Origin of the sequence: Pseudomonas sp. FP2300 (assembly GCF_030687595.1) — a bacterium.
Classification (GTDB): domain Bacteria; phylum Pseudomonadota; class Gammaproteobacteria; order Pseudomonadales; family Pseudomonadaceae; genus Aquipseudomonas; species Aquipseudomonas bijieensis.
This window is the reverse complement of record NZ_CP117440.1, coordinates 57672-114691: the sequence shown is the minus strand read 5'-3', so window position 1 is coordinate 114691 and position 57020 is coordinate 57672. Positions and strand designations below refer to the sequence as shown.

Genomic DNA, 57020 nt, shown 5'->3' with positions numbered 1-57020 from the left:
AGGCTCATTCAACCAGGTGTTGCGCCCGCAACAACCCAGCCAACCCTTCAGCCTCTACCGGCCGGCTGATCAGATACCCTTGAACCTCATCGCAACGTTCGTTCCTGAGGAACTCGAGCTGCTCCTGCCGCTCAACGCCTTCGGCCACTACCTTGAGCGACAACCCATGGGCCATTGCAATGATTGCCCGGGTAATGGCCGTGTCCACGCTGCCCTCGCCCAACCCACGAATGAATGCCTGGTCGATCTTCACGTAATCCACCGGGATACGCTTGAGGTAACTCAGCGATGAGTAACCGGTGCCAAAATCGTCGATCGCCAGCTTGACCCCAAGGTCACGCAATTGCTGGAACGTGGCGATGATGTGCTCGACGCTGTCGAGCAACTGGCTTTCGGTCAGCTCCAACTCCAGGTATTGGGGTTCCAGGCCGGTTTCTTCCAGCACTTGCCGCACCAGGCTGACCAGCTTGCCCTGGCGCAATTGATGCACCGACAGATTGACTGACACCCTGATCGGCGCGAGCCCCTGGCGCTGCCATTCGCATGCCTGCCAACAAGCCTGGCGCAACACGAATTCGCCAATCGGCCCGATCAACCCGGTTTCTTCGGCCAGGCCGATGAAATCCCCCGGAGGCACCCGGCCCATGACCGGGTGATCCCAACGCACCAGCGCCTCGGCGGCGTTCAGGCGACCGGTCGCCAGGCACAGTTTTGGTTGATAAAAGACCTTCAGCTGCCGCTCTTCCAAGGCCTTGCGCAGTTGATTTTCCAGTTGCAGGCGCTCCAGCGTGCTGGCCTGGAGGCTGTCGGTGTAGAACTGGAAGTTGTTGCCCCCCAGATGCTTGGCATGCTGCATGGCCATGTTCGCCTGGCTGACCAGCGTTGCAACTTCCCGCGTATTGTCAGGCAACAGGCTGATGCCGATGGAGGCACTGAGCACCAGTTCATGGCCTTCGATGGTCAGCGGCACTCGCAACTTGGCGGCCAGTCGGGTCGCCACCCGCGCCAGGCTTGAAAGGTTGCCATAGGCATCGAACAACACCGCAAACTCATCGCCGGACAGCCGGGCGATGGTATCCGCCTCGGGCAGTGCATTGATCAGGCGTCGGGCCATTTTCTGCAACAACTGGTCGGCGATGTCATGACCAAGGCTGTCGTTGAGCAATTTGAAACGGTCCAGGTTGATATGCAGCAACGCCAGGCTGCGCCGTCCACCCTGGCGCACACGCTGATGGGCCTCGTGCAGGCGCTCACGAAACAGCGAGCGATTGGCCAACCCGGTCAATTCGTCGTAATGGGTCAGGTAGCGCATTCGCTCTTCGGATTCGCGTCGCGCCGAAAGATCGGCGAAGAAGCCTACGATATGACTGACATTTCCCCGAGCATTGCGCACGACATTCAGTTGCAGCCATTGCGGGTACAGTTCGCCGTTGGCTCGCGCCTCTACCAGCTCACCCTGCCAGGTGCCGTGCTGCTTGAGCGATTGGCGAATGACGGGGTAGTGCCGGCGCGCGTCGCGGCTGCACGGCAGCTCAACTACATTGCGCCCGAGCATGTCATCGATATCGAACCCGGTGACCCGGGTGAACGCCTGGTTGGCAGCGAGTAGTACGTAGTTGGGGTCGAAAATCACGATACCTTCGCTGGCGGCCTCGAACACCGTGGCCGCCAGTTGCCGTTGCTGCTCGAGCTCCTTGCTGGCGCTGATGTCGCGCCGGGTGCCGACCATACGCAGCACCCGTCCGCTCTCGCTACGCTCCACCGCCCGGCCACGGTCTTCGATCCAGACCCAGTGGCCATCGCCGTGACGCACGCGGTATTCGATCTGGTAATCCTCGCTGCGGCCCTTGAGGTGTTCGACCAAGGCTCGCTTGAGCGCCGGCAGGTCTTGGGGGTGCAGCCGCGGGGTGAGATGGCTGAGCATCGCCGTGACGTATTCGGGCTCCAGGCCGAACAGTTCCTTGAGCTGAGTGTGGTGGACTTCATCAGTCTGCAGATTCCAATCCCACAACCCCAACTCACTGGCCTTCAGAGCCAGGGCCAGACGCGCCTCGCTCTTGCGCAGGGCCTGGCTGGCGACCTCCAGTTCAAGACTGCGCTGCGCTACCCGCGCCTCCAGGCCAACCTGGGCCGCCCGCAGTTGCTCCTCGGCACAACGACGTTGCTCGACCTCCCGGGCCAGCGCGGTGTTGAGCTCTACGCTCCGGGCCTGCGTCTGCTGCAAGTGCTCGATCAGCGCCTGGTTCTGGAAACGGCGCAGCATGCCGCTTTTGATCAACCGGTTGACTTGCCAGGCCACCACGCTCAGCGAGACCAGCACAATCAGCCCAAGCCAGCCCCACCCGCGTTGCTGCTCATCGCCCCCCCAGAAGAGATAGCCGATGGCCGGCAACAGGCAGGGCAAGGTAAAGGACAGGAACGCAGGCAGACTCACCGCGTAGGCCACGCTGGCCGACAGGGCGGCCGCGCCAATCAGGCCGAACACCCAGGCCTGCTGCTGGAAGCTGTCGGCCGGGACCAGCGCGATGCCAGCCCCGGCCAACGTCAGGCCGGTCATCGCCGAACCCAGCAAAAACATACGCAGCCAGATCGGGTGCGCCTGGCGGCTTGGCATGGCCGAATCGAAAGCCGCCACCTGGATCACCCGCAACGCCACCAGTGACAACAACCAGACGAGCCAGACGCTGACCAGGAAATAGCGCCGCGGCTCCCATAACAGCGCAGCGCAGACCAGACCGTTGAGCAACATGAACAGCGTAGGCAGCAGTGAGCCTTGATACAGCAGACGTGTGCGCTCGACCGCCATCTCCATGGCGTACTGCTTATAGATGACCCGCGGTTCCACACTGGGGCCCGCCGGATCGGAATTGAGGGTCATTGGCACTGTTCTTGTTCTTATTCAGTGGAGCGTGGAGAACCCGAAGCGAGCACCGAGCATACACAAGCCATGGGCCATCCCACACTGCCCCAGCTCATAAAAACGCTGAAAAAAGTCGCTGTTTCATTGGGTGGCGACGCTCTCGAGCGAGCCCCGCCAATGGCTGTAGCCTGTGACCCACCGGTCATCCACAACCGGTCTTTTATCGGCTGATGCAAAGCTCGGTTTGCCCGGGGTGACGCCGCACCCTAGAATGCCCCGATGCGCGATGATCTCTCCCTTCTGCTGAACTCCCTCAACGATGCCCAACGCCAGGCCGTAGCAGCCTCCGTGGGTCGTCAGTTGGTCCTGGCCGGTGCTGGCTCCGGTAAAACCCGAGTGCTGGTGCACCGTATCGCCTGGTTGATCCAGGTCGAGAACGCCTCGCCCCATTCGATCCTGTCGGTGACATTCACCAACAAGGCCGCGGCCGAGATGCGCCATCGCATCGAGCAACTGATGGGCATCAACCCCGCCGGCATGTGGGTCGGCACGTTCCACGGCCTGGCGCACCGCTTGTTGCGGGCGCACTGGCAGGAAGCCGGGCTGAGCCAGACCTTCCAGATCCTGGACAGCGACGACCAGCAACGCCTGGTCAAGCGGGTGATCCGCGAGCTGGGCCTGGACGAGCAACGCTGGCCGGCCCGCCAGGCGCAATGGTTCATCAATGGCCAGAAAGACGAAGGCCTGCGCCCGCAGCACATCCAGGCCAGCGGCGACCTGTTCCTGGCGACCATGCGTAGCATCTATGAAGCCTACGAGGCGGCGTGCCAACGCGCCGGGGTCATCGACTTCTCCGAGCTGCTGCTCCGGGCCCTGGACCTGTGGCGCGACCACCCAGGCCTGCTGGCCCACTATCAAAAGCGCTTCCGGCATGTATTGGTGGACGAGTTCCAGGACACCAACGCCGTGCAATACGCCTGGTTGCGCCTGCTCGCCAAGGGCGGCGACAGCCTGATGGTGGTGGGTGACGACGACCAGTCGATCTACGGCTGGCGCGGTGCCAAGATCGAGAACATTCACCAGTATTCGGCGGACTTCCCCGACGCCGAAGTCATCCGCCTGGAACAGAACTACCGCTCCACCGCCGGCATCCTCAAGGCCGCCAACGCCCTGATCGCCAACAACACCGGGCGCCTGGGCAAGGAATTGTGGACCGATGGCGGCGAAGGCGAAGCGATCAACCTCTACGCCGCCTTCAACGAACACGATGAAGCCCGCTACGTGGTGGAAACCATCGAAAGCGCGCTGAAAACCGGCCTGGCCCGCAGCGACATCGCCATCCTGTACCGCTCCAACGCCCAGTCGCGGGTACTGGAAGAGGCGTTGCTGCGCGAACGGATCCCGTACCGCATCTACGGCGGCCAGCGCTTCTTCGAGCGCGCCGAAATCAAGAACGCCATGGCCTACCTGCGCCTGATCGAAGGTCGCGGCAACGACGCGGCCCTGGAGCGGGTGATCAACGTGCCGACGCGGGGCATTGGCGAGAAAACCGTCGAAGCCATTCGTGATCACGCCCGCCACAGTCACGTCTCCATGTGGGAAGGCATGCGTCAGCTGGTCGCCAACAAAGGCGTGACCGGTCGCGCCGCCGGTGCGCTGAAGGCGTTCATGGACCTGATCGAAGACCTGGCCGCCAAGTGCGGGGAGATGCCACTGCACTTGATGACCCAGACCGTCATCGAGCAATCCGGCCTGATCGCCTACCACGAAGCGGAAAAGGGCGAGAAAGGCCAGGCCCGGGTGGAAAACCTCGAGGAACTGGTCAGCGCCGCGCGCAACTTCGAAAACACCGAAGAAGACGCAGACCTGTCACCGCTGTCGGCCTTCCTGGGCCATGCCTCCCTGGAGGCCGGCGACACCCAGGCCGACGAGCATGAAGACAGCATCCAACTGATGACGCTGCACAGTGCCAAGGGCCTGGAATTCCCCTACGTATTCCTCGTAGGCATGGAAGAAGGCCTGTTCCCCCACAAGATGAGCCTGGAAGAACCTGGGCGTCTGGAAGAAGAACGGCGCCTGGCCTATGTCGGTATCACCCGCGCCATGCAGAACCTGGTACTGACCTACGCCGAAACCCGACGCTTGTATGGCAGCGAGACCTACAACAAGGTGTCGCGCTTCGTACGTGAAGTACCGAAGGGCCTGATTCAGGAAGTGCGGCTGTCCAACAGTGTCAGCCGACCGTTCGGTGGCGGCCAGCAACAGAGCACCAGCAGCCTGTTCGGCGGTAGCGACATCCCGGAAACCGGCTTCAGCCTCGGCCAGACCGTGCGGCATTCGGTATTCGGCGACGGCGTGATCCTCAACTTCGAAGGTGCCGGGGCCCAGGCCCGGGTGCAGGTGAACTTCAGCGAAGGCAGCAAGTGGCTGATGCTGGGGTATGCCAAGTTGGAAGCGATCTAAAAATTTGCTAAACCCTGTGGAGCAAGGCTTGTGGGAGCAAGGCTTGTGGGAGCAAGGCTTGTGGGAGCAAGGCTTGCCCGCGAGGCGGTGGCGCATCCGACATAGATGCGTCAGATAGATCGCTATCGCGGGCAAGCCTTGCTCCCACAGATACCTTCCCCTACCCATACTAGTTTTCCGATAGAACTTGTCCCCCTTTCCTACAGCCCAAAGCGAACAAGCCCTCTTGCGCGGCGAAGCTGAACCTAACCTGTCACGCAAAAGCCCGAAACACTCTGTCGCTAGCCAGCAACAGTTCAGCTGTGCAACATGGCGCGCGTGCTATCCACAAATGGGAATGCCTTTATATGAAACGTTTTCTTAGCATCGCCATGGCGCTGTGCATCGGCCTGACGATGGCCATCGACGCCAATGCCGCCAAGCGTTTTGGCGGTGGTAAAAGTTCGGGCGCAGCCCCGACTCACCAGACCAGCCAGATGGCGCCGTCCTCTGCCGCCGGGTCCACTGCCGCCACCGCAGGCGCGGCCGGTGCCGCGGGCGCAGCCACCAAGGCCAGCGGTGCTTCGCGCTGGCTCGGCCCCCTGGCCGGCATCGCCGCCGGTGGCTTGCTCGCTTCCATGTTCATGGGCGACGGCTTCCAGGGCATGCAGATCTTCGACATCCTGATCATGGCGGTCATCGCCTTCCTGGTCTTCCGCTTCATTGCCGCCCGTCGTCGCAAGCAGCAGGAGCAATTGGCTCCGGCCGGCCACGCGCCGATGCAGCGTGAAGTGTTCAACCAGCAGCCTGCCAGCGGCTCGATCTTCGGTGGTTCGGCAGCGCCTGTGGCCGCCCGTCCGGTCATCAACGCGCCGGCCTGGTTCAACGAGCAACGCTTCATCGAAGCCGCGCGCAGCCACTTCATGTCCTTGCAGCAACACTGGGACGCGAACGAAATGGACAAGATCGCCGAGTTCGTGACCCCGCAACTGCTGGAGTTCCTCAAGCGCGAGCGGGCCGAGCTGGGTGATGGCTTCCAGTCCACCTACATCGACAATCTCCAGGTGCAACTGGACGGTGTCGACGATCGCGCCGACAAGACCATCGCCACCCTGACCTTCAGCGGTGTGTCGAAGGATTCTCGCTTCGACAAGGGCGAAGCGTTCAGCGAAAGCTGGAACATGGAACGTGCCCAGGGTGACGACCAGCCTTGGCTGGTAGCCGGCATCCGCCAGAACGGTTGAACCTTTGCGCGGTTTGCATGTTGAAATAAAAGAACCCCGGCCCAGGCCGGGGTTTTCCATTTCGCGGTTGCATCTATAGCGAGCTACTGTATAAACCGCTCCATGTAGAACCGCGCCATCGAGAAAAGAGGATCCCGGACGTGGAAGAAATCATCGAACAATTGCGTGAAGCCAACGAGCCCGTGCCGGTCCCGCTGGAGTTGCCCGACGAAGACCTGCTGGTAGAGATCGAAGAACAGCTGTTCATCGATATCCCATTCGTCTTCAGAGAGTTTTTGCTGACCGTCAGCGATGTTGTCTATGGCAGCCTGGAACCGGTGACCGTCACCGATCCACAATCCCACACCTACCTGCCAGACGTGGCCGCCAATGCCTGGGATGCCGGTGTCGACCGCAGCCTGATCCCGATCTGCCAGGACGGCGACGATTACTACTGCGTCGAAGAAGACGGCACTGTGGTGCTGTGGCAAGCCGAAGAAGAACTGATCGCCGAAGAAACCTGGGAATCGGTCTGGCACTGGGCCCGGGACGTCTGGCTGGAAAGCTGAGGCCCGACGCTGGTCAATGCCCGGACGATTCCTTGTGATTGTCCAGGGTTTCAAGCAAGGCCACCTGCATCCGCGTATGCAGGCGGATGAACCAGCGCCAGAGCAGTGCCGCCACGGCAGTCGCCACCACGGCGATCAATACCAGTAACTTGTTGGTCGGCAGAATGCTGGCCGACAAGGCTGCCAATAACAGGAAAATCACCAGCAGCGAGAGAATCGGGATCACTTCGGCGATCACCCGACGCACCCGCTGTGTATGGCGGCCAGCCATCTCCGGCTTCACGCCCATCTCCGCCAGCAACATCGACAGCGCCTTGAGCTTGCGGTAGGCGGCGATCAGGAACGGCAGCGACAGCAGCAACGCCCCGCCCCAGATCAACGCCTTCTGCCAGCTCGGGTCGCTGATCCAGGCTTGCAGGTAAGCCGACATCCGCTCGGCAAAATAACCGCCCGAGACAAAAATCGCGATGACCAGCGCCAGGTTGACCCCGACCTGCAGCAAGATCCGCCGGATCATCGACGCCACCATCGCTCCTTCGCCATGGGGCTGGATGCTGCGCAGCCATTCGCCATACATCCCCAATACCCGCGTCAGCCGTTGCGGCATAACCGTCGCCAGCCTGACGGACAGCGGGTCGGCGGCCCGGATCAGGTAAGGCGTGAGCAGTGTGGTCAACACCGAGACGGCGACCGCGACCGGATAAAGGAAGTCGCTGGTGACCTGCAGGGTCATCCCCAATGACGCAATGATGAAGGAGAATTCGCCGATCTGCGAAAGCCCCATCCCAACTCGCAGCGAGGTGCGTCCGTCGTTGCCGGCGATAAAGGCACCGAGGCCGCAGGACAGCATCTTGCCGAGCACCACGGCGCCCGTGATCACCGCAATCGGCCAGGCGTACTGCAGCAATATCGCCGGATCGAGCATCAGCCCGATGGCGACGAAGAAAATCGCGCTGAACAGATCACGCACCGGCTCCACCAGCCGCTCGATTTTCAGCAGTTGCCGGGACTCGGCCATGATCGCCCCGATCAGGAACGCCCCGAGCACCATGCTGTATTCCAGCTTCACCACCAACAGGCAGAAACCGAAGCACAGGCCCAGCACGGTGATCAGCAGCATTTCGTTGCTTTCGAACTTCGCCACGTAGGCCAGCACCCTCGGCACCAGCAGAATGCCGATGACCAACGCCACGATCATGAACAACGACAGCTTGCCGACCGTGGAAAACACCTCGCCGGAGCTCACGGTGCCGCTGACGGCAATGCTCGACAGCAAGGCGATGATGCCAATGCCCAGGATATCCTCGACGATCAACACCCCGAAAATCAGCTGCGCGAAACGCTCGTTCTTCATCTTCAGGTCGTTGAGGGCCTTGACGATGATGGTGGTGGAGGAAATGGCCAGGATCGCGCCGAGGAACAGCGAGTCCATGGTGCTCCACTCGAACCAGCGACCGATTTCATAGCCGATCCAGATCATCAGCACGATTTCGAGGAACGCCGCGATGAAGGCCGTGGCCCCGACCTTGAACAGTTTGCGCAGGCTGAATTCCAGGCCCAGGCAAAACATCAGGAAGATCACCCCGAGTTCGGCCAGGGTCTTGATCGTGTCTTCGTCGTGGATAAAGCCGAACGGCGGCGTATGCGGGCCAATGATGAAGCCGGCCACGATGTAGCCCAATACCACCGGCTGTTTGAAACGATGAAAGAGTACGGTCACCAACCCCGCCGCCATCATGATGATCGCCAAGTCCTGAATGAAGCTGATGGCATGCATGTCGGGGCTCCCTGTTCAAAATGACTCACTGCAGAGCTGGAGAAATCCGTTTCCTCTGTAGGAATTGCCCTCGCAATGGGCTTTTGAAGGGTAACACCGCGACTTCCGACAAAAAGACGGTGCAATATATGGAAACAGATCCATCGGCGCGTGACGGCAACCACAGCCGCAGCGTCCCGATATCGGTGGTTTTTAAAACCTGGGTGACCTGTGTACAGGCCCCTCACCAGCACCCGCAGAGGTGCCCCTCCACAATTGCTGCCTTGAACCGTGAGTACGTTATGGAACCCGGAAACGCCCAACTGTCGATGACGGTGTTGATGACCCCCGATATGGCCAACTTCTCTGGCAATGTCCATGGCGGCACCCTGCTCAAATACCTCGACGAAGTCGCCTACGCCTGCGCCAGCCGTTACGCCGGGCGCTATGTGGTGACCTTGTCGGTAGACCAGGTGATCTTTCGTGAGCCGATTCACGTCGGCGAGTTGGTGACCTTCCTGGCCTCGGTGAACTACACCGGCAACACGTCGATGGAAGTGGGCATCAAAGTCGTGACCGAAAATATTCGCGAACGCTCGGTACGCCACACCAACAGTTGCTTCTTCACCATGGTGGCGGTGGATGACCAGCGTAAACCCGCGCCCGTACCGCCATTGCAGCCGCAAAACAGCGAAGCGAAACGCCGCTACGAACAGGCCCAGCAACGTCGGCAGATTCGTCAGGAACTGGAGCGACGCTACCAGGAGATCAAGGCGGATGGGCCTTGATCGGTCACTTAAAAAATGTGGGAGCGGGCTTGCTCGCGAAAGCGCAGTGTCAGGCAGCATTTAGCTAACTGATTCACCGCTTTCGCGAGCAAGCCCGCTCCCACAGGGGTTTCATGGCGCTTGCTGATGGGTCAGGCCGCTGGCTGATCCAGCTCCAGCCCAACGCCCAGCTGGCGCGACAGGCACGGCCAGCGCTTCCAGGCAGCGCCGGTGTCCGGGCTGCCCAGCTTGTCCCGGTAAGTTTCCACCGACTCCAGCGCAAAGCTGTCTTCGTCGAGCATCTCGTCCACGGCGTGATGCACGGCTTCATCCAACTGGTTGGCGAACGGTTCGCCGATCAAATGGTGGGCGATCAGGTTGGCGACCGTCATGTCCAGCGGGATCAACGGCTGGCTGAAATGCTTGATATACAGATCGTTGACCTCCTCCACCAACCGATGCGCCAGGTAGGCCTCATCCAACAGGCCCTCCAGGCCGACGTGACCTTCCATTACCTTGGGCGGCTGGAGGAAAAACTGTTCGGCGATCTTCAGTACGGGCTTGATCTGCGATTCGATACCGGCTTCGCGGGCCACCTCATTGGCGGCGTCCAGCAAGTCCGGCACCTGCTCGATGTAAGCGGTGACAAAACGGGTCATGACGCCCTTCGCGTCGATGTCTGGCAATTGGATCGCGGCATGCAGATGCGGTAACTGGGCCTCCAGCTGGCGGGTCAATTGGCCGGTCTCGGCTTCGTGTTGTTGGGCTTTTTGGATCTGCTCGCGCAATGCGGCGGTGTTCATGACAACTCCAGGAAACAAAGGCAATGAAATAGGGAAGACATAACTTAGCTGGCGCAAAAACACTCCTAAGACCTATTTTTCATAACCGTCTCTTCCTTGCTACGTCACAGTTATATCGGTTTGCCATCACTCAGGCTCGCATCCTTCTCCATTCGTGGGCTCTAGCGCAAGCCCCGGGTGTTTCAAACGATTTACGCCATCGCGTTGCGAGGTTGCAGGTGCTGTCTATACTCGGTTTGGAATGGAGTTAGCTGATGACACCCGATTGCATGTGCAGCAAGGCGCGGCGAGTCAATTAAGCAGTCTGAATAGCCGATCCCTTGCCGCAGGCTTTACGCCTACGGGATAACAAGAACGATAAGGGGAACCCGCAATGACGCGACATCCACACGTATGGATGGGCCTCCTGTTGTGGTCGATTTTCAGCCAGGCGCAAGCGGCCTGGACTGTGAATATGGCGCCTGGAGCGACACAGATCAGCAATGCAGTGTTCGACTTGCACATGACCATCTTCTGGATCTGTGTAGTCATCGGCATCATCGTCTTCGGCGCCATGTTCTGGTCGATGATGATGCATCGCCGCTCAACCGGCCAAAATGCCGCGCATTTCCACGAAAACACCCGCGTCGAAATCCTCTGGACCATCGTGCCCTTCCTGATCCTGGTGTTGATGGCGATTCCTGCCACCGCCACCCTGATCAAGATGTACGACTCCAGCGAGTCGGACATCGATATCCAGATCACCGGCTATCAATGGAAGTGGCACTACAAGTACCTGGGCCAGGACGTCGAGTTCTTCAGCAACCTGGCCACCCCCGCCGAACAGATCCATAACCAGAGCGCCAAGGGCGAGCATTACCTGCTGGAGGTCGACAAGCCGCTGGTGCTGCCGGTCGACGCCAAGGTGCGCTTCCTGGTGACCTCCGCCGACGTGATCCACTCCTGGTGGGTGCCGGCCTTCGCGGTCAAGCGCGATGCGATCCCCGGGTTCGTCAACGAAGCCTGGACCCGCGTCGACAAGCCCGGCCTGTATCGCGGCCAATGCGCCGAGCTGTGCGGCAAGGACCATGGCTTCATGCCGATCGTGGTAGAGGTCAAGAGCAAGCCCGACTACGAGAAATGGCTGGGCGAGCGCAAGGCCGAAGCCGCGCAGCTCAAAGAATTGACCAGCAAGGAATGGACGCGCGAAGAACTTGTTGAGCGTGGCGACAAGGTTTACCACACCACCTGCGTGGCCTGTCACCAGGCCGAAGGCCAGGGCCTGCCGCCGATGTTCCCGGCGCTCAAGGGCTCGAAAATCGCCACCGGACCCAAGGCTGATCACCTGAGCATTGTCTTCCACGGCAAGCCCGGCACCGCCATGGCCGCGTTCGGCAAGCAGCTGTCGGAAGTCGATATCGCCGCCGTCGTGACCTATGAACGTAACGCCTGGGGCAACAACAAGGGCGACATGGTTACGCCCAAAGAAGTGCTGGAACTCAAACAGGCGGAAAGCAAATGAACCGGCCTGACGTTAGTTCCCGCAACCGGTCGGGGCTCAACGCCCCGCGCCGTCCAGCCCACTCGTTCGAAGGAGACAGGACATGAGTGCTGTGATCGATGACCACGGTCATGCCGGCGCCGACCACGCCCATGGCCCCGCCAAGGGCCTGATGCGCTGGGTGCTGACCACCAACCACAAGGATATCGGCACGCTGTACCTGTGGTTCGCCTTCTCCATGTTCCTGCTGGGCGGCTCGTTCGCCATGGTGATCCGCGCCGAACTGTTCCAGCCCGGCCTGCAGATCGTGCAGCCGGAATTCTTCAACCAGATGACCACCATGCATGGCCTGGTGATGGTCTTCGGCGCGGTGATGCCGGCGTTCGTCGGCCTTGCCAACTGGATGATCCCGTTGATGATCGGCGCGCCGGACATGGCCCTGCCGCGCATGAACAACTTCAGCTTCTGGCTGTTGCCGGCCGCATTCCTGCTGCTGGTCTCGACGCTGTTCACCCCAGGCGGCGGGCCGAACTTCGGCTGGACCTTCTACGCGCCACTGTCCACCACCTATGCGCCGGAAAGCGTGACGTTCTTCATCTTCGCCATCCACCTGATGGGCATCAGCTCGATCATGGGCGCGATCAACGTGATCGCCACCATCCTCAACCTGCGCGCCCCCGGCATGACCTTGATGAAAATGCCGCTGTTCGTCTGGACCTGGCTGATCACTGCGTTCCTGCTGATCGCGGTGATGCCGGTGCTGGCCGGCTGCGTGACGATGATGCTGATGGACATCCACTTCGGCACCAGCTTCTTCAGTGCCGCCGGCGGCGGTGACCCGGTGCTGTTCCAGCACGTGTTCTGGTTCTTCGGCCACCCCGAGGTGTACATCATGATCCTGCCGGCCTTCGGTGCCGTCAGCTCGATCATCCCGGCGTTCTCGCGCAAGCCGTTGTTCGGCTACACCTCGATGGTCTACGCCACGGCCGCCATTGCGTTCCTGTCGTTCATCGTCTGGGCGCACCACATGTTCGTGGTCGGCATTCCGCTGGTGGGCGAGCTGTTCTTCATGTACGCCACCCTGCTGATCGCCGTGCCCACCGGGGTGAAGGTGTTCAACTGGGCCAGCACCATGTGGCAGGGCTCGCTGACCTTCGAGACACCGATGCTGTTTGCCGTGGCGTTCGTGATCCTGTTCTCCATCGGCGGTTTCTCCGGGCTGATGCTGGCCATCGCCCCGGCGGACTTCCAGTACCAGGACACCTACTTCGTGGTCGCGCACTTCCACTATGTGCTGGTGCCCGGCGCGATCTTCGGGATCTTCGCCTCGGCCTACTACTGGCTGCCGAAATGGACCGGCCACATGTACGACGAAACCCTCGGCAAGCTGCACTTCTGGCTGTCGTTCATCGGGATGAACATGGCGTTCTTCCCGATGCACTTCGTCGGCCTGGCGGGCATGCCCCGGCGGATTCCCGACTACAACCTGCAGTTCGCCGACTTCAACATGGTCTCGTCCATCGGCGCGTTCATGTTCGGTACCACGCAGATCTTCTTCCTGTTCATCGTGATCAAGACCATCCGTGGTGGCGAACCGGCACCGGCCAAGCCATGGGATGGGGCCGAAGGGTTGGAGTGGAGCGTGCCGTCGCCGGCGCCGTACCACACCTTCACTACGCCGCCGGAAGTGAAATGAACACCGCAGCTTCTGTGGGAAACACCGCAGCTTTTGTGGGAGCGAGCCTGCTCGCGATAAGCGCGACTCGGTGTGTCAGATACACCGCTATCGCGAGCAGGCTCGCTCCCACAGGGTTCTCGGTAGGGACTGGAAACCATGGCTGAGTCGATTTCGCTGAAAAAACTGGTCACTCGCCTGCTGATAGTGGTGGTGGCCATGTTCGTCTTCGGCTTTGCCCTGGTGCCGATCTACGACGTGATGTGCAAGGCGTTCGGCATCAACGGCAAGACCGGTGGGCAATACGAAGGTGAGCAGACCGTCGATGAGTCACGCCAGGTCCGCGTGCAGTTCCTGTCGACCAACGCGGTGGACATGGTCTGGGATTTCTACCCCAAGGGCGACCAACTGGTGGTCAAGCCGGGTGCGGTGAACGAGATGGTCTTCGTCGCCCACAACCCCACCGACCGGCCGATGAGCGCCCAGGCAGTGCCGAGCATCTCGCCGAGCACCGCGGCGGCGTATTTCCACAAGACCGAATGCTTTTGTTTTACCCAGCAAGTGCTGCAACCCGGCGAACGCATCGAAATGCCCATGCGCTTCATCGTCGACCGGGACATGCCCAAGGAAGTGAAGCACCTGACGCTGTCCTACACGCTGTTCGATATCACCGCTCGTCATCCACCGGTGGCTCTAAACACTGACCGATAGCGTGCCCGATAAGGAGAACAATAAATGGCAACTCACGAACACTATTACGTCCCGGCCCAGAGCAAATGGCCGATCATCGCCACGGTCGGGATGTTCGTCACGGTGTATGGCCTGGCGACCTGGTTCAACGACCTGAAGGCGGCGCGCCCGGAATCCCATGGCCCGCTGATCTTTTTCATTGGCGGCCTGCTGGTGGCCTACATGCTGTTCGGCTGGTTCGGCGCGGTGGTCAAGGAAAGCCGCGCCGGGCTGTACAGCGCACAACTCGACCGCTCGTTCCGCTGGGGCATGAGCTGGTTCATCTTTTCCGAGGTGATGTTCTTCATCGCGTTCTTCGGCGCGCTGTTCTATGTGCGCAACATCTCGGCGCCTGGCCTGGCGGGCGAAGGCACCAAAGGCCTGTCGCACATGCTCTGGCCGAGCTTCGAGTTCGCCTGGCCGTTGCTGAACAACCCCGATCCGAAACTCTTCCCGGCGCCCAAGGAAGTCATCAGCCCGTGGGGCTTGCCGCTGCTCAACACCGTGCTGCTGGTCAGTTCCAGCGTCACCGTCACCATCGCCCACCACGCCCTGAAAAAAGGCCATCGCGGCGCACTGAAGCTCTGGCTGGCGATCACGGTGCTGCTGGGTTGCGCCTTCCTGGGCTTCCAGGCCGAGGAATACATCCACGCCTACAAGGAACTGGGCCTGACCCTGGGCTCCGGTGTCTACGGCGCAACGTTCTTCATGCTCACCGGGTTCCACGGCGCCCACGTCACCATCGGCACGATCATCCTGTTCGTCATGCTGATGCGGATCATGCGCGGGCACTTCGACAACGAGCACCAGTTCGGCTTCGAGGCGGCGAGCTGGTACTGGCACTTCGTCGATGTGGTGTGGATCGGCTTGTTCGTCTTCGTCTACGTGCTCTGAGGCACGACTACCAGGGTGCGTGAGACACCAACTGGCCGCTGAAAAAACCCCAGGCGATCAAGCCGACGGTGACAGCGGCCAGGCTGACCCGCACCGCCAGGGCGATGACCAGGCGATTGGAATCGCTGTCGTCCTTGACCAGAAAAAACAGGCCGCTGAACAGGCTGGCAATCGTGGCAATCAGCATCAGGACGATGGCTGCTTTTAGCATTAGGGACACTCCGGGGGGACGCGATGCACGTGAGTATAGCTATCCCGTTCGACGGCTTTCGGACGGCGCCATGAAACACTTCCGGCCGGGCATCGTGCCGTCGCTGGTGGTCGCCATTCTGGTGCCCGTGATGGTGTGCCTGGGGTTCTGGCAATTGAGCCGGGGCGAACAGAAGCGTGTGCTCATGGAAAATTATGCCGAGCGCCGCGTGGCCCCGCCGATGGACAGCACCGAGCTTGCGCACGCCAGCGATCCGGCCTTTCGCCCGGTCACGCTGCAGGGCCAGTTCGACGGCGAGCACAGCATCCTGCTGGATAACCGCCAGCACGACGGCAAGGTCGGCGTCGAGTTGCTGCAACCGTTCCTCGACCACCGGACCGGGCTGTGGCTGCTGGTCAATCGCGGCTGGCTGCCCTGGCCTGACCGCCGCACCCCGCCGGTCTTCAACACACCGGAACAACCAATAAGCCTACAAGCCTGGGTCTACGTCGCACCCGGCGCGACATTCCAGCTCCACGCCGACCCGGCGGGCGCGCCCTGGCCACGACTGGTCACCGCCATCGAGCCGGACAAGCTCTGGGCCGAACTGGACCGCAACGGCTTCAACTATGAATTACGCCAACAGAGCGGCCCCGGCGCCTACCGGACCGATTGGCCCGTAGTGGCCATGGGCCCGGAAAAACACCTCGGCTACGCCGTGCAGTGGTTCGCCATGGCGACGGCACTGTTCGGCCTGTTCCTTTATCTCGGATGGCACAACGCAGGGAGACACCATGGGAAGCACCATGAATCCAACCAACACGTCTGAGGCGCCCAACCGTCGCAAGGGCCGCGTGCAATTGCTGCTGATCGTGCTCGGGGTGATTGGCCCGATGATCCTCGCCACCGGCATGTACAAATTCCAGTTCTGGGTGCCGGAAAGCCGCAGCTACCACGGCGAACTGATCGGCAACGGCCAGACCCGCGCCGAGATTGGCGTGCAGGCCGATGAGCAGCGCTGGCAGATCCTGGTCACCGCACCGCAGGAATGTTCGGTGGATTGCCGGCAACTGGTGTACCTGGCCCGCCAGGTCCAGATCGGCCTGGGCCGCGAAGCCGGCCGCGCCAGCCATGCCCTGGCGGTGGCGCAACCGCTGGACGCGGACTACGACGCGCAACTGCAGCGCGAATACCCACAACTGCAACGTTACCCACTGGACCTGCCGGCCTATCAAAAGGGCGCCCAAGGCTCCGGCGGCGCCCAACTGTGGATCATCGATCCCCACAGCAACCTGGTGCTGCGCTACGACGCCCGGGTCAAGGGCAAGGACTTGCTCAACGACCTGCGCCATTTGCTGAAACTGTCGAACATCGGATGAGGACATCGACATGGCCAAACCTGGATTTCGCCTCGCGCTGTTCGCCACGCTGCTGGCACTGATCGTCGTCCTGCTGGGCGCCTACACCCGGCTGACCCACGCCGGCCTCGGTTGCCCGGACTGGCCCGGTTGCTACGGTTTTATCAGCGTGCCCAAGAGCGAAGCCCAACTGGCCCATGCCGAACTGCATTTTCCCGACGCCCCGGTGGAAGCCCACAAAGGCTGGAACGAGATGGTCCATCGCTACTTTGCCGGGACCTTGGGGCTGTTGATTACCGTGCTGGCTGCCCGGGCCTGGATGAACCGCCGTCACCCGGGCCTGCCATTGAAGTTGCCACTGTTCCTGCTCGCCGTGGTCTTTGCGCAAGCGGCGTTCGGCATGTGGACCGTGACCCTCAAGCTGTGGCCGCAAGTGGTCACCGGGCATCTGTTGGGCGGGTTCGCGACGTTGAGCCTGCTGTTTCTACTCACCTTGCGCTTGTCCGGCGTATTGCCGGCGCTGACCGTGCCCAAGCGCCTGCAACATTGGGCGACGGCCGGGCTGCTGCTGGTGATCGGCCAGATCGCCCTCGGCGGCTGGGTCAGCTCCAACTACGCAGCCGTGGCCTGCATCGATTTCCCCACCTGCCACGGCCAATGGCTGCCACCGGCCGATTTCGCCAACGGCTTCCACCTGACCCAGCACATCGGTCCCAACTACCTGGGCGGGCAACTGGACAGCGACGCCCGCACCGCCATCCACCTGACCCACCGCATCGGCGCGTTGCTGGTGACCGTGGTGCTGCTGGGGCTGGCCTGGCAATTGAAGACCGTCGGCATGACCCGCCTGGCCGGCCTGGTGCTGGCGGCACTGGCGGCGCAGATCACCCTGGGCATCAGCAACGTGCTGTTCCATCTGCCGCTGCCGGTGGCCGTCGCCCACAATGCCGGGGGCGCCGCGCTGCTGCTGACCCTGGTGCTGGTCAACTATCACGCCCGCACCAGCCTGGTCCGGGTCAAGCATCAAGTCCCGCTGCGCTGGCGGTTCAATCCGCATAAACACAGCCCCAGCCCCATAACAATAAAAGGAGAGATGCCATGGCAACCTTGACCGGTGAACGCCACAGCCAAGCGATCTGGCGCGATTACCTGGAGCTGACCAAGCCCAAAGTGGTGGTGCTGATGCTGATCACCTCGCTGGTCGGCATGTTCCTCGCCACCCGCGCTGGCGTGCCGTGGACGGTGCTGGTGTTCGGCAACCTGGGCATCGCCCTGTGTGCCGGCGGCGCGGCGGCGGTCAACCATGTGGTGGACCGGCGCATCGACGCGGTCATGGCCCGCACCCACAAACGGCCGCTGGCCGAAGGACGGATCTCACCGGCCGCCGCGCTGACCTTCGCCTTGGCACTGGCCGTGGCCGGCCAGGCCCTGCTGCTGGCGTTCACCAACCCGCTGACAGCCTGGCTGACCCTGGCCTCCTTGCTCGGTTATGCGGTGGTCTACACCGGGTTCCTGAAACGGGCGACACCGCAGAACATCGTCATCGGCGGCCTCGCCGGTGCGGCGCCGCCGCTGCTGGGCTGGGTAGCGGCCACCGGGCATGTCAGCGCCGAACCGCTGTTGCTGGTGCTGATCATCTTCGCCTGGACCCCGCCGCACTTCTGGGCCCTGGCGATTCACCGCAAGGAGGAATACGCCAAGGCGGATATCCCGATGCTGCCGGTGACCCACGGCGAGCACTACACCAAGATCCATATCCTGCTGTACACCCTGGTGCTGCTGGCGGTCAGCCTGATGCCGTTCGTGATCCATATGAGCGGGATGCTGTACCTGATTTGCGCGCTGGTACTGGGTGCCAGGTTCCTGCAATGGGCCGTGGTGTTGTACCGTGGCAGTCGGCCGCACGCGGCGATCAACACCTTCAAGTACTCTATTTACTACTTGTTCCTGCTGTTCATCGCCCTGCTTGTAGATCACTACTTACTGTTGAGCCTATGACTCGAACCCAGAAAACCGTCTTCATTCTCGTGGCCGTAATCGCGCTGATCCTCGGCCTGACCATCAACAAAGTGCTGTCCGGCAAAGGCCAGGGCGACCCGACGGCGCTGATCGATGCCGGCATCATCCTGCTGCCCCAGAGCCGCAACCTGCCGGACGTGAAAATGACCGACCAGGACGGCCAGCCCGTAAGCATGGATGGCTTGAAAGACAAATGGAGCCTGCTGTTCTTCGGCTACACCTTCTGCCCGGACATCTGCCCGACCACCCTCGCCCAACTGCGCCAGATCAAAAGCGAACTGCCGCCCGAGGCTGTGGATAAGTTGCAGATCGTGCTGGTGAGCGTCGACCCGAACCGCGACACGCCCAAGCAACTCAAGCAGTACCTGGGTTACTTCGATCCGCAGTTCAAAGGCCTGACCGCTTCATCGGTTGAAGACCTGCAGAAACTGGCGAATGCGGTAAGCATTCCGTTCATTCCGGCGGACACCAGCAAGCCCAACTACACCGTCGACCATAGCGGCAACCTCGCCGTGATTGGCCCGGATGGCACCCAACGCGGGTTTATTCGGGCGCCGTTGAATAACCAGAAGTTGGTGGCGCAGTTGCCGGAGATGCTTAAGCGTAAATAACGCCACGACGAGAACGCTTGCTCCCACCGCCATTCTCCTGTGGGAGCGGGCTTGCTCGCGAAAGCGGCGGGTCAGTTTGCATCAATGTTGAACATACCGCCCTCTTCGCGAGCAAGCCCGCTCCCACACTGGATGGTGGCCGAACACAGTATTTGCAACAGCCCCGCCCACTGAAAGGTGAACGCAAAATCGTGATCTGTCCCCAGTTTCTGCCCAGTTTCCCGCCATCCGGCAGTCGAACAGCGCATTGAGCGTTAGCCCAGTGCCTGCGGCTTAAGAGTGGGAAGAACAGCTTCACATGCGAGTTACCAGCAGGTCTGCCAACATGAAACAACTAACCCGGCTCCCAACGTTAGCCCTCATTGCACTCGTGTTCTGCGCGGGGCTATGGGCCGTTTCACAGTGGTGGGAAAAGGCCCTGGCGAAGCCCGCCGGCGCCGCCAGGATCAGCCCCAATGGCTGCTTCCGGGTTCAGGAGTTCAAGCCTTTTTGGATACTGCCCGGCCTCTTTCACCCCCAGTCGCCCCCGGATGAGCCAGAGGAGCGACAGTGGTTTGTTCGCTGGGAGATTCCGGCCTTTTTCCGCTTGTACGACAATCGCAACGGCCAGCTGATGGGCGAAAGCGCGATCTACGATCTGGTGAATTATGGGGGACCTGTATCTTGGGGCTTCGGCAGCCACCCCACAGTTTCCGTCGAAATGATCACGATCGGCACAGACCTGCCTGACTGCATAGGCAATCAGCCGGCTAGCGGGGCGGAGTGAGTCCCTTTTTACTTAGAAATCGATAGTCCCCGAGAACTTCACCAAGCGCGGGTCACCCTGCGAAAGGTAGCCGCCGTTTGCCGAGGCCCAGTAGTTCTTATCGGTAATGTTTTCCACATTGACGCGCAACGTCAGGTCTTTCTCCACGAATTTCATTTTGTAACGTGCACCCGCGTCGAAACGGTTCCAGGTCGGCAAGCTCAGGTTGTTAGCCTGATCAGCGTACTGCCCGCCAGTGCGCAACATCCTTGCGCTGAGAGCGGCACCTTCGATACCCGGAACGTCCCAATCTACGCTGGCATTGAGCTGAAACATTGGCACGCCAATGGCGTGATTGCCATCGTTGAGTCCGCCAGCGGTTTTTTTCAGCTCAGACGTCATGCGGGTACCGCCAGCCATCAACCGGAGGCCTTCGATGGGTTCGCCGAAGACGCTGAGCTCCAGCCCTTTGTTGACCTGCTCGCCATCACGCACATAGAGGCTCTGCACGTTGTCGACATAACCATCGGAAGGTTTCTCGATGCGAAAAAACCCCAGGTTGGCACCGAAGGTTTGCAGGTCCAGCTTGATGCCGGCTTCCAACTGTTTGGTGCGGCCAGGGGGGAAGGCTTGGCCCAGGTTCGTGATGCCGGTACCGGACGCCACAGGCCCTTTTGCAAGGCCTTCGATTCTGTTGGCATAGAGCGACACGCTCTCCACAGGCTTGTAGACGATGCCATAAACAGGCGTGGTAATGGCTTCATCGTAGAGCGCGCTACGGCTGCCATCGTTTGCTGGATTGGCTACACCGTTTGAAGTAGTGCCATCGTACTTATAGTTCTCGACACGCAACTGCTGACGACGGACACCATAAGTGACCAGCAACTTGTCATCGAACAAGCCCAGCGTGTCGGAAATCGCCAAACTACGGTTACGGGTTTTGCCGGTCACCCCGGGATCCCCCATTTCACCGCCCGTGCTGGACACCGCCGTCGGCTTAGGCAGCTTGGGGGTGTCGTAGATATTGCTGTTCCCGGTAACGGAACGATAGAACGTGTAGGCGTTTTCCTGCTCGGTCCAGATCGTCGAGCCCCCGATCGCAACCTGGTGGGAAACAGGGCCCGTGTTAAAGCGCCCGTTCAACCCGCCACTGAACGATGTGTTGTCTTCATTGTGAGGAATTTCCGAGCCACCGATCGTCGCTACGCCGTTATTGCCGACCAGTGTCGGTGTGGCGTACACCCCGGTTTCTCGGGTGTGCTTTACACCACCAGCCAGGTAGGCGGTCCAGTTTTCATTCAGATCCCAATCGCCACGAACCATGCCGAAGGTGTCTTCCGTTTCGGAGTAAGTCCAGTCCTGCCCATAATTGTGGCTGGCGTGCGGAGCCGTGGGAATGCGGGTGGCGTTGCCGATATTCACCGAATTACGCAGCCCATTGATACGCTGTTTCTGATACCCGAAATCGGTGGAAACGCGGAAGTTGTCACCTTGATAGTCCAAGCCCGCGACGAACAACTTCGTGCGCTGATCCTGGTTGTCGATCGCTGTTTCACCTTCCCGCTGGCTCAGATTCAACCTGGCGCCAAAGCGATTATCCTCGCCGAATCGCTGCCCGATATCCAAATGCTCGCCAATGCGGCCATCGGTGCTGATGTCCTGGGTATAACGACGCGTCGGCACATCCTCTGCGCGTTTGGGCTGCAAGTTGACGCCGCCCCCAAGACCCGAGCCCGTCGGACTGACACCGTTGATAAACGCGTTGGGGCCTTTGAACACCTCGACACGCTCGATAGCATCCGTCGACAGAATCTGACGCGGTAAGACGCCATACAGTCCATTGTAGGAAATGTCGTCGCTGTTAAGCGGCAAGCCTCGAATCACGAACACTTGGGATTGGTTACCAAACCCATAGGATTGACGCACCGACGGATCATTGAGAAGCACGTCACCTACGTCTTCAGCTTGTTGATCTTCAATCAACTGCGAGGTGTAACTCGTCATCACGAACGGGACATCCATGTTGTCCTGATTCCCCAGCACCCCCATCTGGCCTCCCCTCGCCACCTGACCTCCTGCATAGGGCGTTGGTAGCGTGTTGGAGTTGGGTTTGATCGCACTGGCAGTAACGTCGGTCGCTCCCAATTCAATAGGTTCTGCCGCCTGGGCAAGAAAACTGACTGAGCAACACGCAGCCAGCAACGTAAGGCGAGATGGAACTAGCATGGAGTGAGTACCTGCGGGGGAAACGGGAAGTCAATGCAGGTAATGCTAATGATTCGCAGATAGATTATCTATAAGCAATGGCACGCTGCCATAAAAGATTTGGAAAGCGGTTTAGTCAGCCCCCGTGGCGAGGGAGCTTGCCCCCGCTCGGCTGCGCAGCAGACGCAAAACCGAACGATGCGGTTTGCCTGAAGAAATGCAGGGGCCTGCTGCGCATGCCAGCGGGAGCAAGCTCCCTCGCCACAGGGGACTTGTGTCGAGCCGAACACCGAGCCCTGTGGGAGCGAGCCTGCTCGCGATGAAATCGTCCCAGCTCCAGAGCCGAACACCCCACCCACATCACCAAAAACCCTCCCTCCTACAGCCCCCACCTACCCCCCTCTATCAAGCTACGCATCCTTGCGCCTTTGCCTACAACTACGCCAGAATCCGCCCGCTTGTGCGCCTTGTTCCTGGGTTCTATTGTCTTCCTGCCACTGCCCATCAGTGGTCGGGTTTAGTAGCCCGGTTTACGTCTCGGTGCACGAGTCTCATCAGTCAGGCATTGCCTGTTCTCGATGGTGGCTGTGCGCATGGCACCCTCGGGTGCGCCGGGTTTGACGTAATCACCGGTCTACTAACTTGCGCACAGTCGCCACCCTTTCGTTTAGTAGCGAGAGGGTTGCGGCCTAATTGAGAGATTACGTCAATGTTCAAAACGACCCCGAATCCGCCAGAGGCAGATTCCACTTCTACATCCGCAAAATCGAAAGCCAAACAGCAAGACGAAACCACCAAACGCGTGCTCGATCACTACTTGCTACCGAAACCGGATAAATCCCAAGACGAGCCCAAACCAGGGCAGCTATACGCCGTCGTGAAAGGCCTCGATAACGAATGCCTGCTCGCCAACCTCAGTGAGACGTTGGCTTCGGCTGATGCCATGGTGAGTGATCTGGCGTTTGATCTGGAGGGATCGAGGCGTCATGTGGCGCAGGGGATTCAGCAGTTGATTGAGCTGAGTTCGTTGCTGGCTAACCGGGTGTTGGATAACGTGGAGCCGCGGCAATAGTATTTTTCCCAAACGAAAAAACCCGACGTACTGCGTCGGGTTTTGGTTCTTCCGTTCGCAAAAGCGGATAAATAATCTTTAAATGTCCTCAATTTTTTCATCTTAAACTAATAAAATCTCGCAGCCATCTCTTAGCGGAGGCTTATTGCGTTTTTGTTGGATGCTCAACAGAACAATTTAAAAACGGTCTAGCCACCTGTAACTTCCTACAGTAGTCGATCAATTTTTTAATACCTATATTCCCTGGCGTAATCCCATCGAAATTCGCCGATTGACCACACAGAGGATTAAAGTATGACCGCCGATCAAAAAAAGCCAGGGCGCAACCCGGATGTCCGCATGGTGGGAACATTTACCGTTGATACGCCGCCCCCCGTAACGTTTACGAACGTTAATGCGACTTTGTTCAATAGCGATGGCAACAATACCAGTGGTGGTTTCCTACAGGGGCGTTCTCAACCTTGGAAAGCCGGAAGGGAAGATGCCCCTGAGATCATCCTGGGCTTCTCGGCAGCTAGAGCTGGTGCCGGCAACCCACAAATATTCCAATATCCAAGCGATTTCCACGAGCCCTATGTGAGGTGGGTCTACATTGATCAGCAGGGTAAGCGTCATTCAGCCAGCACGGGGACGATCACTGTAGAGTTTGGCAATAACTTCGGATTCTTCAGAGGGACATACTCTTTCGTTAATATGGAAGACAAAACCATTAGTGGGTCGTTTGATATAGGCTATGTAAAGTGATGTCTTAAATATCACAAGACACAAGCCAACCACTCACCGAAGGCAATCACCTGCCCCTGTGGCGAGGGGATTTAGGGATTGTCTGAAATAGCCGGATACTCTCCGGCTATTTCGCCATCGTCAGCATTTTTCAAAAAAAACGCACGTTGAAATCTGCTCAGCCTCTTCGTTTTTGGAATAAGCGAATAAGGGGACAGATTCGAATAAGGGGACAGATTTATTTTCCAGCAAATAAATCTGTCCCCTTTTCAGTGAGGGAATTCATTGTGGCGAGGGGATTTATCCCCGCTGGGCTGCGCAGCAGCCCCCCCAAAAGCCAGATGCGATCAGCATGGCACAACGCGGTGCCTGAGTTCAGGGCGAGGGTATTCCCGCCCCACTCTCTCTGTGGGAGCGAGCTTGCTCGCGAAAGCGGCGGGTCAGCTTGCATCAATATTGAACGGGACGAAAAAAGGGGAAAGGAGGTGTCGCCTAACCTCCAACGCTATAGTTCCAAAGCCTTTCCCAGTGCCTTTCTTCGACACCGAGTAGTCCTGCTGAGCAGAGATATCCTCCCAGCGGTCAACCGTTTGAAGTTTTCGGTGTGCGATATCTGTGTCAATCTCGAATGCAATGAAACGTTCGGTTTGAGTGAGCAGTAGTCCGAACAAGCGGGGCATACCGGGAAAATCTATTTCCAGTTCCAAGACAATGGTATCTGACCAAACAACCCCTTGGCTTTCGGCGTATTCGACCAAACAAGCAGGAATACTCCTGTCTCGCCAGGCGCTAGCGGTCTTCGCTATTTTATAGGCCGCGACCGCATTCTGTTCTTGTACGTTCAGTTGGCGCTTTTTCCGTAGCCTATTGATATCCAAGGCAGGTCCCTCAGCACAGTGCCGGTGCTCCGATGATGATCCGCTTGTACTCATCTGGATCGAACACGAATGGGCCAATATCGCAGATTGGACGGGGGGATTCATATCCGTCTTTACTTAAGGGGACTACTTAAAGAGGCGGAATTATTTTCTGATATTAAATCCGCCCGCCTTTCCTGCTCAGCCAACCTCCTCAAACCGCCGCCGCTTCATGAATAACCCCATCCCTATCGCCACGGCAAAAACCGACAGCAACCCCAGATCAAACCCCAACACGCGGGTCTGACCGGCCAAAACGCAGCCAACCGCACCCGCCGCCACCAACACCACGCCTAGCCACTTGCGTAGCAGATAGGGTTTGAGGAATCGATCAAGCAGAAAGGACACCACCAAGGCAATGACCAATTGAGTAATTTCGGACATGTACGTCTCCGGTCAGGCCTTGATGATCAATGTCGAGAGGGTGCGTTGCGGGCCGATACCGCCGTTGACCTGCGCCTCGATGCTGACCAGTACGTCGCCAGCATGGTAGGTGGGTAGAATTTGATTGGTATACGTGCGCACACCCATCCCTACAGATGCCGCCACGTAAGAGGGGGCCACGGCCTTGGCGGCGGAAGCGAAGGCCGCGGCTGCAAGGGTGGCGATCGTGGTGCGCTGGGCGTTGAGGGCGTCGCCCTGTTGCCGGGTCAGCGGCTTGGAGATGCCGATCATCATCACGCACGGCAGGTTTTTGGCCAGCATCTTGTCGTACACCTCGACGACCTTGCTGTTGACCTCATAGTGGGCGCTTTTCGCTTCGCCAAAATGCAGCTCGCGCAGGCGCCCACGTTCGCTGTCGGTGAGGGTGATCTGCGAGACGTTGAAGACGATCCCGTGATTGCCCATGTATTGAAAAGTCCCTTCGAACTTCATCGCCCGTATCCTTTTGGGGTAAAGGTGGCAATTCTCTGCAACGGGCGGATTGGATTCAAATCATTTCGTATCGCTGGATTGAGCAAAACAACCCACCTGCATCGCCGAAACACCCCTCTCCTACAGCCCCCGCCTACAACGCCCATCTAGCTACGCATCCTTGCGCCTTTGCCTACAACTACGCCAGAATCCGCCCGCTTGTGCGCCTTGTCCCTGGGTTCTATTGTCGTTCCTGCCACTGCCCATCAGTGGTCGGGTTTAGTAGCCCGGTTCCCACCTCGGTTGTACAAGTCTCATCAGTCGGGCATTTGCCTGTTCTTGATGGTGGCTGTGCGCATGGCGCCCTCGGGCGCGCCGGGTTTGGTGTGGGTTACCGGTCTACTAACTTGCGCACAGCCGCCACCCTTTCGTTTAGTAGCGAGATGGTGCGGCCTAATATGAGGCCCACACCTATGTTCAAAACAACTCCGAATCCACCGGAAACAGGTTCCCCCCCACAATCCGCAAAATCCAAAGCCAAGCAGCAAGACGAAACCACCAAACGGGTGCTCGATCACTACTTGCTACCGAAACCGGATAAATCCCAAGACGAGCCCAAACCAGGGCAGCTATACGCCGTCGTGAAAGGCCTCGATAACGAATGCCTGCTCGCCAACCTCAGTGAGACGTTGGCTTCGGCTGATGCCATGGTGAGTGATCTGGCGTTTGATCTGGAGGGATCGAGGCGTCATGTGGCGCAGGGCATCCAGCAGCTGATTGAACTGAGTTCGTTGTTGGCGAATCGGGTGTTGGATAACGTGGAGCCGCGGCAGTAGGATCTAATTCCTCAACGAAAAACCCCGACGTTTTGCGTCGGGTTTTGTTTACGAAGAGTTGCGCGTATGCATCAATCTGTGGACGTTCGACCTACCAAGCTTCGTGGTTGTCTTGGTCAGCACAGTAGCTGTAACTTCGATCTTCAGTTAACGAGGAAATCTCATTGAACGACTCTGAACATCTGAAAGAACTGTGCGCACGTTTCAACTCTGGAGAACATCTGAGCTTTACGTTTTTCTGGGGGCACCAGCGCAGCAAAACTGTCGTCACGACGTCGTGCTTCAGCCAATGGTTCGAGGCTGGGTTCATTGTCGAGGGGCAACATTACCCGACGGCCGAACACTTCATGATGGCCGAGAAAGCGGCCTTGTTCGACGATCAGGAAATTCGTGCGCAGGTGCTCCAAGCCCCTACTCCTAATGCCGCCAAAGCACTTGGCCGCAACGTGCGCGGATTCAATGATAAGGTTTGGCTGCAACACCGATACGACATTGTCGTTCGAGCGAACCAGGCCAAGTTCTCCCAGAATCCGCAGTTGAACGAATATCTTCTACAAACCGGTTCGCGCGTTATTGTCGAAGCCAGCCCGGTTGATAACATCTGGGGTATAGGGCTCGCACAGGACAACGCAGATGCGAACAATCCGAATCTGTGGAAAGGCTTGAATCTGCTGGGATTTGCACTGATGCAAGTGCGGGACGGGACTAGTACGCCAGCCCCAAGGTAGTGCCCTGACCTTACTCACGAAAAACGCAAAAAACCTTGGCGAACACAGAGAGCGCACAGAGGGGACAGATTTATTTTCCAGCAAATAAATCTGCCCCCTTTTCAGTATTAATCCTGTAGTAAAAAGGAGGTTTACATCACCATGGATATTCAGGAAATCAAGCAACGCCTGGCCCGCCCCGCCGTGAAACTCATTGCCGGCGGCTTTCGTCCTGCCGGCACCGATGAAGAAAGCTGGCTGGGCAATGTATTCCTGTTCCGACCGGATGAAGAGGTGCCCACTAATCAGGCGGGGCAACAGTTGCTCCCCTATGCGCAGTTTTACCTGCCCGCCCTGCCTATCAATAGCCCTCTGCTAGCAGGAGTTCGTGTGCTGACGGTGTTCATTTCAAACCCGTTCCCCGAGCACTTTGAGCCGATGGGGGATAATTGGGTTATCCGCGAGTACGGGCCGGATGATGTGTTGGTGCGCAAGTATCTGTCGGTGACAGGTACATTCCTCAAACCCTTCCCACTGACAGCGCAAGCGGTGCCGGAGGACTTTCCATTGTGGGATGGCGGTGGTGTCCCGGAGGACCTTGAGCAAGCAATCCTCACGCTGGAACGCGCGGGCAAGATCCAGAGCTATTACGACTTGGTCACCCACACCTACGAACACAAGATCGGTGGTTACCCTTCGTTCTGCCAGTCGGGTGTTGATCCGGGTGAAGGCTTCGAGTTTGTGTTCCAGATTTCATCGGACTCGAAGATCAATCTGAACGTGGTCGACAGTGGGAGCCTGATGTTCTGGAAGCACAATGAAACTGGGGAGTGGGCGCTTTATTACGACTTTTACTAGGCGTCGGGGGGCGGATTTATTTTCAGGTTCAATCAGCCCCTTTCTTCCCTACACCAACCTCCTCAAACCGCCGCCGCTTCATGAACAACCCCATCCCATCGCCAAAGCAAAGACCGATAGCAACCCCAGATCAAACCCAAACAAGCGGATCTGGCTTGCAGCAACGCAGCCGACCGCACCCGAGCACCGAAACCAGGGCGGCAAGGTTGGCAATCTTGGTGCACTGTGTATATAAATCCATCCCCTTTTCGCGCTAATTCTCCGTGACGCTTCCAGTGCTAATGGCCGATAGTTGTGGGTCAAGTTCAGACGGGTTGGACGACTTTTTGAGACGGGATCATGTGATGACAGAGCAGGTTGCATCAACGGCACCAGACTGTGCCTCTTTGCCCACGGAACTGGTCGACCTAATTCACCGAATGGCCATGGTAGAGAAGGGCGTATCCTCCGACGATTCGGTGTCGTGGCACGCGCACCGTGAAGCAGAGAAGCTGACTGATGTATCGGTCATCGCCGGGCTGAAGGCATTCATGGAAACGTCTGATTCAAAGGACATTCGCCGGGCGATTTATTTCGTCCTCGGGGCGCTGGGTCATAATATGAAAAATGAGCATTGTAGCGAAGTGCTCTTGCGTCAGGTAACAGCGGTTCAAGACAAATACGAGCTGGCGGCGTTGTTGGACAGCATCGCGAAAGTACCTATGTTGCCCGGTGCATCGCTGGAACCTATATTTCATTTGTTGACGGACAAACGATGGCTGGTTCGCCATTCAGCTATCGGAGCATTAGTCAATTCATATGGCGACGTAGTGGAAGATCATCTTCTTGCCCACCTTGCTTTGACAGAAGACCCGTTCGACAAGATCTATTGCCATGCGACCTTAAATAAGATCGGCACTGCACGATCAATCCCCCTGCTCACTGAGGGATTGAAGTCGCGCAAGCGTGACGTCAAGGCATCGGCCAGGGCAGCGATTGACGCCATCCAGGCACGTAACAAATGATCAATTGATTACAGCGACGTTCGCTATCACGTTCTTCCTGTTTAGCTACGGTGAAATGCCTTTACGTACTCGTCCTCGTTGCGACACGCTGCCATGTATCTTGGCCAACTCTTAGCAATTAGGGCCGGCACTGATAACATCATAAAGTTGTAACTGGTAATAAATATACAAACAGAAAGCCGTAAGAAACGTCAAAAAAGTTGGCAAATGGTTGGGGTGCGACCAGTAGATAATGTTATCCAGCAATAGAACTGCCGTCACGATCGTGGCGAGGACGCTTGCGGTTTTTGTAAGAAAGGTGCGGGGCATGTTGTTTGATTTTCTTAACCGATAAGGTCGCTGTAGGACTAGCAGGAGCAGTGATATGAACAGAGTGCCAATAATTGCTGCGAATGGAATGGCGATAGTGTCATGTTCGACTGCATACAAGTTATTCTCGTAGTTAGAGTATAAATTGTAGCCACCGATTATTGGAGTAGCTGAGAGACTTGCCAAATAAAAAAACAACGAATGCCTTATCTTCATGTTTTTGTCCTTGCGCCATGACAACAGTGCTACCCGATGCCATGGCACTACTGTTTAGAAGTTAGGAGCCTGAAAGCCTTTTCCTATCAAGTGGATTTTATGCTCGCCCGAAATATTTATTTCGTACCCAGTTCCCGGTAGGGCTCTGCCAGCCGTAGTTAGTTGCTCAAGCGCGAGCGGTCTATCGCTTTTATCGAAGTCATAAAAGTCGTGGTAGGCTTTGACTGTTCCCAGGAACTGCCAAGATGTATCTCGGCTGCGAATGAAATCACCCTCAACATGGAGCGTGATTCGCCCAAGGTAAGCACCACTGATGAGACTGTCTTTACCAGTATCGTAAGCCACCTTTGGGTCCACCAGATGATACGTACCCGGTGATTTAGTGCTCTCGATAGTCTGTTTCAATAATGAGAGCTTGTGTTCTCTTATTTGTAAACCAATAGTATTGATATCGACCTCAAGCTTCTCTCCCTTCCCCCATAAATAGTGCGCCAATGCTTTAACCGGGCTGAATGTACCTCCAGATAACTTTGGTGTTTCCAGTTTGTATGTTGTACTGCGGGCGTATTTTGAGTGGGCGATGGCTATAATAGCTTCCCTCGACGTAAAACCGCTTCTCTCAAGCGCGTCAGCCAAACTAAAGCAAATAGCTTTATTTTTGAAGAAAACGTCATTTATGCGCCAATAAGGAGCTACCCAACCGCGTTCCCGCTCGACAATCTGCCATATATCTTTTATTGCGCCATAAGCGTTTTTATGATTTATAGCCTTGTCGAGAATTTTGAGATTGAAAGTGAAGTCGTCCAGCCCGGTTTGAGTCTTTACAAGATCAGTTATGTAAAAATCATCATCTTCTGTTAGTACATCTGGCTGAGGCGGTGGAAATATATAAGTACCATCAATGATGATACCGTCCGTGGACCAATATCCTCCTAAAGAGCCGCGCCACGTACCATTTACCTGAGTCGGGGGTAAGTCAATTCCGTTCTGCTTCATGAGCTCAAATCCTTTTGATCGAAAAGTTAGATGCGCTGTGGCCAGAACTGCTTGTCTGGATTTCTAATGAAGCACGGAGAGATAGGAGGCTCAATACCTCAATGACAACTTAGGAGATGGACTACAGGGTTTTCGGAATAAGGGGACGAATTTATTTCTGATATTAAATACGTTCCCTTTCCGTTCAGCTAATCTGCTCAAACCGCCGCCGCTTCAGGGACAACCCCAAGGGCAATGATCATGTGGGAAATTCGGACATGTGCGTCTTCAGGCAAGTCTTGATGACTAGTGTCGAGAGGGTGCGTCGGGGACCAATGTTGGAGCGGTGAATGTTTGTCAGTTAAGCGGCCAGACAAATCGCGTTGGCTGTTTGGGGCTGCTGCGCAGCCAGCGGGGATAAATCCCCTCGCCACAGGGGGCTGTGTTGGGCTGAAAGTTTGTCAGGGGTGGCGATCCAGTTTTTTGAGGAACACGGTCATTTCCTTTTCAGCCTGTTTGTCACCATGGGCGCGGGCGGCTTCAAGGCCTTGTTCCCAGGCTTGGCGGGCTGCTGGTAGGTCGCCTTGGCCTTGATGGGCCTTGCCCAATAGCTTCCATGCCGCCGAATACTTGGGATCGAATTCGACACAGCGTTGGAAGTGTTCGGCGGCGCGGGCGAATTCGCCGAGGTCCAGGTAACCCTTGCCCAGGCCGAAGCGCAGCAGTGAGTTATCCACACCCTTGGCGAGCATTTTTTCCAGGGAGTCGAGCATGGGGAAGGTCCTCTGGGGTTGTGTCAGTGATTGATCTGTCGAGTGTTAGATAGCTATCGCGAGCAGGCTCGCTCCCACAGAGGATCGCCATTGCTCACAAATACTGTGAACACCTCCCCCTTGTGGGAGCGGGCCTGCTCGCGATGAGGCCCTTCCTGTCACTGCATACTTTGGATCAGAAGAAACTCAACCCCACATGGAACAGCTTCTCGACGTCGCGAATGTGCTTCTTGTCCACCAGGAACAGGATCACATGGTCGCCGGTCTGGATGGTGGTGTCATCGTGGGCGATCAGTACTTCTTCGTCGCGGATGATTGCGCCGATGGTGGTGCCGGGTGGCAGGCCGATGTCGCGGATGGCCTTGCCGATGACTTTGCTGGACTTGGCGTCGCCATGGGCAATCGCCTCGATGGCTTCGGCCGCGCCGCGGCGCAGGGAGTGCACGCTGACGATGTCGCCACGGCGTACGTGGGCGAGCAAGGTGCCGATGGTTGCCAGTTGCGGGCTGATGGCGATGTCGATGTCACCGCCCTGGATCAGGTCGACGTAGGCTGGGTTGTTGATGATGGTCATGACCTTCTTCGCCCCCAGGCGCTTGGCCAGCAGCGACGACATGATGTTGGCTTCGTCGTCGTTGGTCAGGGCCAGGAAGATGTCGGCGTCGGCGATGTTTTCTTCCAGCAGCAGGTCGCGGTCCGAGGCACTGCCTTGCAATACCACGGTGCTGTCGAGGGTGTCCGAGAGGTAGCGGCAGCGGGCCGGATTCATCTCGATGATCTTGACCTGATAGCGGCTTTCGATGGCTTCGGCCAGGCGTTCGCCGATCTGCCCGCCGCCGGCGATGACGATGCGTTTGTAGTTCTCGTCCAGGCGACGCATTTCGCTCATGACCGCGCGAATGTTCGCCTTGGCGGCGATGAAGAACACTTCGTCGTCGGCTTCGATCACCGTGTCGCCCTGGGGCAGGATCGGTCGGTCACGACGGAAGATCGCCGCGACCCGGGTCTCGACATTCGGCATGTGCTCGCGCAACTGGCGCAGCTGCTGACCCACCAGCGGCCCGCCGTAGTAGGCCTTGACCGCCACCAGTTGCGCCTTGCCTTCGGCGAAGTCGATCACCTGCAAGGCGCCCGGGTGTTGGATCAGGCGCTTGATGTAGTTGGTCACCACCTGCTCGGGGCTGATCAGCACGTCTACCGGGATCGCTTCGTTGTCGAACAGGTCGGCGCGGGTCAGGTAGGCCGCTTCGCGCACCCGGGCGATTTTGGTCGGGGTGTGGAACAACGTATGGGCCACCTGGCAGGCGACCATGTTGGTTTCGTCGCTGTTGGTCACGGCCACGAGCATGTCGGCATCGTCGGCGCCGGCCTGGCGCAGCACTGTCGGCAACGAACCCCGGCCTTGTACGGTACGGATGTCGAGGCGGTCGCCGAGGTCGCGCAGGCGTTCGCCGTCGGTGTCGACCACGGTGATGTCGTTGGCCTCGCTGGCCAGGTGTTCCGCCAGCGAACCACCGACCTGCCCTGCGCCGAGGATGATGATTTTCATCCACTCACTCCCTATCGAATCGGTTTTAACCGCGTGCGGCGGCGATCTTGATCAGCTTGGCGTAGTAGAACCCGTCATGCCCACCTTCCTGGGCCAGCAACTGGCGGCCATGGGGCTGCTTGAGGCCGGCCTGGCTGGCGATGTCCAGCTCCCGGGCGCCCGGGGTGCGGGCGAGGAAGGCTTCGATCACTTCGGTGTTCTCGGTCGGCAAGGTCGAACAGGTGGCGTAGAGCAGCATGCCGCCCACTTCCAGGGTCAACCACAGGGCGTCGAGCAGTTCGCCCTGCAACACGGCCAGTGCGGCGATGTCGTCCGGCTGGCGGGTCAACTTGATGTCCGGATGACGGCGGATCACGCCGGTGGCCGAGCATGGCGCGTCGAGGAGGATGCGCTGGAACGGTTTGCCATCCCACCAGGTCGCGGTGTCGCGACCGTCGGCGGCGATCAGTTCGGCCTCCAGGCCCAGGCGTTCGAGGTTTTCCTTCACCCGCACCAGGCGCTTGGCTTCCAGGTCCACCGCCACCACGCCGGCCAGCTTTGGCTCGACCTCGAGGATGTGACAAGTCTTGCCACCCGGCGCGCAGCAGGCGTCCAGCACCCGTTGGCCGGGCGCCAGTTCCAGCAGGTCGGCGGCCAGTTGGGCGGCTTCGTCCTGGACGCTGATCCAGCCCTCGGCGAAGCCCGGCAGTGCGCGCACATCGCCGGGGGTTTCCAGCACGATGCCGTCGCGGCTGTACTGGCACGGGATGGCCGGGATACCCGCCTCGCCCAGAAACGCCAGGTAGGCATCGCGGCTATGGTGGCGACGGTTGACCCGCAGGATCATCGGCGGATGGGCGTTGTTGGCCGCGCAGATGGCTTCCCATTGCTCGGGCCAGAACGCCTTGAGGGATTTCTGCAGCCAGCGCGGGTGGGCGGTGCGCACCACCGGATCGTGTTCCAGCTCGGCCAGCAGCGTTTCGCTTTCCCGTTGGGCGCGGCGCAATACAGCATTGAGCAGGGCCTTGGCCCAGGGCTTTTTCAGCTTGTCGGCGCAGCCCACAGTTTCGCCGATGGCGGCGTGGGCGGGGACGCGGGTGTAGAGCAGTTGATAGAGCCCCACCAGCAGCAGCGCCTCGACGTCGGCATCGGCGGCCTTGAACGGCTTCTGCAACAGCTTGGCCGCCAGGGCCGACAAGCGCGGCTGCCAACGGGCGGTGCCGAATGCCAGGTCCTGGGTGAAACCGCGATCACGGTCTTCCACCTTGTCCAGCTGGGTCGGCAGGGAACTGTTGAGCGAGGCTTTGCCGTTGAGGACGGCAGCCAGTGCCTTGGCGGCGGCCAGACGTGGGTTCATGAGGCGTCCGCCGCTTGGCCCAGGACGGTGCCGACGGCAAATTTCTCACGGCGGCTGTTGAACAAATCGCTGAAGTTCAGCGCCTTGCCGCCGGGCAGTTGCAGACGTGTCAGGCACAACGCCTGCTCACCGCAGGCCACCACCAGACCGTCCTTGCTGGCACTGAGGATTTCACCCGGTGTGCCCTTGCCTTCGGTGCGGCTGGCGGCCAGCACTTTCAGGGCCTCGCCGTTCAAGGTGCTGTGGCAGATCGGCCAGGGGTTGAAGGCCCGAACGAGGCGCTCCAGCTCGATGGCCGGGTGGCTCCAGTCGATGCGGGCCTCGTCCTTGTTCAGTTTGTGCGCGTAGGTGGCGAGGCTGTCATCCTGCACTTCGCCTTCCAGCGTGCCGGCGGCCAGGCCGGCAATGGCCTGGACCACGGCCGGCGGGCCGATCAGGGCGAGGCGGTCGTGCAGGCTGCCGCCGGTGTCTTCGGCGCTGATGGGGGTGCTGACCTTGAGCAGCATCGGTCCGGTGTCCAGGCCGGCTTCCATGCGCATCACCGTGACGCCGCTCATCGCATCGCCGGCTTCCACGGCGCGCTGGATCGGCGCCGCACCGCGCCAGCGCGGCAGCAGCGAGGCGTGGCTGTTGATGCAACCCAGGCGCGGGATGTCCAGCACCACTTGGGGCAGGATCAGGCCGTAGGCGACCACCACCATCAAGTCCGGCTTCAGCGCCGCCAGTTCGGCCTGGGCTTGGGCGTCGCGCAGGGTCGGCGGCTGCAACACCTCGATGCCGTGCTCCAGGGCCAGTTGCTTGACCGGGCTGGGCATCAGTTTTTGCCCGCGACCGGCCGGGCGATCCGGCTGGGTGTAGACCGCGACGATTTCGTGGGGGCTGGCCAGCAGGGCCTTGAGGTGTTCGGCGGCAAATTCGGGAGTGCCGGCAAAGACGATGCGCAGTGGCTCAGTCATGGGAAGCTCTCAGTTACAAAGCAGTCGCAAAAAGAAAAAGGCTTGCCGCGGCAAGCCTTTTAAGGAGGGCATCAAGCATTCTGGCGATGAAGTTTTTCCAGTTTTTTCTTGATCCGGTCACGCTTGAGGGTGGACAGGTAATCGACGAACAACTTGCCGTTGAGGTGGTCACACTCGTGCTGGATGCACACCGCCAGCAGGCCTTCGGCGATCAGTTCGTAAGGTTGGCCGTCGCGGTCCAGGGCCTTGATCTTGACCTTCTGCGGGCGGTCGACGTTTTCGTAGAAGCCCGGCACCGAGAGGCAGCCTTCCTGGTATTGGTCCATCTCGTCGGTCAGGGTTTCGAACTCGGGGTTGATGAACACCCGCGGCTCGCTGCGGTCTTCGGAAAGGTCCATCACGACGATACGCTTGTGCACGTTGACCTGGGTCGCGGCAAGGCCGATGCCTGGCGCCTCATACATTGTTTCAAACATGTCGTCGACCAACTGACGCACTTCGTCGTCCACTACGGCCACCGGTTTGGCGATAGTGCGCAGGCGCGGGTCCGGGAATTCGAGAATGTTCAAAATGGCCATAAGCTTGATAAATGCACGTGTGAGGTAAAGTCGGGTGGCTGGCCTGGCGTGTCTTGGGATGCAGGCTACCGTTGTAAAACGTTGCTCTTGTGAAGAATAGCGCCTCACGGAGCGAGCCACGGGGGCTCTGGCGTTTTACGCGAACGCACATAATAAAGGGATTCACCGCATGAGGAAATCACTACTCGCCCTGCTGCTCCTGGCCTCGGCCGGTATCGCGCACGGGCAAGTGCAACTTCGGGAAGGTTTTCCCCAGCAATACACGGTGGTGACGGGGGACACACTCTGGGACATTTCCGGCAAATACCTGCGCGAGCCGTGGAAATGGCCGGAGCTCTGGCAGGCCAACCCGCAAATCGAAAACCCCAACCTGATCTATCCCGGCGATACCCTGTCGCTGGTCTACGTCAACGGCCAGCCGCGCCTGACCCTCAATCGCGGCGCCTCGCGCGGCACGATCAAGCTGTCGCCGCGCATTCGCAGCTCGCCGGTGGCCGATGCCATCCCGAGCATCCCGTTGCAAGCCATCAACAGTTTTTTGCTGAGCAATCGCATCGTCGACACGCCTGAGGAATTCAACAAGGCGCCGTACATCGTCGCCGGCAACGCCGAGCGGGTCCTCAGCGGCATGGGGGATCGGGTCTTTGCCCGTGGCTCGTTCGATGCGGGCCAGTCGGCCTACGGCATCTTCCGCCAGGGCAAGGTCTACACCGACCCCGAGACCAAGGAATTTTTGGGCATCAACGCCGACGACATCGGCGGCGGCGAGGTGGTCGCTACCGAAGGCGACGTCACCACCCTGGCCCTGCAACGCACCACTCAGGAAGTGCGCCTGGGTGATCGCCTGTTCAGCGGCGAAGAGCGCTCGATCAATTCGACGTTCATGCCCAGCGCGCCGAAATCGGACATCAACGGGTTGATCCTGGACGTGCCCCGGGGCGTGACCCAGATCGGCGCGCTGGACGTGGTCACCCTGAACAAAGGCCGCCGTGACGGTCTGACCGAAGGCAATGTGCTGGCGGTGATGAAGACCGGTGAAACCGTACGCGACCGCATCACCGGCGAGTCGGTGAAAATCCCCGATGAGCGGGCCGGCCTGCTGATGGTGTTCCGCACTTACGACAAGCTCAGCTACGGCCTGGTGCTGTACGCCTCGCGCTCGTTGGCAGTGCTCGACAAGGTCCGTAATCCATAACGGGTCTCACAAGTTACCAACAGAGTTATCCACAGCTTGTTCCCGTTTGTACGGGGCTTATAACGGTCAAGGATGATCGCATGTCACTACCTGAATCTGCTCCGGTTTCCCCTGCGGAACTGGAGGCCCGGCTACGCCTTCACCGCTTGCCGGAACTGGGACCCAAGCGGTTCATGACCCTGATGGAGGCCTTCGGCTCGGCGTCCAAGGCCATCAGTGCACCGGCCAGCGCCTGGCGCGCATTGGGCTTGCCGCTGGTCAGCGCCGAGGCCCGGCGCAGCTCGGATGTGCGTGACGGCGCCGCCCATGCATTGGCCTGGCTAGAGCGTGCGGGCCAGCATTTACTGATGTGGGACCAACCCGACTACCCGGCGCTGCTGGCGCAAATCAGCGACGCGCCGCCGCTGCTGTTCGTCGCCGGCGACACCTCGATCCTGGAAAAACCCCAGCTGGCGATGGTCGGCAGTCGTCGGGCATCGCGGCCGGGCATGGACACTGCGGCGGCGTTTTCCCGAAGCCTGGCCGGGGCCGGTTTTGTCATCACCAGCGGCCTGGCCCTGGGCATCGATGCGGCGGCTCATCAGGCGGCGCTGGATGTGGGCGGGCGCACCGTCGGGGTGCTGGGCACCGGCCTGGAAAATTTTTATCCACAGCGCAATCGTCGGCTGGCGGACGCGATGATTGCCCAAGGCAGCGCGGTAGTGTCGGAGTTCCCGTTGGACGCGCCGCCCCATGCCAGCAACTTTCCGCGTCGCAACCGGATCATCAGCGGTTTGTCCCTGGGTGTGCTGGTGGTCGAGGCCAGTGTCGCCAGCGGTTCGCTGATCACCGCCCGACTGGCGGCGGAACAGGGTCGCGAGGTCTACGCCATCCCTGGATCGATCCATCACCCCGGGGCCCGAGGCTGCCATCAGTTGATCCGCGACGGTGCCGCACTGGTGGAAACCGTCGAACACATCCTTGAGGCGCTGCGCGGTTGGCAACAGTTACCGCCGGCCTCGGAACCCGTGCCCGTGACCCATCCGCTGCTACGCCTGCTGCATGCCGCGCCGCTGAGCAGCGAAGCGCTGGCCGACGCCAGCGGCTGGGGTTTGCCCAAAGTGCTGGCGGCGCTGACCGAGCTGGAAATGGAAGGACGCGCCACCTGCGACAACGGACGCTGGTTCGCGCGCTAGGTTTTATGAGGAAGATCGGTAAACTGCCCACAGCCTTATTTGCGTTGCGGGAGAATCTTTCATGGTCAACAGTTGGCGTGTGCAACAAGCCGCGCGAGAAATTCGCGCCGGGGCGGTGATTGCCTATCCAACCGAAGCGGTATGGGGCCTGGGCTGCGACCCGTGGAACGAGGAGGCGGTGGAACGCCTGCTGGCGATCAAGTCGCGGCTGCCCGACAAAGGGCTGATCCTGGTGGCGGACAACATCCACCAGTTCGACTTTCTGTTCGAAGACTTCCCCGAAACCTGGATGGACCGCATGGCCAGCACCTGGCCCGGGCCCAATACCTGGCTGGTGCCGCACCAGAACCTGTTGCCTGAATGGATCACCGGGGTGCACGACACCGTCGCGCTGCGGGTCAGCGATCATCCTACCGTGCGTGATTTGTGCTCACTGGTGGGCCCGCTGGTGTCCACCTCGGCCAACCCGCAAGGGCGCCCGGCGGCGCGCACGCGGATTCGTGTCGAGCAGTATTTCCGTGGGCAGATCGACCTGGTGTTGGGCGGCAACCTGGGCGGGCGCAAGAACCCCAGCGTGATTCGTGACCTGGCGACCGGCAAAGTGGTGCGGCCGGACTAGGCGCGAACACACATCCCCTCTTCGACACAGATCCCATGTGGGAGCGGGCTTGCTCGCGAAGGCGCCGGCACATCCAACATTGATGCAAGCTGACCCACCGCTTTCGCGAGCAAGCCCGCTCCCACAAAGGTTTTGTGGTGAACACAGTATTTATGAACACCACAGACCGAGTGTGGGAGCGAGCCTGCTCGCGATGGCGTCAGGTCAGCCAGCATTGATGTTGGCTGATCCACCGCCTTCGCGAGCAGGCTCGCTCCCACAGGTTTTTCAATCCAGGATCACCGAATTTCAGGGCAGGAGAATGGTCGACCCGGTCGTGCGCCGTGCCGACAACTCGGTATGAGCCTTGGCCGCTTCCGCCAGTGGATAACGCTGGTTGATGTCCACCGTGATCTTGCCGCTGGCGATCATCCCGAACAGCTCATCGGCCATGCGTTGCAGGTTTTCGGCGTTGTTGGCGTAAGTCGCCAGGGTCGGGCGGGTAACGTACAGCGAGCCCTTGGCCGCGAGAATCCCCAGGTTCACGCCGTCCACCGCACCCGAGGCATTGCCGAAGCTGACCACCAGGCCACGGGGGGCGACGCTGTCCAGGGAGGTCAGCCAGGTGTCCTTGCCCACTCCGTCGTACACCACGGGCACTTTCTTGCCGTCAGTCAGCTCCAGCACCCGCTGTGCGACGTTTTCCTTGCTGTAGTCAATGGTTTCCCAGGCGCCATGGGCTTTGGCGATGGCGGCTTTTTCCGGCGAGCTGACGGTGCCGATCAGCTTCACGCCCAGGGCCTTGGCCCACTGGCAGGCCAAGGAACCCACGCCACCGGCAGCGGCGTGGAACAGGATGGTTTCGCCGCCCTGGAGTTCATAGGTCTGGCGCAACAGGTATTGCACGGTCAGGCCCTTGAGCATCACGCCAGCGGCCTGTTCGAAACTGATGGATTCGGGCAGGTGCACCAGGTTGGCCTCGGGCAACACATGCACCTCGCTGTAGGCCCCCAGTGGGCCGCTGCCGTACGCCACCCGGTCGCCGACCTTGAACCGCGTGACATCTGAACCGACCGCCTCGACCACCCCCGCGCCCTCGGCACCCAGGCCCGACGGCAACGCTGGCGGCGGATAAAGACCGCTGCGGTAGTAGGTGTCGATGAAATTCAGGCCGATCGCCTTGTTGTTGACGCGCACCTGCTGCGGGCCCGGCTCGGCAGGCTGGTAGCCGACGTACTCGAGCACTTCGGGACCGCCGTGGGAACTGAACTGGATACGTTTGGCCATCTTCACTTTCTCCTTGTCGCGGGACTTTTAACCAAGCCTTCTATCGGACTCCTAAGCTTGACCGTCGTCAACTGTGGTGTCGGCAAGTGCGGTGGTATCCTGTGCGCCCATTTGCCACCGGCCCGCTATACGCCGCGTAGCGTAGCCCTGAACAAGGTGATGTCATGTCCACTCGCACCGAGGCCGTGAAAGCCTACCTGCTCGACTTGCAAGACCGTATCTGCACCGCCCTGGAAACCGAGGACGGCGGCACTCGCTTCGTCGAAGATGCCTGGACCCGGCCAGCCGGTGGTGGCGGTCGCACGCGCGTGATCGAAAACGGCACGGTGATCGAAAAGGGCGGCGTCAACTTTTCCCACGTCTTCGGCAGTGGCCTGCCACCCTCGGCCAGCGCCCATCGGCCGGAACTGGCCGGGCGCGGCTTCGAAGCCCTGGGCGTGTCGCTGGTGATCCACCCGCACAACCCCCATGTGCCGACCTCCCACGCCAACGTGCGGTTCTTCATCGCCGAGAAGGAAGGCGAAGAGCCGGTCTGGTGGTTTGGCGGCGGCTTCGACCTGACGCCGTACTACGGCGTGGAAGAAGACTGCGTCCATTGGCACCGTGTCGCCGAGCAGGCCTGCGCGCCGTTCGGCCCCGAGGTGTATCCGCGCTACAAGGCCTGGTGCGACAGCTACTTCCACCTCAAGCATCGCAACGAGCCCCGGGGCATTGGCGGCCTGTTTTTCGATGACCTGAACGAGTGGGGTTTCGACACCTGCTTCGCCTTCATTCGCGCCATCGGCGACGCCTACATCGAGGCGTACCTGCCGATCGTGCGCCGCCGCAAGCACGACGCGTTCACCGCCAAACAGCGGGAGTTCCAGGAGTTTCGCCGTGGACGCTACGTGGAATTCAACCTGGTCTACGACCGCGGCACCCTGTTCGGGCTGCAATCGGGCGGGCGTACCGAATCGATCCTGATGTCGCTGCCGCCGCAAGTGCGCTGGGGCTATGACTGGAAAGCCGAGCCGGGCAGCGAAGAAGCGCGGCTGACCGAGTATTTCCTGCAGGATCGCGATTGGCTGGCGACGGCCTGAACGAGGATTATCCATGGACCGCTACGTTGTAATGGGTAACCCGATCGGCCACAGCAAGTCGCCGTTGATCCATCGCCTGTTTGCCGAGCAGACCGGACAAACCCTGGACTACAGCACGCTGCTGGCGCCCCTGGAGGATTTCGTCGGCTGCGCCCGGGAATTTTTCCGCGAAGGTCGTGGGGCAAATGTCACGGTGCCGTTCAAGGAGGACGCCTTCCGCCTGGCCGACAGCCTGACCGAACGCGCCCAGCGGGCCGGGGCGGTCAATACGTTGAGCAAACTGGCTGACGGCCGCCTGCTGGGGGACAACACCGACGGCGCCGGGCTGGTCCGGGACCTGACCGTCAACGCCGGCTTCAGCCTCAAGGGCAAGCGCATCCTGTTGCTGGGCGCCGGTGGTGCGGTGCGTGGCGCCCTGGAACCCCTGCTGGCCGAAGCGCCGGCCTCGGTGATCATCGCCAATCGCACGGTGGAAAAGGCCGAATTGCTGGCCAAGTCGTTCGCCGACCTGGGCCCGGTTTCCGCCAGCGGGTTCGACTGGCTGCAAGAACCGGTGGACCTGATCATCAATGCCACCTCCGCAAGCCTGTCGGGGGACGTGCCGCCGATTGCCACTAGCTTGATCGAGCCCGGCAAGACGGTTTGCTACGACATGATGTATGGCAAGGAACCGACCTCATTCTGCCGTTGGGCCAGCGAACACGGTGCGGCGGTGGCGATGGATGGCCTGGGAATGTTGGCCGAGCAGGCCGGCGAAGCCTTCTACCTGTGGCGTGGCGTACGCCCTGATACCGCGCCGGTGCTGGCCGAACTACGCCGCCAGTTGGCGCTCTAGGCTTTAGGCTATTGTGGCGAGGGGATTTATCCCCGCTGGGGCGCGAAGCGGCCCCGTTTTTTGGAACTGCTTCGCAGTCCAACGGGGATAAATCCCCTCGCCACAGGTGTGTGAGCCCACAAGGCTATGAGCCTTAAGCTCTCTGCAACCTCTTCAATCCTCAAAGTGAATCGGGCACTTCTGCGCCCCCTCCAACTTCAGCAACTCCTCCACCACCTGGGGCCGGGCCATGCGCAAGGTCAGGCTACGCCCTTGGCTAAGCAGGCGCCGAGCTTCCTGGTGGAGCATTTCCACCCCGGAATAATCGATGAAGTTGATCTGCTGGGCATCGATGATCACCCGCTGCGCCTGCAACCGTTGCAGGCGCGCTTGCAGGTAATGGCTGGCCCCGAAAAAGATCGAGCCGCCGACCCGCAGGATCTCCGCTTCCCCTTCGCGAAAATGCTGCACTCGCGGCTGCGAGGTGCGCTTGAGGTAAAAGAACAGCGAGGCCAACACACCGGCATAGATGGCGGTTTGCAGCTCCAGCAGCAACGTGGCCAGGCAGGTCAGGCTCATCACCACGAATTCGGCACGGCTGACCCGGTACAACGCGCGGAGGCCGCGATGGTCCACCAGCCCCCAGGCGATCAACAGAATGCTGCCGGCCATGGCTGGAATCGGGATGTGCGCGATCAGATTCGCCCCGGCGACCGCAAACAACGCCACCCACAAGGCCGAGAACACCCCGGCCAACGGCGAGCAGGCCCCGGCTTCATAGCTGAGGCCCGAACGGGTAAAGGAACCGGCTGACAATGACCCGGAGAAAAATCCGCCAACGATGTTGGAAAGCCCCTGCGCCCTCACCTCCTGATTCGCATCAAGCAACTGCCCGGAACGCACCGACAACGAGCGGGCGATGGACAGACTGGTGACCAACCCGAGCATGCCCACCGCGACCGCACCGGGCAGCAGGCGCAGGATCAACTCCAGGTCCAGCGGCAGCGGCGTGAACGGTGGCAGGCGCCCGGCAAAGGCACTGACCAGCGCCACATGCCCGAACATCGCCGGCCACAGCCAGACCACCAGGCTGCTGATGACCAAGGTTATCAACAGGCTCGGCCAACGTGGCAGCAAACGCTTGAGCACCACGCCCAGCACCAAAGTGCCGATTCCCAGCAGCAACGACGGCTTATCCACAGCCTCGATGTGGCTGAGCAACATCAGCAGGCCTTTCAACGCCGTGGCTTCGTTCGGCAGGTCGAGACCCAGCAGGTTCGGCAACTGCCCCAGCGCAATGACCACCGCCGCCCCCAGGGTGAACCCCAGCACCACCGAGTGGGAGACGAAATTCACCAGCGCGCCGAACCGCAACAGCCCCAGCAGCCATTGGAAAATACCGGCCAACACTGTCAGTAACAGGATCAAGGTCACGTAGTCATCAGTGGCGGGCACGGCCAGAGGGCTGACGCTGGCATACAGGACGATGGAAATCGCCGCCGTAGGACCGCAGATCAGATGCCAGGACGAGCCCCACAAACAAGCGATCAACACCGGGACAATCGCCGCGTACAAGCCGTATTCAGGTGGCAAACCGGCAATCAGGGCGTAGGCGATGGATTGCGGCAACGCGAGAATCGCGCCGCTGAGGCCAACGATCAGGTCACGGCCGACACTGGCACGGGTCTGCCGGGGCAGCCAGTTCAGGAAAGGCAAGAGTGAACGGCGCGTGGGGATTGCCATGGGGCCTCAAGGATGGGGTTTGGCGCAAGAGTATCAGGTGAACCAATGTGGCGAGGGAGCTTGCTCCCGCTCGGTCGCGCAGCGGCCGCAAAAATTGGGACCGCTGCGCAGTTCAGCGGGAGCAAGCTCCCTCGCCACAAAAGCGGCTCGCGATTATGCCTAGAGCTTGGCCTTCACCGCCGCCAACGCATCCTTGCCGTCCACCGTCTTCACGCCGTCCAGCCACTTATCCAGCACCGCCGGATTCGCCTTGATCCAGGCCTTGGCCGCATCGGCGTTGCTGACTTTGTTGTTCACCACCTCGGACATGATGTTGTTTTCCATTTCCTGGGTGAAGCTCAGGTTGGTCAACAGCTTGCCAACGTTCGGACAGGCCTGTGCATAACCCTTGCGGGTCAAGGTATAGACGCTACCGGTGTCGCCGAAGTACTTCTCGCCACCCTTGAGGTAGTGCATTTTCAGTTGCACGTTCATCGGGTGCGGGGTCCAGCCGAGGAAGGTCACGAACTTCTGTTTCTTCACGGCCCGGGAAACTTCCGCCAGCATCGCCTGTTCGCTGGATTCCACCAGTTTCCATTCGCCCATGCCGAAGTCATTGGTCTTGATGATTTCTTTCAGGGAAAGGTTGGCCGGGGCGCCGGAACCGATGCCGTAGATCTTCTTCTCGAACTTGTCGGCAAATTTATTCAAATCGGCAAAGTTATGCACACCCGCGTCCCAGACATAGTCCGGTACCGCCAGGGTGAATTCCGTACCGTCCAGGTTCTTGGCCAATTGCGTGACATCGCCATTGGCCACGAACTTGTCGTAGAAGCCCTGCTGCGCCGGCATCCAGTTACCCAGGAACACATCCACCTGGCCGTCCTTGAGGCCACCGAAGGTGATGGGCACCGCAAGGGTGTCGACCTTGGCCTTGTAGCCCATCCCGTCCAGCAGGAAACCGGTGATCGCATTGGTCGCGGCGATGTCGCTCCAGCCCGGGTCGGCCATCTTCACGGTTTCGCAGCTTTGCTCGGCCCACGCCGAAGCACTGCTCAACGCCAACAGCCCGGCGGTCAGTACTGTGGATAACTTTTGCATGTGTTTGCCCCTTACGTTATTGGTTTTGGCAGGGTTGTGGATAACGGGCCTTGCGCTCCAGATCGTCGAGGTCGATGTGGTTACGCATGTACTGCTGGCTGGCGTCCACCAGCGGCTGGTGGTCCCAGCTCTTGAGTTTGCCCAGGGTCAGCGCCTGGGCGACGAAACGGCGGCGTCGCTGGCTGGCGAGCACCTGTTGGTGAATCGTCGGAATGTCCCATTTGGCGCGCGCCTCGGCGAGAAAATCGGCGAACACGGATTGATGCTCGGGGGATTGGCTGAGATTTTCCAGTTCCTTCGGGTCTTTGCGCACGTCGAACAGCAGGCATGGGTCATCTTCGCTGTAGATGAATTTCCACGGGCCGCGGCGGATCATCATCAATGGGCTGATGGTGCCTTCGGCCATGTATTCACCGAAGACTTCGTCATGCCCGCCCTGCCCTTGCAGATGCGGCACCAGTGAGCGGCCATCCAGCGGCAAGCCCGGCTCCAGCGTGCCGCCGGCCAGCTCCACCAGGGTCGGCAGCAAGTCGGCGGTGGACACGGCTGCGCTCACCCGGCCGCTGGCGAACTGCCCCGGCGCACTGATCAGCAACGGTACGCGGGCAGCCATTTCGAACCAGTGCATTTTGTACCAGAGGCCCTTTTCGCCGAGCATGTCCCCATGATCGCCGGAGAACACGATGATGGTGTCGTCCAGCAAACCGGTGTCTTCCAGGGTTTGCAGGAGTTTGCCGACGTTGCTGTCGATGTAGCTGCAGGCGCCGAAGTAGGCACGACGGGCATCACGAATCTTATCCACAGGCAGTGGCTTGTCCCACAGGTCATAGACCTTCAGCAGTCGCTGGGAATGTGGATCGAGTTCTGTTTGCGCCGGGGTCTGCGGCAACGGGATGTCGTTGTCGTCATACAAATCCCAGAACGCCTTGGGAATCGTGTACGGGTCGTGTGGGTGGGTCATCGATACGGTGAGGCAAAACGGCTGGTCACCGTCCTCGCGGATGTGGTCGAACAGGTACTGCTGGGCCTTGAACACCACTTCTTCATCGAAATCCAGCTGGTTGGTGCGCACGCACGGCCCGGCCTGCAACACCGACGACATGTTGTGGTACCAACTCGGCCGCACATCCGGCTCGTCCCAGTTCACCGCCCAGCCGTAGTCGGCCGGGTAAATGTCACTGGTCAAGCGCTCTTCGTAGCCGTGCAACTGGTCCGGCCCGCAAAAGTGCATCTTGCCGGACAGCGCCGTGCGATAGCCAAGGCGCCGCAGGTAATGGGCGTAGGTCGGCACGTCCGCCGGGAAATCCGCCGCGTTGTCGTACGCACCGATCTTGCTCGGCAATTGGCCGCTCACCAGGGTAAAACGCGACGGGGCGCACAGCGGGCTGTTGCAATAGGCAGCATCGAACACCACGCCCTCGGCGGCCAGACGCGACAGGTTCGGCAGCTTGATCGGCGAAGGACCGTAGATCGGCAACATTGGCGCGGCCATTTGATCGGCCATGATGAAAAGAATGTTCTTGCGCTTCATGTATTCGCGGCATTCCATAGTAGGCAGTTATGCGACATTGCTGCGATTGAGCATGTAGCCCCCGGGTTTTGGGGTAAAGCCCATACAGGATAATGACTAGGATAAGCACAGCTTATGTATGACGCCCTGGGTGACCTGTCTCTGGAACTGTTCCGCGCCTTTGAAGCCGCGGCGCGCCAGCAAAGCTTCACGGCGGCGGCGATTGAGCTGGGCACCACGCAACCGGCCATCAGCCAACAGATCAAACGCCTGGAAGAGCAACTGGGTACGCGGCTGTTCGACCGCATCTACCGCGGCATCGAACTGACCGAGGCCGGGACGATCCTGTTCGAGCAGGTACAGGCCGGCTTGCAGAGCATCGATGCCGGGTTGAGCGCGATCACCGCCCAACATCAACACGAAGTGCTGCAAGTCGCCACGGACTTCGCGTTCGCCGCCTATTGGCTGATGCCGCGCCTGCATCGCTTTCACGCGGCCAACCCGCAGGTGGACGTCAGCCTGGTGACCAGCGAGCGCAACCACAACATGCTCCGGACCGATATCGACGTTGCCGTGCTATTCGGCGATGGTCGCTTCAAACAAGGCGAAAGTCGCTGGCTATTCAGCGAAGAAGTCTTTCCCGTGTGCAGCCCGCTACTACTCAAGGAACGCCCCCTGCCCTTGCCCGCCCAGGACTTGGCGGAATTTCCGTTGCTGCACCTGCGCGCGGGTAACAGCAGTAGCTGGTTCGACTGGAGTGGCGTATTTCGCGAGCTGGGCATCACTTCGCCGCCGGCGCCAGGGCAGTTGCGCTTCGACAACTACACATTGCTGATCCAGGCGGCGATTGGCGGCCAGGGCGTGGCCATCGGCTGGCGTCACCTTGTGGATAACTTATTGGCACAGGGGCTGCTGTGTCGTCCGATCGCTGAAACGGTGCTGTCGCGGCTGGGGTATTACGTGGTCTTGCCCCAGCGTAAACGGCGCGGCGTATTGATCAGGCAATTCGTGGATTGGCTGATGGAAGAACAGGCCAACAGTGCCGAGTCGCTGACGGGCTTGCCGCTGCCTTCCATTGCCGTTTAACGCGCCTACACGGCCGCGACAAAGCTGACGTGCTCGCCCACATGCAGGTTCAGATGCAGCTCATCGGCGATGCCGACCGCCACCCGGTTGAGCCGCTCCAGGGATTCGGCCATTCCAGGCTCCAGGCTCGTACTGACTTGGCTGAAATGCTCGATGCCCAAGCCTGGCGCGGCGTAAGGCGCATTGATCAAGGTCCATTGCAAGGTGCTGTTCTTCAGCGCATCGAGCACTTCTTCGGCGGCATGGCGCTGCAAATCGTCATCCGTCGGCTCTTCGTCGAGCACGGCGAAGTCACCCACCAGGAACAGCCGTGGAATATTCACCGCCTGCATGCCGGCGATCAGTGAATCCACAGCCAATACTTGCTCTACGGGGCCGGGAATCAATGTGCGCTCCACTTGTTCGCTGTTCATCGGCAACCCTGGCGCATTCAACAGACACACCACGGCACTGGCGCCGGCCACACTCTGCTTGACCCGCTCGGGGTCGAAAAGATCACCGGTCTTGGTCCGCAAGCCCGGGCGTGGAGCCAGGGCGGTGAGATCGTCGAGAATGGCGATGACTTCGTGCTGGCGCCGTAGCATTTCAGCCATCAACGCACTGCCGAGACTACTCATGGCACCATAGAGCACCACTTTGATGACCGGGGTTTCGGCGTTTTTCATGGCTGTTTTTCCTTTTTTTCCGCGTATAAGGCCTCTGACCCGCGGAAAACGGCGAGGGTTCGGCCTCTTTTTCAAGGAGTGACAGATGCAGCGGATCAAGGGCTACCACGCCCACGTGTATTTCGACGCCAATACCCTCGACCAGGCCCGGGCCCTGTGCGAGGAAGCGGCGCAACTGTTCCCGCTGAAAATGGGCCGCGTCCACCAACGCCCGGTCGGCCCGCACCCGGACTGGAGCTGTCAGCTGGCGTTCGATCCGCAGTACATCGGCGTGGTCCTGCCGTGGCTGGCTCTCAATCGCAAGGGGTTGGTGATTTTCATGCACCCGGATACAGGCGATGACTTGATGGACCACACCGAGCACGCGATCTGGATGGGCGCGGTGCGGCCATTGGATCTTTCGGCCTTTAAAGCAAAGACCTGATTGCTTCTGTGGCGAGGGAGCTTGCTCCCGCCGGGCTGCGAAGCGGCCCCCAGGATTTTGCGGCCGCTGCGCGACCGAGCGGGAGCAAGCTCCCTCGCCACAAAGACTCGCCTGGCCAACCATCAGCCATTGCAGCGGCGAAAGCTTGCTGAAAGCTAGCGCGATTAGGATCACCTCACTTCCGGCAACAGACCGGTCGGCCAAAAGCGAGTTTTCAAGGCTCGTTCGGCCCTTTTAACAACAACAATGGTGATTCTGATGTCCGCTGCTACCCGTCCCGCTGCACCCACTCCATCCGTCCGTCCCGAGCCCTGCATCCTGCGCTGACCCATCCGGTTCGCCTTTGCCCGCCGCGCCACGCCTGGAGTATTTCCTATGCTGACTTTCCTTGGCTTCGCCATGGTCATCACGTTCATGTTCCTGATCATGACCAAGCGCCTGTCCGCGCTGATCGCCTTGATCATCATCCCGATCCTGTTCGCCCTGTTCGGTGGTTTTGCACCGAAGATCGGCCCGATGATGCTCGAAGGCATCACCAAGCTCGCCCCGACCGGGGTGATGCTGATGTTCGCGATTCTGTATTTTGCCCTGATGATCGACTCCGGCCTGTTCGACCCGGCCGTGCGCAAGATCCTCAAGCTGGTCAAGGGCGACCCGTTGAAAGTTTCGGTCGGTACCGCCGTCCTGGCGCTCGTCGTTTCCCTCGATGGTGACGGCGCGACCACTTACATGATCTGCGTCGCCGCGATGCTGCCGCTCTACAGCCGCATCGGCATGAGCCCGCGCATCATGGCTGGCCTGATCATCCTCGCCGGTGGCGTGATGAACATGACCCCGTGGGGCGGTCCGACGGCCCGCGCGGCCAGTGCGCTGCACGTGGACCCGTCCGACATCTTCGTGCCGATGATTCCTGCGATGGCCGCCGGCGTGGTGGCGATCCTGGTGATTGCCTACTTCTACGGCAAGCGTGAACGGGCGCGCCTGGGTGAATTGCACCTGGTCGGCGACGAGATCGATCACAGCGAAATCAGCGTTTCGCAGTTCCCGGATGCTCGCCGTCCGAAGCTGATCTGGTTCAACGGCCTGTTGACCCTGGCGTTGATGTGCACCCTGATCGCCGGCCTCCTGCCGCTCCCCGTGCTGTTCATGGTGGCGTTCAGTATCGCGATGATCGTCAACTACCCTTGCCTGCAACAGCAGAAGGATCGCGTCGCGGCTCATGCCGGCAGCGTGTTGTCGGTGGTCAGTCTGATTTTCGCAGCAGGTATTTTCACTGGTATCCTGTCCGGCACCGGCATGGTCGATGCCATGTCGAAAAGCCTGCTGGCGGTGATCCCTGATTTCCTCGGCCCGTACCTGGCGGTGATCACGGCGCTGGTAAGCATGCCATTCACGTTCTTCATGTCGAACGACGCGTTTTACTATGGTGTGTTGCCAGTGCTCTCCGAAGCGGCCAGCCACTACGGCATCACCGCGGTGGAAATGGCCCGGGCCTCGATCGTCGGCCAACCGGTCCATCTGCTGAGCCCGCTGGTGCCATCGACCTACCTGCTGGTAGCGCTGGCCGGGATCGAGTTCGGCGATCACCAACGTTTCACCCTGAAGTGGGCAGTACTGGTCTGCCTGTGCATACTGGTTGCGGCATTGCTGCTGGGGACTTTCCCGCTGTTCAGCACTCTGTAACTGTAACGGCATCAAACGACTACGCCGCCAGCTCATCGCTGGCGTCGTGGTTTAACACTCGCTCAAAGGAACTCACATGGAATGGCTGACCAACCCGGAAATCTGGGTTGCCTTCTTTACCCTGACCGCCCTGGAAATTGTCCTGGGTATCGACAACATCATCATGATCTCGATCCTGGTCAGCCGCATGCCCAAGCACATGCAGGCGCGCACCCGGATCTTCGGCCTGGCGCTGGCCATGGTCACGCGGATCCTGTTGCTGCTGTCCATCACCTGGGTCATGCGCCTGACCGCCGACTTGTTCGAAGTGTTCGGCCAGGGTATCTCCGGTCGTGACCTGATCCTGTTCTTCGGTGGCCTGTTCCTGCTGTGGAAAAGCTCCCAGGAGATGTACCACGCGCTGGAAGGCGAAGATGAAACCAACGACGAGCCTGCGGGCAAGGGCGGCAATTTCATCTACACCATCATCCAGATCGCGATCATCGACATCGTGTTCTCCCTGGACTCGGTCATTACCGCCGTCGGCATGGTCTCCCACGTACCGGTGATGGTGGCGGCGATCATCGTTGCCGTGCTGGTGATGATGCTGGCCTCGGCCACCATCAGTGAGTTCATCGACAAGCACCCGTCGCTGAAAATGCTGGCGCTGTCGTTCCTGCTGGTGGTCGGTACCGTGCTGATCGCCGAATCGTTCGACGTGCACGTACCAAAAGGCTACGTCTACTTCGCCATGGCCTTCTCCCTGGCGGTGGAAGCGATCAACATCAAGATGCGCACGGCGATTGCCCGCAAGCGCAAGCAGCAGGATCCGGTGAAACTGCGTAAGGATGTTCCGGGCCAGTAAGGGTTGCGGGGCAATGAATGAAGGGGCTTTCGAGCCCCTTTTTCATGCCTGCCGGAAGGTAACCGGATGCAAAACCTGTGGGAGCGAGCCTGCTCGCGATGAGGCCGCAACATTCAATATCTTCATTGGCTAACAGACCGCTATCGCGAGCAGGCTCGCTCCCACAGGGTTTCGTGGTGTCTTTGGTGAATGGTTTTTTATGACAGTTTTGTTTCAAAGCCATCTTTAGCTGTGCAATGCTGGCGCTCGAACCGTTCGGCAACTACAGCTTAAGTACAAGAAAGAAGAATGTGGCATCGTCAATTTGTCCCTTTGGGACGCTAACAGGGGGCTCCTCATGCTGACCCTGCTGAATTTGCTCTCCGCCGTGGCCCTGCTGATCTGGGGCACGCATATCGTGCGTACCGGCATCTTGCGGGTCTATGGCTCGAACCTGCGCCATGTCATCGGCCAGAACATGTCCAGGCGCTGGCTGGCGTTTGTCGCCGGCATCATGGTCACGGCCATGGTCCAGAGCAGCAACGCCACGGCCATGCTCGTCACCTCGTTCGTTGGCCAGGGCCTGATGGCGCTGACCCCGGCCCTGGCGACGATGCTGGGCGCCGATGTCGGCACCGCGCTGATGGCACGGGTGCTGACCCTCGACCTGTCGTGGCTGTCGCCGCTGCTGATTTTCCTCGGGGTGATATTTTTCCTGTCGCGCAAACAGACCCGCGTCGGGCAAATGGGCCGGGTCGGCATCGGCCTGGGCCTGATCATCCTGGCCCTGCAATTGATCGTCGAAGCCGCCGCTCCCATCACCCATGCCCAGGGCGTGAAAGTGATCTTCGCCTCGCTGACCGGCGACATCCTGCTCGATGCCTTGGTCGGTGCGCTGTTCGCGATGATCTCCTATTCCAGCCTGGCCGCCGTGCTGTTGACCGCGACATTGGCCGGCGCCGCGGTGATCAGCCTGCCAGTGGCCATCGGCCTGGTGATCGGCGCCAACATCGGCAGCGGCGTCCTGGCATTCCTCAGTACCAGCATGCAGAACACCGCCGGGCGCCAGGTGGCGCTGGGCAGCCTGTTGTACAAGCTGATCGGGCTGTTGCTGATCATTCCAGTGCTCGATCCGCTGGTGGGCTGGCTGGATAGCCTGGATTTCAGCCCGCAGGAAACGGTCATCGGTTTCCATCTGCTCTATAACGCCGTGCGCTGCCTGGTGCTGCTGCCCAGCGTCGCGCCGATGGCCAGGCTCTGCACATGGTTGCTGCCGGAACGTCCGAACACCAACGGCACGGCCACGCCCCGGCATCTGGACCTCGCGGCCCTCGCCACGCCAAGCCTGGCGCTGGCGAACGCCGCCCGGGAAACCCTGCGCATCGGCGACCTGATTGAAAACATGCTCGAAGCCATGCTCGACGTGCTGCGCGGCGAGCAGACCGCGGTCACCCAGGAAGTCCGGCGCATGAGTGACGACATTGAGGCGTTGTGCAGCGCCATCAAGTTGTACATGGCGCAAATGCCCCGCGAGGACCTCAGTGAACAGGACAGCCGTCGCTGGGCGGAAATCATCGAGCTGGCGATCAACCTCAAGCTGGCCAGCGATCTCATCGAGCGCATGTTGCGCAAGGTCCAGCAGCAGAAGACCTCGCAACGGCGCTCGTTTTCCGAGGTAGGCCTGGAGGAGCTGGCCGGGCTGCACAGCCACTTGATCGCCAACCTGCGGCTGGGCCTGTCGGTGTTCCTCAGTGCCGATCGGGAAAGCGCCCGCCAGTTGCTGCGTGAGAAACGGCGCTTTCGGGCGCAGGAACGGCGAATGGCCCATGCCCATGTCAGCCGCCTGCAGCGCAAGGTCGTGCAAAGCCTGGAGACCAGTTCCCTGCACCTGGAGCTGATCGCCGACATGAGACGCCTCAATTCGCTGTTTTGCGGCAGCGCCTATGTGGTGCTGGAGACGTCCGAGATCGGCGCGCTGGCGGCGGATGAAATTAGCGACATTACCCATTCGCCGTGAACGACTGGCGCGTTGGTCAGTCAGTAACAATGGCTCGGGCCTGAAACCGTTCACCGGCCCGCCTGCTCCCGCTGTCATGAAAACCCCATAGATTCGATAGGAGGAGCGAGCCGACCCCGGGCGACGATCCGCCGATAATGGCCTGCCCGGCACCATGGATCTCCACTCAGCCGCCAGGAAGCCCTTATGCGTTGTCTGTTGCTCGCCTTTCTTTTGCTCGGCTCATTGCCCGTGGTTGCCCTGGACCGGTTCCAGGTCGAAGGTTATACGTTGCCCAACGGCATGCAGCTGATGCTCAAGCCCGGCACCGAGCGCGGGCATGTGGCGATCCGCCTGGTGGTCGGCGTGGGCCTGGACGACTTCAGTTGCGCCGACAAGGAACTGCCCCATCTGCTCGAGCACCTGCTGTTCAGCGGCGTCGACGAGAGTGGCGAAGGCGGCCTGGAGGAGCGCATGCAGGCCTTGGGTGGCGAGTGGAACGCCTTCACCAGCAACGCCGACACCACGTTTGTCATCGAAGCGCCGGCGCGCAATCAACGCAAAGTCCTGGACCTGCTGCTGGCGTTGCTGACCCGCACCCGCCTCGATGAAAAAGCCCTGGAGGCGGCCAAGCGGGTGGTGGAACGCGAAGACGGCGGCCACTACACCCATCTGCAACGCTGGCTCGATCATCAGGACCTGGGCCACAAGGCCAGCAATCAGCTCGCAGTCGAGTTGGGCCTGCGCTGCGCGGAACGGGCCGAGGTCGAACACCTCACCCTTGCCCGGCTCAAGCAGGTGCGCAAGGACTGGTATGCGCCGAACAACATGACGCTGATCGTGGTCGGCGATCTCGACCGACTGCTGCCGGCCTACCTGGAACGCGCCTTTGGCGAATTCGAGCCAGTGGAGCCCAGCGTGCACGAGGCACTGCCGCAGATCCGCTACAAAGCGGTCACCAAACGCAACCTGATCCGTGGCCTGGTGGGCAACAGCGCCAAGCTGCATTGGCTGTTCCCGGAGCCGGTGCTGGACGAGCAGCATGACGAAACCTTCGACCTGCTCAAGGATTACCTGGACTGGGCGCTCTATCGCCAACTGCGCCTGGCCCGCGGCCTGTCCTACGGGCCGTGGACCGAGCGCGAGGTGTTCGGCGGCGTCGGCTTCTTCAGCCTGAATGCGGACCTGGCCCGCGAGGATCTACCCCAAGCGGAACAGGCGCTCGAGGAGCTGCGCAATACGCTGCTCAAGGATGGCCTCGATCCCGACAGTTTCATGCGCATCAAACGCGCGGCCATCGCGCATCAGACCTGGGCGGTTCAAGGTAACAGCGCCCTGGCCGATTATTATTGGGGCGCCCTGGGTGATTATGAAGACGGTCGCTTCGCCAACCCGGCCGTGCGCTTGCAGGGGGTGAGCCTGGAACAGGCCAACGTGGCCCTGCGTGAACTGCTCAAGGACCCGGGTTACCTGCGTATCGAGAAGCCGTTGCTCAGTGACGATGAGCTCGTGTGGGGGCTGGGCGGTGTGCTGGGGTTGCTGTTGCTGGGGTTGGTGGTGTGGCAAGTGCGCCGCAGGGCCCGACCGAACGAAGAATGATTCGTGGCGGCCCACATTTGTGGCAAGGGCATCTGTCTGCTGTGTGGGAGCAAGGCTTGCCCGCGATGGACGCGACGCGGTCTTTCCGAAACCGAGGCGTCTGTTTCGCGAGCAAGCTTTGCTCCCACAGCAAATCCCACTTGCCACAAGAGCACTCGTCACATCGATGTCCTGACGATACTCTGTCAGGGATATTTCCTACGACTTACTGTGAAACCACCGAATGCAAAACCTGACGCTCTACGTCCAGCGCATCCTTGAATTGATGAAGCGCTATCCCGGGGTCATTGCGCTCGGTGGTTTCATCTCCGGGGTCGGCAGTTTCATGTTGGTGGACCGCCAGCAGGGCCTGGCGACCTGGATCGCCATCATGATGCTGGTGAGCTGGCTCTGGCTGATGGTCGAGAACAGCATGACCCGGCTGTTCACGCGGATTTTCAAGCGGGAAATACCCCAGCCGCTGTTGCGCTACGCCACGCAGATGATTCACCAGGAGAGCCTGTTTTTCGTCTTGCCGTTTTTCTTCATCACGACCACCTGGAACAGCAGCCAGCTGATTTTCACCGGCCTGCTGACGGTCGCGGCGCTGATCTCGATCACCGACCCGCTCTACTACAAATGGCTGGCACCGCGGCGCTGGGCGTTCCTGGCGTTGCACACGCTGACGCTGTTCGCCGCCCTGCTCACCGCGTTGCCGGTCATCCTGCACCTGACCACCGACCAGAGCTTCAAGCTGGCGCTGGGCATTGCCATGCTGCTGTCGTTTCCCAGCCTGGCCTCGATCTTCCCGATCCGCACCGTGCGCAACGCCCTGGCAATCCTGTGCATCACCTTGGGCATTGGCGCCGCCGGCTGGGTACTGCGCTCCTGGGTGCCGCCGGCCACGCTGTGGATGACCGAAGTGGCGATCAGCACCCAACTGGAGGACCGCACGCCGGGCGCCAGTCTCAAGGAAGTCAGCGCCGCCCAGATTCGCGGCAATGGCTTGTACGCCTACACGGCCATCAACGCGCCGCGTGGGCTCGATGAGCGGATTTATCATGTCTGGCAGTTCAACGGTAAAGAAGTCGACCGCATCGCCCTGGACATCCATGGCGGACGCAAGGAAGGCTATCGCGCCTGGACCCACAAACAGAACTTCCCGGATGACCCGACCGGCAAATGGCAGGTGCGGGTGTTGACGGAAAATGGCCAGATGATCGGTGTGCTGCGTTTCAATGTAAGCGCCGCCACACCCGAAGCAAAATGACCGCGGCCGTGCTATTAGGTAGCGCTGTTCAAGTCGAACGAGCATGGAGCTTATGACCCCAGGATCCCACACCGGCACTGCCCGACTGGATACGTCCGGCTCTGCGGCGAAGCTATGGGTCAGCGGCGACTGGACGCTGGCCCACTACCCGCAGCTCAAGCGCTTGAGCGACTCACTGCGCGGCCAATACGACGAAAACACTCTGATCGACCTCAACGGCCTCGGCGCCCTCGACACCGCCGGGGCTTCGTTGCTGGTGGAGTTGCTGGGTTCCGAACGGCTGGGCAAGACCGCCGAGCACCCCGATTGCAGCTTGCCGGCCGCCGAGCGGGCGCTGCTGCAGACGGTCTATTGCTCGCTGACGGACTTCTGTGTGCCGCTGAAAGAGCCCCAGGTCAGCGTGATGACACAGTTGCTGACGCGCATCGGCCGTGCCGTGGACAAAGTCTGGCAAGACACCCTGCAACTGCTGGGCTTTGTCGGCCTGATCCTGGAAACCCTGGCCCGCAACCTGTTTCGCCCCAAGCGCTGGCGCATGACAGCGATGGTCGTTCACATCGAACAGACCGGCCTGGACGCAGCCCCCATCGTCGCCCTGCTGACGTTCCTGGTGGGCGCGGTGGTGGCGTTCCTCGGGGCGACCGTGCTGGCCGACTTCGGCGCCAGCATCTTTACCGTGGACCTGGTGGCGTTCTCATTCCTGCGCGAATTCGGTGTGTTGCTCACGGCGATCCTCATGGCGGGCCGCACCGCCAGCGCGTTTACCGCACAGATCGGCTCGATGAAGGCCAACGAAGAAATCGACGCGATCCGCACCCTTGGCCTCGATCCGGTCGAGTTGCTGGTGGTGCCACGGGTGCTGGCGCTGTTGGTGGCGCTGCCGATGCTGACCTTCCTGGCCATGCTCTCGGGCATTGTCGGCGGTGGAGTCGTGTGTGCCCTGTCGCTGGGTATTTCCCCGGCCATGTTCCTGTCGCTGCTGCAATCGGACATCGGCGTGCAGCATTTCCTGGTGGGGATGGTC

52 protein-coding genes (1 of these 52 only partly in view) are annotated in these 57020 nt (G+C 60.2%); 33 read left to right on the top strand and 19 right to left on the bottom strand.

The window, feature by feature from the left end:
• Positions 1 to 4: 4 nt before the first annotated feature.
• On the bottom strand, positions 5 to 2878 hold the full coding sequence (locus PSH86_RS00525) for an EAL domain-containing protein (protein WP_109752919.1): 2874 nt from the start codon (positions 2876 to 2878) through the stop codon (positions 5 to 7).
• 261 nt (positions 2879 to 3139) lie between these two features.
• Between PSH86_RS00525 and uvrD the strand changes: the two genes are divergently transcribed.
• From uvrD to PSH86_RS00510, 3 genes are all read left to right on the top strand, one after another.
• A complete protein-coding gene (gene uvrD / locus PSH86_RS00520; protein WP_109752918.1) occupies positions 3140 to 5323 on the top strand; it encodes a DNA helicase II in 2184 nt (727 codons plus the stop codon).
• A 347-nt stretch (positions 5324 to 5670) separates the two neighbouring features.
• Complete coding sequence (locus PSH86_RS00515) at positions 5671 to 6546, top strand: Tim44 domain-containing protein (protein ID WP_109752917.1); 876 nt, start codon at positions 5671 to 5673, stop codon at positions 6544 to 6546.
• A 140-nt stretch (positions 6547 to 6686) separates the two neighbouring features.
• Complete coding sequence (locus PSH86_RS00510; RefSeq protein WP_003187120.1) at positions 6687 to 7094, top strand: SMI1/KNR4 family protein; 408 nt, start codon at positions 6687 to 6689, stop codon at positions 7092 to 7094.
• 13 nt (positions 7095 to 7107) lie between these two features.
• Here the strand turns inward: PSH86_RS00510 and PSH86_RS00505 are convergent, their stop codons facing one another.
• Positions 7108 to 8871 carry a cation:proton antiporter gene (locus tag PSH86_RS00505; RefSeq protein ID WP_109752916.1) on the bottom strand — a complete coding sequence of 588 codons (1764 nt, stop codon included), beginning with the start codon at positions 8869 to 8871 and terminating at the stop codon, positions 7108 to 7110.
• Between the two features lie 281 nt (positions 8872 to 9152).
• On the opposite strand from PSH86_RS00505, the gene PSH86_RS00500 reads away from it, so the two are divergent.
• Positions 9153 to 9638 (top strand): acyl-CoA thioesterase, encoded by a 486-nt coding sequence (locus tag PSH86_RS00500; RefSeq protein WP_109752915.1) that lies wholly within the window; start codon positions 9153 to 9155, stop codon positions 9636 to 9638.
• A gap of 131 nt (positions 9639 to 9769) precedes the next feature.
• On the opposite strand, the gene PSH86_RS00495 is transcribed toward PSH86_RS00500, so the two are convergent.
• Positions 9770 to 10420: a hypothetical protein gene (locus PSH86_RS00495; RefSeq protein ID WP_305487108.1), complete on the bottom strand. Its 651-nt coding sequence runs from the start codon at positions 10418 to 10420 to the stop codon at positions 9770 to 9772.
• A 373-nt stretch (positions 10421 to 10793) separates the two neighbouring features.
• Here PSH86_RS00495 and coxB point away from each other — a divergent pair, with 373 nt between their 5' ends.
• The 4 genes from coxB to PSH86_RS00475 all read left to right on the top strand — a co-directional run bounded on the left by coxB (position 10794) and on the right by PSH86_RS00475 (position 15198).
• On the top strand, positions 10794 to 11921 hold the full coding sequence (gene coxB / locus PSH86_RS00490) for a cytochrome c oxidase subunit II (RefSeq protein WP_109752913.1): 1128 nt from the start codon (positions 10794 to 10796) through the stop codon (positions 11919 to 11921).
• 82 nt (positions 11922 to 12003) lie between these two features.
• Positions 12004 to 13596, top strand: a complete 1593-nt coding sequence (gene ctaD / locus PSH86_RS00485; RefSeq protein ID WP_109752912.1) for a cytochrome c oxidase subunit I — start codon at positions 12004 to 12006, stop codon at positions 13594 to 13596.
• Positions 13597 to 13734: 138 nt separating this feature from the next.
• On the top strand, positions 13735 to 14286 hold the full coding sequence (locus PSH86_RS00480) for a cytochrome c oxidase assembly protein (RefSeq protein WP_249015787.1): 552 nt from the start codon (positions 13735 to 13737) through the stop codon (positions 14284 to 14286).
• Positions 14287 to 14310: 24 nt separating this feature from the next.
• Complete coding sequence (locus PSH86_RS00475; RefSeq protein ID WP_109752910.1) at positions 14311 to 15198, top strand: cytochrome c oxidase subunit 3; 888 nt, start codon at positions 14311 to 14313, stop codon at positions 15196 to 15198.
• Between the two features lie 7 nt (positions 15199 to 15205).
• Here PSH86_RS00475 and PSH86_RS00470 read toward each other — a convergent pair whose 3' ends face one another.
• Positions 15206 to 15409, bottom strand: a complete 204-nt coding sequence (locus PSH86_RS00470; protein ID WP_109752909.1) for a twin transmembrane helix small protein — start codon at positions 15407 to 15409, stop codon at positions 15206 to 15208.
• A gap of 70 nt (positions 15410 to 15479) precedes the next feature.
• Here PSH86_RS00470 and PSH86_RS00465 point away from each other — a divergent pair, with 70 nt between their 5' ends.
• From PSH86_RS00465 to PSH86_RS00440, 6 genes are all read left to right on the top strand, one after another.
• Entirely contained in the window at positions 15480 to 16217 is a 738-nt protein-coding gene (locus PSH86_RS00465; RefSeq protein WP_249015786.1) for an SURF1 family protein, read from the top strand.
• On the top strand, positions 16183 to 16767 hold the full coding sequence (locus PSH86_RS00460; protein WP_163855931.1) for a hypothetical protein: 585 nt from the start codon (positions 16183 to 16185) through the stop codon (positions 16765 to 16767). The genes PSH86_RS00465 and PSH86_RS00460 overlap by 35 nt, the downstream gene beginning before the upstream one ends.
• 10 nt (positions 16768 to 16777) lie before the next feature.
• Positions 16778 to 17857, top strand: a complete 1080-nt coding sequence (locus PSH86_RS00455) for a heme A synthase (protein WP_109752906.1) — start codon at positions 16778 to 16780, stop codon at positions 17855 to 17857.
• On the top strand, positions 17845 to 18744 hold the full coding sequence (gene cyoE / locus PSH86_RS00450; RefSeq protein WP_163855933.1) for a heme o synthase: 900 nt from the start codon (positions 17845 to 17847) through the stop codon (positions 18742 to 18744). Before PSH86_RS00455 ends, cyoE begins: the two co-directional genes overlap by 13 nt.
• Positions 18741 to 19376, top strand: coding sequence for an SCO family protein (locus PSH86_RS00445; protein ID WP_305487091.1), 636 nt, complete (start codon positions 18741 to 18743; stop codon positions 19374 to 19376). The genes cyoE and PSH86_RS00445 overlap by 4 nt, the downstream gene beginning before the upstream one ends.
• Before the next feature lie 325 nt (positions 19377 to 19701).
• Positions 19702 to 20142, top strand: a complete 441-nt coding sequence (locus PSH86_RS00440; protein WP_305487088.1) for a hypothetical protein — start codon at positions 19702 to 19704, stop codon at positions 20140 to 20142.
• A gap of 12 nt (positions 20143 to 20154) precedes the next feature.
• Here PSH86_RS00440 and PSH86_RS00435 read toward each other — a convergent pair whose 3' ends face one another.
• The gene (locus PSH86_RS00435; protein ID WP_305487086.1) at positions 20155 to 22347 is read right to left on the bottom strand and encodes a TonB-dependent siderophore receptor; all 2193 of its coding nucleotides are present in this window, start codon (positions 22345 to 22347) and stop codon (positions 20155 to 20157) included.
• Between the two features lie 688 nt (positions 22348 to 23035).
• On the opposite strand from PSH86_RS00435, the gene PSH86_RS00430 reads away from it, so the two are divergent.
• Together PSH86_RS00430 and PSH86_RS00425 are read left to right on the top strand one after the other, a co-directional pair.
• A complete protein-coding gene (locus PSH86_RS00430; protein WP_305487083.1) occupies positions 23036 to 23398 on the top strand; it encodes a DUF6124 family protein in 363 nt (120 codons plus the stop codon).
• A gap of 294 nt (positions 23399 to 23692) precedes the next feature.
• A complete protein-coding gene (locus PSH86_RS00425; protein WP_305487081.1) occupies positions 23693 to 24142 on the top strand; it encodes a hypothetical protein in 450 nt (149 codons plus the stop codon).
• Between the two features lie 419 nt (positions 24143 to 24561).
• Here the strand turns inward: PSH86_RS00425 and PSH86_RS00420 are convergent, their stop codons facing one another.
• From PSH86_RS00420 to PSH86_RS00410, 3 genes are all read right to left on the bottom strand, one after another.
• Positions 24562 to 24999: a hypothetical protein gene (locus PSH86_RS00420; RefSeq protein WP_305487078.1), complete on the bottom strand. Its 438-nt coding sequence runs from the start codon at positions 24997 to 24999 to the stop codon at positions 24562 to 24564.
• A 180-nt stretch (positions 25000 to 25179) separates the two neighbouring features.
• Positions 25180 to 25422, bottom strand: coding sequence for a hypothetical protein (locus PSH86_RS00415; protein WP_109752903.1), 243 nt, complete (start codon positions 25420 to 25422; stop codon positions 25180 to 25182).
• A 12-nt stretch (positions 25423 to 25434) separates the two neighbouring features.
• Entirely contained in the window at positions 25435 to 25914 is a 480-nt protein-coding gene (locus tag PSH86_RS00410) for a hypothetical protein (RefSeq protein ID WP_212801680.1), read from the bottom strand.
• A 452-nt stretch (positions 25915 to 26366) separates the two neighbouring features.
• Between PSH86_RS00410 and PSH86_RS00405 the strand changes: the two genes are divergently transcribed.
• From PSH86_RS00405 to PSH86_RS00390, 4 genes are all read left to right on the top strand, one after another.
• Positions 26367 to 26729 (top strand): DUF6124 family protein, encoded by a 363-nt coding sequence (locus tag PSH86_RS00405; RefSeq protein WP_305487073.1) that lies wholly within the window; start codon positions 26367 to 26369, stop codon positions 26727 to 26729.
• 164 nt (positions 26730 to 26893) lie between these two features.
• Positions 26894 to 27457 (top strand): NADAR family protein, encoded by a 564-nt coding sequence (locus tag PSH86_RS00400; RefSeq protein ID WP_305487070.1) that lies wholly within the window; start codon positions 26894 to 26896, stop codon positions 27455 to 27457.
• A gap of 141 nt (positions 27458 to 27598) precedes the next feature.
• Positions 27599 to 28294 carry a DUF1963 domain-containing protein gene (locus PSH86_RS00395; RefSeq protein ID WP_305487067.1) on the top strand — a complete coding sequence of 232 codons (696 nt, stop codon included), beginning with the start codon at positions 27599 to 27601 and terminating at the stop codon, positions 28292 to 28294.
• 344 nt (positions 28295 to 28638) lie between these two features.
• Positions 28639 to 29298, top strand: a complete 660-nt coding sequence (locus PSH86_RS00390) for a HEAT repeat domain-containing protein (RefSeq protein WP_305487065.1) — start codon at positions 28639 to 28641, stop codon at positions 29296 to 29298.
• A gap of 579 nt (positions 29299 to 29877) precedes the next feature.
• On the opposite strand, the gene PSH86_RS00385 is transcribed toward PSH86_RS00390, so the two are convergent.
• The 6 genes from PSH86_RS00385 to def all read right to left on the bottom strand — a co-directional run bounded on the left by PSH86_RS00385 (position 29878) and on the right by def (position 35990).
• Positions 29878 to 30819: a lipid II-degrading bacteriocin gene (locus PSH86_RS00385; protein ID WP_305487062.1), complete on the bottom strand. Its 942-nt coding sequence runs from the start codon at positions 30817 to 30819 to the stop codon at positions 29878 to 29880.
• A 440-nt stretch (positions 30820 to 31259) separates the two neighbouring features.
• A complete protein-coding gene (locus tag PSH86_RS00380) occupies positions 31260 to 31571 on the bottom strand; it encodes a tetratricopeptide repeat protein (protein ID WP_305487059.1) in 312 nt (103 codons plus the stop codon).
• A gap of 175 nt (positions 31572 to 31746) precedes the next feature.
• Positions 31747 to 33120 carry a Trk system potassium transporter TrkA gene (gene trkA / locus PSH86_RS00375; protein ID WP_116833842.1) on the bottom strand — a complete coding sequence of 458 codons (1374 nt, stop codon included), beginning with the start codon at positions 33118 to 33120 and terminating at the stop codon, positions 31747 to 31749.
• Positions 33121 to 33145: 25 nt separating this feature from the next.
• The gene (rsmB, locus tag PSH86_RS00370; protein WP_305487054.1) at positions 33146 to 34456 is read right to left on the bottom strand and encodes a 16S rRNA (cytosine(967)-C(5))-methyltransferase RsmB; all 1311 of its coding nucleotides are present in this window, start codon (positions 34454 to 34456) and stop codon (positions 33146 to 33148) included.
• On the bottom strand, positions 34453 to 35412 hold the full coding sequence (gene fmt, locus PSH86_RS00365) for a methionyl-tRNA formyltransferase (protein ID WP_163855959.1): 960 nt from the start codon (positions 35410 to 35412) through the stop codon (positions 34453 to 34455). The genes rsmB and fmt overlap by 4 nt, the downstream gene beginning before the upstream one ends.
• A gap of 71 nt (positions 35413 to 35483) precedes the next feature.
• Positions 35484 to 35990 (bottom strand): peptide deformylase, encoded by a 507-nt coding sequence (def, locus tag PSH86_RS00360; RefSeq protein WP_003196300.1) that lies wholly within the window; start codon positions 35988 to 35990, stop codon positions 35484 to 35486.
• 169 nt (positions 35991 to 36159) lie between these two features.
• On the opposite strand from def, the gene PSH86_RS00355 reads away from it, so the two are divergent.
• From PSH86_RS00355 to PSH86_RS00345, 3 genes are all read left to right on the top strand, one after another.
• A complete protein-coding gene (locus tag PSH86_RS00355) occupies positions 36160 to 37185 on the top strand; it encodes a LysM peptidoglycan-binding domain-containing protein (RefSeq protein ID WP_109752891.1) in 1026 nt (341 codons plus the stop codon).
• An 80-nt stretch (positions 37186 to 37265) separates the two neighbouring features.
• A complete protein-coding gene (dprA, locus tag PSH86_RS00350) occupies positions 37266 to 38360 on the top strand; it encodes a DNA-processing protein DprA (protein ID WP_305487050.1) in 1095 nt (364 codons plus the stop codon).
• 61 nt (positions 38361 to 38421) lie between these two features.
• Positions 38422 to 38979: an L-threonylcarbamoyladenylate synthase gene (locus tag PSH86_RS00345; RefSeq protein WP_014335849.1), complete on the top strand. Its 558-nt coding sequence runs from the start codon at positions 38422 to 38424 to the stop codon at positions 38977 to 38979.
• Between the two features lie 288 nt (positions 38980 to 39267).
• On the opposite strand, the gene PSH86_RS00340 is transcribed toward PSH86_RS00345, so the two are convergent.
• Entirely contained in the window at positions 39268 to 40245 is a 978-nt protein-coding gene (locus PSH86_RS00340) for an NADPH:quinone reductase (protein WP_116833838.1), read from the bottom strand.
• Between the two features lie 164 nt (positions 40246 to 40409).
• Here PSH86_RS00340 and hemF point away from each other — a divergent pair, with 164 nt between their 5' ends.
• Together hemF and aroE are read left to right on the top strand one after the other, a co-directional pair.
• Positions 40410 to 41324, top strand: a complete 915-nt coding sequence (gene hemF, locus PSH86_RS00335) for an oxygen-dependent coproporphyrinogen oxidase (protein WP_109752887.1) — start codon at positions 40410 to 40412, stop codon at positions 41322 to 41324.
• A 13-nt stretch (positions 41325 to 41337) separates the two neighbouring features.
• On the top strand, positions 41338 to 42159 hold the full coding sequence (gene aroE, locus PSH86_RS00330; protein ID WP_305487045.1) for a shikimate dehydrogenase: 822 nt from the start codon (positions 41338 to 41340) through the stop codon (positions 42157 to 42159).
• Between the two features lie 153 nt (positions 42160 to 42312).
• Here aroE and PSH86_RS00325 read toward each other — a convergent pair whose 3' ends face one another.
• From PSH86_RS00325 to betC, 3 genes are all read right to left on the bottom strand, one after another.
• Positions 42313 to 43881 carry a SulP family inorganic anion transporter gene (locus PSH86_RS00325; protein ID WP_305487043.1) on the bottom strand — a complete coding sequence of 523 codons (1569 nt, stop codon included), beginning with the start codon at positions 43879 to 43881 and terminating at the stop codon, positions 42313 to 42315.
• Between the two features lie 159 nt (positions 43882 to 44040).
• Positions 44041 to 44961 (bottom strand): choline ABC transporter substrate-binding protein, encoded by a 921-nt coding sequence (gene choX / locus PSH86_RS00320; protein WP_305487041.1) that lies wholly within the window; start codon positions 44959 to 44961, stop codon positions 44041 to 44043.
• 16 nt (positions 44962 to 44977) lie between these two features.
• The gene (betC, locus tag PSH86_RS00315; RefSeq protein WP_305487039.1) at positions 44978 to 46492 is read right to left on the bottom strand and encodes a choline-sulfatase; all 1515 of its coding nucleotides are present in this window, start codon (positions 46490 to 46492) and stop codon (positions 44978 to 44980) included.
• Between the two features lie 114 nt (positions 46493 to 46606).
• Between betC and PSH86_RS00310 the strand changes: the two genes are divergently transcribed.
• On the top strand, positions 46607 to 47557 hold the full coding sequence (locus PSH86_RS00310) for a LysR family transcriptional regulator (protein ID WP_109752882.1): 951 nt from the start codon (positions 46607 to 46609) through the stop codon (positions 47555 to 47557).
• Positions 47558 to 47562: 5 nt separating this feature from the next.
• Here the strand turns inward: PSH86_RS00310 and PSH86_RS00305 are convergent, their stop codons facing one another.
• Complete coding sequence (locus PSH86_RS00305) at positions 47563 to 48222, bottom strand: NAD(P)-dependent oxidoreductase (protein ID WP_109752881.1); 660 nt, start codon at positions 48220 to 48222, stop codon at positions 47563 to 47565.
• An 85-nt stretch (positions 48223 to 48307) separates the two neighbouring features.
• Here PSH86_RS00305 and PSH86_RS00300 point away from each other — a divergent pair, with 85 nt between their 5' ends.
• The 7 genes from PSH86_RS00300 to PSH86_RS00270 all read left to right on the top strand — a co-directional run.
• Entirely contained in the window at positions 48308 to 48646 is a 339-nt protein-coding gene (locus PSH86_RS00300) for a DOPA 4,5-dioxygenase family protein (RefSeq protein WP_163855973.1), read from the top strand.
• 375 nt (positions 48647 to 49021) lie between these two features.
• Entirely contained in the window at positions 49022 to 50329 is a 1308-nt protein-coding gene (locus PSH86_RS00295; RefSeq protein ID WP_109752879.1) for a CitMHS family transporter, read from the top strand.
• 76 nt (positions 50330 to 50405) lie between these two features.
• Positions 50406 to 51173 (top strand): TerC family protein, encoded by a 768-nt coding sequence (locus PSH86_RS00290; protein WP_109752878.1) that lies wholly within the window; start codon positions 50406 to 50408, stop codon positions 51171 to 51173.
• A gap of 337 nt (positions 51174 to 51510) precedes the next feature.
• A complete protein-coding gene (locus PSH86_RS00285; RefSeq protein ID WP_232201339.1) occupies positions 51511 to 53169 on the top strand; it encodes a Na/Pi cotransporter family protein in 1659 nt (552 codons plus the stop codon).
• Positions 53170 to 53355: 186 nt separating this feature from the next.
• Positions 53356 to 54747, top strand: coding sequence for a pitrilysin family protein (locus tag PSH86_RS00280; RefSeq protein ID WP_212801667.1), 1392 nt, complete (start codon positions 53356 to 53358; stop codon positions 54745 to 54747).
• Between the two features lie 223 nt (positions 54748 to 54970).
• Positions 54971 to 55996, top strand: a complete 1026-nt coding sequence (locus PSH86_RS00275; RefSeq protein WP_109752875.1) for a DUF5924 family protein — start codon at positions 54971 to 54973, stop codon at positions 55994 to 55996.
• 52 nt (positions 55997 to 56048) lie between these two features.
• On the top strand, positions 56049 to 57020 hold the 5' portion of the coding sequence (locus tag PSH86_RS00270; RefSeq protein ID WP_109752874.1) for an ABC transporter permease. 177 nt of this gene lie beyond the right edge of the window; 972 of the gene's 1149 nt are visible here — the first part of the coding sequence; it begins with the start codon at positions 56049 to 56051; its stop codon lies off the right edge, out of view.

Excerpts from the sequence above, each read along its gene's own strand:
- PSH86_RS00525 (WP_109752919.1), bottom strand. The coding sequence starts at position 2,878 with ATGACCCTCAATTCCGATCCGGCGGGCCCCAGTGTGGAACCGCGGGTC.
- uvrD (WP_109752918.1), top strand. The coding sequence starts at position 3,140 with ATGCGCGATGATCTCTCCCTTCTGCTGAACTCCCTCAACGATGCCCAA.
- PSH86_RS00515 (WP_109752917.1), top strand. The coding sequence starts at position 5,671 with ATGAAACGTTTTCTTAGCATCGCCATGGCGCTGTGCATCGGCCTGACG.
- PSH86_RS00505 (WP_109752916.1), bottom strand. The coding sequence starts at position 8,871 with ATGCATGCCATCAGCTTCATTCAGGACTTGGCGATCATCATGATGGCG.
- PSH86_RS00500 (WP_109752915.1), top strand. The coding sequence starts at position 9,153 with ATGGAACCCGGAAACGCCCAACTGTCGATGACGGTGTTGATGACCCCC.
- PSH86_RS00495 (WP_305487108.1), bottom strand. The coding sequence starts at position 10,420 with ATGAACACCGCCGCATTGCGCGAGCAGATCCAAAAAGCCCAACAACAC.
- coxB (WP_109752913.1), top strand. The coding sequence starts at position 10,794 with ATGACGCGACATCCACACGTATGGATGGGCCTCCTGTTGTGGTCGATT.
- ctaD (WP_109752912.1), top strand. The coding sequence starts at position 12,004 with ATGAGTGCTGTGATCGATGACCACGGTCATGCCGGCGCCGACCACGCC.
- PSH86_RS00480 (WP_249015787.1), top strand. The coding sequence starts at position 13,735 with ATGGCTGAGTCGATTTCGCTGAAAAAACTGGTCACTCGCCTGCTGATA.
- PSH86_RS00475 (WP_109752910.1), top strand. The coding sequence starts at position 14,311 with ATGGCAACTCACGAACACTATTACGTCCCGGCCCAGAGCAAATGGCCG.
- PSH86_RS00470 (WP_109752909.1), bottom strand. The coding sequence starts at position 15,409 with ATGCTAAAAGCAGCCATCGTCCTGATGCTGATTGCCACGATTGCCAGC.
- PSH86_RS00465 (WP_249015786.1), top strand. The coding sequence starts at position 15,480 with ATGAAACACTTCCGGCCGGGCATCGTGCCGTCGCTGGTGGTCGCCATT.
- PSH86_RS00460 (WP_163855931.1), top strand. The coding sequence starts at position 16,183 with ATGGGAAGCACCATGAATCCAACCAACACGTCTGAGGCGCCCAACCGT.
- PSH86_RS00455 (WP_109752906.1), top strand. The coding sequence starts at position 16,778 with ATGGCCAAACCTGGATTTCGCCTCGCGCTGTTCGCCACGCTGCTGGCA.
- cyoE (WP_163855933.1), top strand. The coding sequence starts at position 17,845 with ATGGCAACCTTGACCGGTGAACGCCACAGCCAAGCGATCTGGCGCGAT.
- PSH86_RS00445 (WP_305487091.1), top strand. The coding sequence starts at position 18,741 with ATGACTCGAACCCAGAAAACCGTCTTCATTCTCGTGGCCGTAATCGCG.
- PSH86_RS00440 (WP_305487088.1), top strand. The coding sequence starts at position 19,702 with ATGAAACAACTAACCCGGCTCCCAACGTTAGCCCTCATTGCACTCGTG.
- PSH86_RS00435 (WP_305487086.1), bottom strand. The coding sequence starts at position 22,347 with ATGCTAGTTCCATCTCGCCTTACGTTGCTGGCTGCGTGTTGCTCAGTC.
- PSH86_RS00430 (WP_305487083.1), top strand. The coding sequence starts at position 23,036 with ATGTTCAAAACGACCCCGAATCCGCCAGAGGCAGATTCCACTTCTACA.
- PSH86_RS00425 (WP_305487081.1), top strand. The coding sequence starts at position 23,693 with ATGACCGCCGATCAAAAAAAGCCAGGGCGCAACCCGGATGTCCGCATG.
- PSH86_RS00415 (WP_109752903.1), bottom strand. The coding sequence starts at position 25,422 with ATGTCCGAAATTACTCAATTGGTCATTGCCTTGGTGGTGTCCTTTCTG.
- PSH86_RS00410 (WP_212801680.1), bottom strand. The coding sequence starts at position 25,914 with ATGAAGTTCGAAGGGACTTTTCAATACATGGGCAATCACGGGATCGTC.
- PSH86_RS00405 (WP_305487073.1), top strand. The coding sequence starts at position 26,367 with ATGTTCAAAACAACTCCGAATCCACCGGAAACAGGTTCCCCCCCACAA.
- PSH86_RS00395 (WP_305487067.1), top strand. The coding sequence starts at position 27,599 with ATGGATATTCAGGAAATCAAGCAACGCCTGGCCCGCCCCGCCGTGAAA.
- PSH86_RS00390 (WP_305487065.1), top strand. The coding sequence starts at position 28,639 with ATGACAGAGCAGGTTGCATCAACGGCACCAGACTGTGCCTCTTTGCCC.
- PSH86_RS00385 (WP_305487062.1), bottom strand. The coding sequence starts at position 30,819 with ATGAAGCAGAACGGAATTGACTTACCCCCGACTCAGGTAAATGGTACG.
- PSH86_RS00380 (WP_305487059.1), bottom strand. The coding sequence starts at position 31,571 with ATGCTCGACTCCCTGGAAAAAATGCTCGCCAAGGGTGTGGATAACTCA.
- trkA (WP_116833842.1), bottom strand. The coding sequence starts at position 33,120 with ATGAAAATCATCATCCTCGGCGCAGGGCAGGTCGGTGGTTCGCTGGCG.
- rsmB (WP_305487054.1), bottom strand. The coding sequence starts at position 34,456 with ATGAACCCACGTCTGGCCGCCGCCAAGGCACTGGCTGCCGTCCTCAAC.
- fmt (WP_163855959.1), bottom strand. The coding sequence starts at position 35,412 with ATGACTGAGCCACTGCGCATCGTCTTTGCCGGCACTCCCGAATTTGCC.
- def (WP_003196300.1), bottom strand. The coding sequence starts at position 35,990 with ATGGCCATTTTGAACATTCTCGAATTCCCGGACCCGCGCCTGCGCACT.
- PSH86_RS00355 (WP_109752891.1), top strand. The coding sequence starts at position 36,160 with ATGAGGAAATCACTACTCGCCCTGCTGCTCCTGGCCTCGGCCGGTATC.
- dprA (WP_305487050.1), top strand. The coding sequence starts at position 37,266 with ATGTCACTACCTGAATCTGCTCCGGTTTCCCCTGCGGAACTGGAGGCC.
- PSH86_RS00345 (WP_014335849.1), top strand. The coding sequence starts at position 38,422 with ATGGTCAACAGTTGGCGTGTGCAACAAGCCGCGCGAGAAATTCGCGCC.
- PSH86_RS00340 (WP_116833838.1), bottom strand. The coding sequence starts at position 40,245 with ATGGCCAAACGTATCCAGTTCAGTTCCCACGGCGGTCCCGAAGTGCTC.
- hemF (WP_109752887.1), top strand. The coding sequence starts at position 40,410 with ATGTCCACTCGCACCGAGGCCGTGAAAGCCTACCTGCTCGACTTGCAA.
- aroE (WP_305487045.1), top strand. The coding sequence starts at position 41,338 with ATGGACCGCTACGTTGTAATGGGTAACCCGATCGGCCACAGCAAGTCG.
- PSH86_RS00325 (WP_305487043.1), bottom strand. The coding sequence starts at position 43,881 with ATGGCAATCCCCACGCGCCGTTCACTCTTGCCTTTCCTGAACTGGCTG.
- choX (WP_305487041.1), bottom strand. The coding sequence starts at position 44,961 with ATGCAAAAGTTATCCACAGTACTGACCGCCGGGCTGTTGGCGTTGAGC.
- betC (WP_305487039.1), bottom strand. The coding sequence starts at position 46,492 with ATGAAGCGCAAGAACATTCTTTTCATCATGGCCGATCAAATGGCCGCG.
- PSH86_RS00310 (WP_109752882.1), top strand. The coding sequence starts at position 46,607 with ATGTATGACGCCCTGGGTGACCTGTCTCTGGAACTGTTCCGCGCCTTT.
- PSH86_RS00305 (WP_109752881.1), bottom strand. The coding sequence starts at position 48,222 with ATGAAAAACGCCGAAACCCCGGTCATCAAAGTGGTGCTCTATGGTGCC.
- PSH86_RS00300 (WP_163855973.1), top strand. The coding sequence starts at position 48,308 with ATGCAGCGGATCAAGGGCTACCACGCCCACGTGTATTTCGACGCCAAT.
- PSH86_RS00295 (WP_109752879.1), top strand. The coding sequence starts at position 49,022 with ATGCTGACTTTCCTTGGCTTCGCCATGGTCATCACGTTCATGTTCCTG.
- PSH86_RS00290 (WP_109752878.1), top strand. The coding sequence starts at position 50,406 with ATGGAATGGCTGACCAACCCGGAAATCTGGGTTGCCTTCTTTACCCTG.
- PSH86_RS00285 (WP_232201339.1), top strand. The coding sequence starts at position 51,511 with ATGCTGACCCTGCTGAATTTGCTCTCCGCCGTGGCCCTGCTGATCTGG.
- PSH86_RS00280 (WP_212801667.1), top strand. The coding sequence starts at position 53,356 with ATGCGTTGTCTGTTGCTCGCCTTTCTTTTGCTCGGCTCATTGCCCGTG.
- PSH86_RS00275 (WP_109752875.1), top strand. The coding sequence starts at position 54,971 with ATGCAAAACCTGACGCTCTACGTCCAGCGCATCCTTGAATTGATGAAG.